This is a genomic window from Halodesulfovibrio aestuarii DSM 17919 = ATCC 29578 (assembly GCF_000384815.1).
Lineage (GTDB): Bacteria > Desulfobacterota > Desulfovibrionia > Desulfovibrionales > Desulfovibrionaceae > Halodesulfovibrio > Halodesulfovibrio aestuarii.
Window position 1 is genome coordinate 115344 of sequence record NZ_ARQF01000018.1, and the last position, 56505, is coordinate 171848.

General features: G+C 44.6%; 57 protein-coding genes and 4 tRNA genes (1 of these 61 cut by a window edge). 40 read left to right on the forward strand and 21 right to left on the reverse strand.

Annotation, left to right across the window (positions count from 1 at the left end; all coding sequences use genetic code 11):
• Nucleotides 1-23: 23 nt before the first annotated feature.
• The 5 genes from F461_RS0103510 (at nucleotide 24) to F461_RS0103530 (ending at nucleotide 2881) form a co-directional block, all read left to right on the forward strand.
• On the forward strand, nucleotides 24-611 hold the full coding sequence (locus F461_RS0103510; protein ID WP_019999773.1) for an RNA polymerase sigma factor: 588 nt from the start codon (nucleotides 24-26) through the stop codon (nucleotides 609-611).
• Between the two features lies 1 nt (nucleotide 612).
• Nucleotides 613-915 (forward strand): hypothetical protein, encoded by a 303-nt coding sequence (locus tag F461_RS0103515; protein ID WP_019999774.1) that lies wholly within the window; start codon nucleotides 613-615, stop codon nucleotides 913-915.
• 9 nt (nucleotides 916-924) lie between these two features.
• Complete coding sequence (locus F461_RS0103520) at nucleotides 925-1332, forward strand: hypothetical protein (RefSeq protein WP_019999775.1); 408 nt, start codon at nucleotides 925-927, stop codon at nucleotides 1330-1332.
• A gap of 87 nt (nucleotides 1333-1419) precedes the next feature.
• Nucleotides 1420-1980: a hypothetical protein gene (locus F461_RS0103525; protein WP_019999776.1), complete on the forward strand. Its 561-nt coding sequence runs from the start codon at nucleotides 1420-1422 to the stop codon at nucleotides 1978-1980.
• 421 nt (nucleotides 1981-2401) lie between these two features.
• The gene (locus tag F461_RS0103530; protein ID WP_019999777.1) at nucleotides 2402-2881 is read left to right on the forward strand and encodes a CBS domain-containing protein; all 480 of its coding nucleotides are present in this window, start codon (nucleotides 2402-2404) and stop codon (nucleotides 2879-2881) included.
• Between the two features lie 82 nt (nucleotides 2882-2963).
• Here the strand turns inward: F461_RS0103530 and F461_RS0103535 are convergent, their stop codons facing one another.
• Complete coding sequence (locus tag F461_RS0103535; protein ID WP_019999778.1) at nucleotides 2964-3866, reverse strand: hypothetical protein; 903 nt, start codon at nucleotides 3864-3866, stop codon at nucleotides 2964-2966.
• Nucleotides 3867-4281: 415 nt separating this feature from the next.
• On the opposite strand from F461_RS0103535, the gene F461_RS0103540 reads away from it, so the two are divergent.
• Nucleotides 4282-4794 (forward strand): hypothetical protein, encoded by a 513-nt coding sequence (locus F461_RS0103540; RefSeq protein ID WP_019999779.1) that lies wholly within the window; start codon nucleotides 4282-4284, stop codon nucleotides 4792-4794.
• Between the two features lie 126 nt (nucleotides 4795-4920).
• Here F461_RS0103540 and F461_RS16980 read toward each other — a convergent pair whose 3' ends face one another.
• The 3 genes from F461_RS16980 to F461_RS19155 are packed head-to-tail and all read right to left on the reverse strand — an operon-like array spanning nucleotide 4921 to nucleotide 5996.
• Nucleotides 4921-5220 (reverse strand): hypothetical protein, encoded by a 300-nt coding sequence (locus F461_RS16980; protein WP_019999780.1) that lies wholly within the window; start codon nucleotides 5218-5220, stop codon nucleotides 4921-4923.
• A gap of 33 nt (nucleotides 5221-5253) precedes the next feature.
• Nucleotides 5254-5700, reverse strand: a complete 447-nt coding sequence (locus F461_RS0103550) for a hypothetical protein (protein WP_019999781.1) — start codon at nucleotides 5698-5700, stop codon at nucleotides 5254-5256.
• On the reverse strand, nucleotides 5691-5996 hold the full coding sequence (locus F461_RS19155; protein WP_143154841.1) for a hypothetical protein: 306 nt from the start codon (nucleotides 5994-5996) through the stop codon (nucleotides 5691-5693). The genes F461_RS0103550 and F461_RS19155 overlap by 10 nt, the downstream gene beginning before the upstream one ends.
• A 182-nt stretch (nucleotides 5997-6178) precedes the next feature.
• On the opposite strand from F461_RS19155, the gene F461_RS0103555 reads away from it, so the two are divergent.
• The 3 genes from F461_RS0103555 to F461_RS18480 all read left to right on the forward strand — a co-directional run bounded on the left by F461_RS0103555 (nucleotide 6179) and on the right by F461_RS18480 (nucleotide 9334).
• Complete coding sequence (locus tag F461_RS0103555; RefSeq protein ID WP_026364595.1) at nucleotides 6179-6955, forward strand: LexA family transcriptional regulator; 777 nt, start codon at nucleotides 6179-6181, stop codon at nucleotides 6953-6955.
• 308 nt (nucleotides 6956-7263) lie between these two features.
• A complete protein-coding gene (locus F461_RS0103560) occupies nucleotides 7264-7755 on the forward strand; it encodes a hypothetical protein (protein ID WP_019999783.1) in 492 nt (163 codons plus the stop codon).
• A gap of 28 nt (nucleotides 7756-7783) precedes the next feature.
• Nucleotides 7784-9334, forward strand: coding sequence for a C40 family peptidase (locus F461_RS18480; protein ID WP_019999784.1), 1551 nt, complete (start codon nucleotides 7784-7786; stop codon nucleotides 9332-9334).
• Nucleotides 9335-9375: 41 nt separating this feature from the next.
• Here F461_RS18480 and F461_RS16990 read toward each other — a convergent pair whose 3' ends face one another.
• The gene (locus F461_RS16990; RefSeq protein ID WP_019999785.1) at nucleotides 9376-10020 is read right to left on the reverse strand and encodes a class I SAM-dependent methyltransferase; all 645 of its coding nucleotides are present in this window, start codon (nucleotides 10018-10020) and stop codon (nucleotides 9376-9378) included.
• 596 nt (nucleotides 10021-10616) lie between these two features.
• On the opposite strand from F461_RS16990, the gene mtaB reads away from it, so the two are divergent.
• From mtaB to recJ, 7 genes are all read left to right on the forward strand, one after another.
• The gene (gene mtaB, locus F461_RS0103575) at nucleotides 10617-11915 is read left to right on the forward strand and encodes a tRNA (N(6)-L-threonylcarbamoyladenosine(37)-C(2))-methylthiotransferase MtaB (protein ID WP_019999786.1); all 1299 of its coding nucleotides are present in this window, start codon (nucleotides 10617-10619) and stop codon (nucleotides 11913-11915) included.
• Nucleotides 11916-12179: 264 nt separating this feature from the next.
• Complete coding sequence (locus tag F461_RS0103580) at nucleotides 12180-13061, forward strand: YicC/YloC family endoribonuclease (RefSeq protein WP_019999787.1); 882 nt, start codon at nucleotides 12180-12182, stop codon at nucleotides 13059-13061.
• Between the two features lie 3 nt (nucleotides 13062-13064).
• Nucleotides 13065-13319, forward strand: coding sequence for a DUF370 domain-containing protein (locus F461_RS0103585; protein ID WP_019999788.1), 255 nt, complete (start codon nucleotides 13065-13067; stop codon nucleotides 13317-13319).
• Entirely contained in the window at nucleotides 13319-13978 is a 660-nt protein-coding gene (gmk, locus tag F461_RS0103590; protein WP_019999789.1) for a guanylate kinase, read from the forward strand. The genes F461_RS0103585 and gmk overlap by 1 nt, the downstream gene beginning before the upstream one ends.
• Nucleotide 13979: 1 nt before the next feature.
• A complete protein-coding gene (gene pyrF, locus F461_RS0103595) occupies nucleotides 13980-14675 on the forward strand; it encodes an orotidine-5'-phosphate decarboxylase (RefSeq protein WP_019999790.1) in 696 nt (231 codons plus the stop codon).
• 32 nt (nucleotides 14676-14707) lie between these two features.
• Nucleotides 14708-15646, forward strand: a complete 939-nt coding sequence (locus tag F461_RS0103600) for a tetratricopeptide repeat protein (protein WP_019999791.1) — start codon at nucleotides 14708-14710, stop codon at nucleotides 15644-15646.
• A 114-nt stretch (nucleotides 15647-15760) separates the two neighbouring features.
• Entirely contained in the window at nucleotides 15761-17470 is a 1710-nt protein-coding gene (gene recJ / locus F461_RS0103605) for a single-stranded-DNA-specific exonuclease RecJ (RefSeq protein ID WP_019999792.1), read from the forward strand.
• 110 nt (nucleotides 17471-17580) lie between these two features.
• Here the strand turns inward: recJ and F461_RS0103610 are convergent, their stop codons facing one another.
• On the reverse strand, nucleotides 17581-17880 hold the full coding sequence (locus tag F461_RS0103610) for a TIGR03905 family TSCPD domain-containing protein (RefSeq protein WP_019999793.1): 300 nt from the start codon (nucleotides 17878-17880) through the stop codon (nucleotides 17581-17583).
• A 110-nt stretch (nucleotides 17881-17990) separates the two neighbouring features.
• Between F461_RS0103610 and F461_RS0103615 the strand changes: the two genes are divergently transcribed.
• Entirely contained in the window at nucleotides 17991-18914 is a 924-nt protein-coding gene (locus tag F461_RS0103615; protein WP_019999794.1) for a Smr/MutS family protein, read from the forward strand.
• Between the two features lie 31 nt (nucleotides 18915-18945).
• Here the strand turns inward: F461_RS0103615 and F461_RS0103620 are convergent, their stop codons facing one another.
• Complete coding sequence (locus F461_RS0103620; RefSeq protein ID WP_019999795.1) at nucleotides 18946-20565, reverse strand: diguanylate cyclase domain-containing protein; 1620 nt, start codon at nucleotides 20563-20565, stop codon at nucleotides 18946-18948.
• Nucleotides 20566-20680: 115 nt separating this feature from the next.
• A complete protein-coding gene (locus tag F461_RS0103625; protein ID WP_019999796.1) occupies nucleotides 20681-21148 on the reverse strand; it encodes a hypothetical protein in 468 nt (155 codons plus the stop codon).
• A gap of 119 nt (nucleotides 21149-21267) precedes the next feature.
• On the opposite strand from F461_RS0103625, the gene F461_RS16995 reads away from it, so the two are divergent.
• From F461_RS16995 to F461_RS0103665, 8 genes are all read left to right on the forward strand, one after another.
• A complete protein-coding gene (locus F461_RS16995; protein ID WP_019999797.1) occupies nucleotides 21268-21852 on the forward strand; it encodes a tetratricopeptide repeat protein in 585 nt (194 codons plus the stop codon).
• Nucleotides 21853-22177: 325 nt separating this feature from the next.
• Entirely contained in the window at nucleotides 22178-22423 is a 246-nt protein-coding gene (locus F461_RS0103635; protein WP_019999798.1) for a hypothetical protein, read from the forward strand.
• Between the two features lie 68 nt (nucleotides 22424-22491).
• A complete protein-coding gene (locus F461_RS17000) occupies nucleotides 22492-23061 on the forward strand; it encodes a terminase small subunit (protein ID WP_071410328.1) in 570 nt (189 codons plus the stop codon).
• Between the two features lie 954 nt (nucleotides 23062-24015).
• The gene (locus F461_RS0103645; protein ID WP_019999800.1) at nucleotides 24016-25137 is read left to right on the forward strand and encodes a branched-chain amino acid ABC transporter substrate-binding protein; all 1122 of its coding nucleotides are present in this window, start codon (nucleotides 24016-24018) and stop codon (nucleotides 25135-25137) included.
• 84 nt (nucleotides 25138-25221) lie between these two features.
• Nucleotides 25222-26127, forward strand: a complete 906-nt coding sequence (locus F461_RS0103650; RefSeq protein WP_019999801.1) for a branched-chain amino acid ABC transporter permease — start codon at nucleotides 25222-25224, stop codon at nucleotides 26125-26127.
• Nucleotides 26124-27092 (forward strand): branched-chain amino acid ABC transporter permease, encoded by a 969-nt coding sequence (locus F461_RS0103655; RefSeq protein ID WP_019999802.1) that lies wholly within the window; start codon nucleotides 26124-26126, stop codon nucleotides 27090-27092. Before F461_RS0103650 ends, F461_RS0103655 begins: the two co-directional genes overlap by 4 nt.
• Complete coding sequence (locus F461_RS0103660; RefSeq protein ID WP_019999803.1) at nucleotides 27089-27859, forward strand: ABC transporter ATP-binding protein; 771 nt, start codon at nucleotides 27089-27091, stop codon at nucleotides 27857-27859. The genes F461_RS0103655 and F461_RS0103660 overlap by 4 nt, the downstream gene beginning before the upstream one ends.
• 14 nt (nucleotides 27860-27873) lie before the next feature.
• Nucleotides 27874-28590: an ABC transporter ATP-binding protein gene (locus F461_RS0103665; protein ID WP_019999804.1), complete on the forward strand. Its 717-nt coding sequence runs from the start codon at nucleotides 27874-27876 to the stop codon at nucleotides 28588-28590.
• 58 nt (nucleotides 28591-28648) lie between these two features.
• Here F461_RS0103665 and F461_RS0103670 read toward each other — a convergent pair whose 3' ends face one another.
• On the reverse strand, nucleotides 28649-28873 hold the full coding sequence (locus tag F461_RS0103670) for a SlyX family protein (RefSeq protein WP_019999805.1): 225 nt from the start codon (nucleotides 28871-28873) through the stop codon (nucleotides 28649-28651).
• Nucleotides 28870-29340, reverse strand: a complete 471-nt coding sequence (locus tag F461_RS0103675) for an EVE domain-containing protein (RefSeq protein WP_019999806.1) — start codon at nucleotides 29338-29340, stop codon at nucleotides 28870-28872. The genes F461_RS0103670 and F461_RS0103675 overlap by 4 nt, the downstream gene beginning before the upstream one ends.
• Nucleotides 29341-29752: 412 nt before the next feature.
• On the opposite strand from F461_RS0103675, the gene F461_RS0103680 reads away from it, so the two are divergent.
• Entirely contained in the window at nucleotides 29753-30223 is a 471-nt protein-coding gene (locus F461_RS0103680) for a DUF3124 domain-containing protein (protein ID WP_019999807.1), read from the forward strand.
• Here F461_RS0103680 and F461_RS0103685 read toward each other — a convergent pair whose 3' ends face one another.
• On the reverse strand, nucleotides 30224-31639 hold the full coding sequence (locus tag F461_RS0103685; RefSeq protein WP_019999808.1) for a DNA integrity scanning protein DisA nucleotide-binding domain protein: 1416 nt from the start codon (nucleotides 31637-31639) through the stop codon (nucleotides 30224-30226).
• Nucleotides 31640-32031: 392 nt separating this feature from the next.
• Between F461_RS0103685 and F461_RS0103690 the strand changes: the two genes are divergently transcribed.
• The gene (locus F461_RS0103690) at nucleotides 32032-34005 is read left to right on the forward strand and encodes a hypothetical protein (protein WP_019999809.1); all 1974 of its coding nucleotides are present in this window, start codon (nucleotides 32032-32034) and stop codon (nucleotides 34003-34005) included.
• Nucleotides 34006-34187: 182 nt separating this feature from the next.
• On the opposite strand, the gene F461_RS0103695 is transcribed toward F461_RS0103690, so the two are convergent.
• From F461_RS0103695 to F461_RS0103735, 8 genes are all read right to left on the reverse strand, one after another.
• Nucleotides 34188-36155 (reverse strand): YgiQ family radical SAM protein, encoded by a 1968-nt coding sequence (locus tag F461_RS0103695; protein ID WP_019999810.1) that lies wholly within the window; start codon nucleotides 36153-36155, stop codon nucleotides 34188-34190.
• A gap of 92 nt (nucleotides 36156-36247) precedes the next feature.
• Nucleotides 36248-36892: a LysE family translocator gene (locus F461_RS0103700; protein WP_019999811.1), complete on the reverse strand. Its 645-nt coding sequence runs from the start codon at nucleotides 36890-36892 to the stop codon at nucleotides 36248-36250.
• A gap of 173 nt (nucleotides 36893-37065) precedes the next feature.
• The gene (locus F461_RS0103705; RefSeq protein ID WP_019999812.1) at nucleotides 37066-37398 is read right to left on the reverse strand and encodes an EF-hand domain-containing protein; all 333 of its coding nucleotides are present in this window, start codon (nucleotides 37396-37398) and stop codon (nucleotides 37066-37068) included.
• Between the two features lie 308 nt (nucleotides 37399-37706).
• Nucleotides 37707-37782 (reverse strand) — tRNA-Asn (locus tag F461_RS0103710).
• Between the two features lie 125 nt (nucleotides 37783-37907).
• Nucleotides 37908-38594 (reverse strand): hypothetical protein, encoded by a 687-nt coding sequence (locus F461_RS0103715; RefSeq protein WP_019999813.1) that lies wholly within the window; start codon nucleotides 38592-38594, stop codon nucleotides 37908-37910.
• 314 nt (nucleotides 38595-38908) lie between these two features.
• A tRNA-Asn gene (locus tag F461_RS0103720) sits at nucleotides 38909-38984 on the reverse strand.
• Nucleotides 38985-39251: 267 nt separating this feature from the next.
• Nucleotides 39252-39327, reverse strand: a tRNA-Asn gene (locus F461_RS0103725).
• A 316-nt stretch (nucleotides 39328-39643) separates the two neighbouring features.
• Nucleotides 39644-39719, reverse strand: a tRNA-Asn gene (locus tag F461_RS0103735).
• A gap of 284 nt (nucleotides 39720-40003) precedes the next feature.
• Between F461_RS0103735 and lysS the strand changes: the two genes are divergently transcribed.
• From lysS to F461_RS0103800, 13 genes are all read left to right on the forward strand, one after another.
• Nucleotides 40004-41509 (forward strand): lysine--tRNA ligase, encoded by a 1506-nt coding sequence (gene lysS / locus F461_RS0103740; protein ID WP_034604094.1) that lies wholly within the window; start codon nucleotides 40004-40006, stop codon nucleotides 41507-41509.
• 9 nt (nucleotides 41510-41518) lie between these two features.
• Entirely contained in the window at nucleotides 41519-42745 is a 1227-nt protein-coding gene (locus tag F461_RS0103745; RefSeq protein ID WP_019999815.1) for a lipoprotein-releasing ABC transporter permease subunit, read from the forward strand.
• On the forward strand, nucleotides 42745-43434 hold the full coding sequence (locus F461_RS0103750) for an ABC transporter ATP-binding protein (RefSeq protein ID WP_019999816.1): 690 nt from the start codon (nucleotides 42745-42747) through the stop codon (nucleotides 43432-43434). The genes F461_RS0103745 and F461_RS0103750 overlap by 1 nt, the downstream gene beginning before the upstream one ends.
• The gene (gene bamA / locus F461_RS0103755; protein WP_019999817.1) at nucleotides 43418-46108 is read left to right on the forward strand and encodes an outer membrane protein assembly factor BamA; all 2691 of its coding nucleotides are present in this window, start codon (nucleotides 43418-43420) and stop codon (nucleotides 46106-46108) included. The genes F461_RS0103750 and bamA overlap by 17 nt, the downstream gene beginning before the upstream one ends.
• Before the next feature lie 161 nt (nucleotides 46109-46269).
• Nucleotides 46270-48039, forward strand: coding sequence for an N-acetylmuramoyl-L-alanine amidase (locus tag F461_RS0103760; RefSeq protein WP_019999818.1), 1770 nt, complete (start codon nucleotides 46270-46272; stop codon nucleotides 48037-48039).
• 303 nt (nucleotides 48040-48342) lie between these two features.
• Nucleotides 48343-48906 carry an OmpH/Skp family outer membrane protein gene (locus F461_RS0103765; RefSeq protein ID WP_019999819.1) on the forward strand — a complete coding sequence of 188 codons (564 nt, stop codon included), beginning with the start codon at nucleotides 48343-48345 and terminating at the stop codon, nucleotides 48904-48906.
• Between the two features lie 15 nt (nucleotides 48907-48921).
• Nucleotides 48922-49932: a UDP-3-O-(3-hydroxymyristoyl)glucosamine N-acyltransferase gene (gene lpxD, locus F461_RS0103770; RefSeq protein WP_019999820.1), complete on the forward strand. Its 1011-nt coding sequence runs from the start codon at nucleotides 48922-48924 to the stop codon at nucleotides 49930-49932.
• A 12-nt stretch (nucleotides 49933-49944) separates the two neighbouring features.
• A complete protein-coding gene (gene fabZ / locus F461_RS0103775) occupies nucleotides 49945-50409 on the forward strand; it encodes a 3-hydroxyacyl-ACP dehydratase FabZ (protein ID WP_019999821.1) in 465 nt (154 codons plus the stop codon).
• Nucleotide 50410: 1 nt separating this feature from the next.
• Nucleotides 50411-51202 carry an acyl-ACP--UDP-N-acetylglucosamine O-acyltransferase gene (gene lpxA / locus F461_RS0103780; RefSeq protein WP_019999822.1) on the forward strand — a complete coding sequence of 264 codons (792 nt, stop codon included), beginning with the start codon at nucleotides 50411-50413 and terminating at the stop codon, nucleotides 51200-51202.
• Between the two features lie 81 nt (nucleotides 51203-51283).
• Nucleotides 51284-52120 carry an LpxI family protein gene (locus tag F461_RS0103785; RefSeq protein WP_019999823.1) on the forward strand — a complete coding sequence of 279 codons (837 nt, stop codon included), beginning with the start codon at nucleotides 51284-51286 and terminating at the stop codon, nucleotides 52118-52120.
• Between the two features lie 166 nt (nucleotides 52121-52286).
• The gene (thiM, locus tag F461_RS0103790) at nucleotides 52287-53090 is read left to right on the forward strand and encodes a hydroxyethylthiazole kinase (RefSeq protein WP_019999824.1); all 804 of its coding nucleotides are present in this window, start codon (nucleotides 52287-52289) and stop codon (nucleotides 53088-53090) included.
• Nucleotides 53090-53719: a thiamine phosphate synthase gene (gene thiE, locus F461_RS0103795; RefSeq protein WP_019999825.1), complete on the forward strand. Its 630-nt coding sequence runs from the start codon at nucleotides 53090-53092 to the stop codon at nucleotides 53717-53719. Before thiM ends, thiE begins: the two co-directional genes overlap by 1 nt.
• A gap of 92 nt (nucleotides 53720-53811) precedes the next feature.
• The gene (locus F461_RS0103800; protein ID WP_051177180.1) at nucleotides 53812-54081 is read left to right on the forward strand and encodes a NifB/NifX family molybdenum-iron cluster-binding protein; all 270 of its coding nucleotides are present in this window, start codon (nucleotides 53812-53814) and stop codon (nucleotides 54079-54081) included.
• 119 nt (nucleotides 54082-54200) lie between these two features.
• Here F461_RS0103800 and F461_RS0103805 read toward each other — a convergent pair whose 3' ends face one another.
• Complete coding sequence (locus F461_RS0103805) at nucleotides 54201-56063, reverse strand: sigma-54 interaction domain-containing protein (RefSeq protein WP_019999827.1); 1863 nt, start codon at nucleotides 56061-56063, stop codon at nucleotides 54201-54203.
• Between the two features lie 286 nt (nucleotides 56064-56349).
• Nucleotides 56350-56505, reverse strand: partial view of an aminotransferase class I/II-fold pyridoxal phosphate-dependent enzyme gene (locus F461_RS0103810; protein ID WP_019999828.1) — the final stretch only. It continues 984 nt past the right edge of the window; only the last 156 of its 1140 coding nucleotides appear in the window; the start codon falls outside the window, past its right edge; its stop codon occupies nucleotides 56350-56352.

The window sequence follows — 56505 nt, forward strand, 5'->3', positions numbered from 1 at the left end:
GCGTCAATAAAACTGGAGAGCTGATGGAATCGGTCAATGAAGACTGGGATACAGTCCGCACCGTGCTGGAGGGTGAAACTGCAGCGTATGCGTTGATCATTGATCGACATCAGAAACATGTAGGTGCTGTTGTCGGAGCGCATGTGCCGCCACAGTACGCGCCCGAGGTTGCGCACGAAACGTTTGTTCGAGCATATCGATCGCTCGCTTCGTATGAACCCCGAAAACCGTTTAAGCACTGGCTGACAACGATTGCTCTTCGTAGTTGCACAGACTTTTGGCGTTCCCATTATCGCAAAAAGGAATCGCCTCTTAGTGATTTTTCAAAGGATACTACTCAATGGCTTGATGCCGTTTGCTTTACCGAATCTGAAAGTGAATTCGAACGGTTGAGTCAGGCGCGTGAGGCGAAAGAAATTTTGAGTCTTGTACTCGATATGCTGGCGCCGTTAGATAGAATGATCTTGGTAATGACGCAACTTGAGGAATACTCAAGTAAAGAAACGGCTGAGCTGCTGGGAATAAGCTCCGCCAATGTTAAGGTTCGTGCTTTCAGGGCAAAGCGCACATTAAAGAAGCTTTTGAAAAAGCACGGGATAGAAGGTGCATAGCATGGAAAATAATATGCTGAGTAAGTTGGTACATGTGTTGAAAAAAACGCACGCCATGCAGGTAGATGTTTATTTACCTTCCGCCTGGAAGCAGGGGATTATGCATGATGTCTATGCAATGACTAGTATCCAGAGGCAGTCGCCGTTTGAGCGTTTTGCACCGCAGGTTGCTATGGTGGCCGTAATTATGCTGGTTGTTGTGTCTATCCCTTGCGTTCTTACTGTAAACAACGCGCTTTCATTGTTGGACTCGCAACTTATTGATGCTGGACGTGATTCCGCGCAGCTGTATTTATCCCTGTAGGAGTGGGCAATGAAAAACTGGAAAGTTTGGACGGCCTTTGTGCTTGTGTTTTTTCTTGGCGCAGCGTGCGGTGTTTGGGGGAACAGCTTTGTTGTCAAACAGCGCATAGCTAAATTTAAGGAATTGAAGGGAACCAGATTTGGTGGTGGAAAGCGGTTTTTACGTAAAATAGAATCGCAAGTTCAACCGGATGCAAAGACCATGAAAGAGATTCGTCGTATTGTTGCTGTGAATCAGGAACATATCCGAGGGGTGAAGGATAAGGCGACAGATCAAGTGCTTGAGATCTTTAACACCACAGAGCAGGAAATTAATGCGCTTCTTACGCCAGAACAGCAGGGGCGTTTCGCGAAGATTATGGAACGTATTCGAAAGCGAATTCAACGTCTAAAGCTGTTGCGGTCGTTACAACGATAACACTCTTGGGGGAGTTTTACGCTGCAACGTGTAAAGGGATGGATCCCGTACCGCATGTCTGTACATGCACAGCAAAAAGGATGAGAAATGAACACACTGAAGAAAGTAGTTTTGGTGCTGGTAATGGCCTGCGCGTTCGTCACATTTGGGATGCATTACGATGCCAGTGCGTCCGGACATAGTCGCGACCTGTACGTGACAACACGAGCAAGCAACGTGTATCCCGATCTCAAAACGGTAGACCGTTTTTTGGATGTGGCAACGCATCGCCCTAAAAAAATGAAACGGTTTATGCACCGCAACGATGTCTATAAACTGGAAAGGGGTACACGTGTTATAAAGATGCGTTCAATATTGTTGGATGGGCTTGATGCAGTCGTGTATAAGGTTAAGATTCCAAGCCAGAGGCAATATGGTTATGTGTTTTCTCGTAATGTGAAAAAAGTTAACAACTGTTCAAGATATAAAGTAAAGCACCGAGAGAAGTTCAGTGGAAAGCACAGAGCGAAATTCAGAGGAAAGCACAACGCAGCATATGAGTATGAAAAAAAGTGCGATGATAGATACGAAGAAAAATATAGAACAAAGTTTAGACCAAGGTTCAAGGCAACAATTAAAACTCCGGTTTTAGTTATCAACTTGTTATAAGGCTGGATATGAAAAATACCTTATCGTCCTCACTGTCGCGGGTGTGCTTTTTACATCTGCTGCGTGTAGGCAGAACCGGAAGGTTGTGATTATGGTCGAGCCGTCGGTACAGTATGCTGTGCCGCAAGTTGCCTAATTATATAATTAATAAAAAGCCCGTTCCGCGGGCTTTTTTTATGCTAAAATGCAAAGTAAATCATTTTTTTGAAGGGCAAAGTCTTGTTTGTTACTTTTTTCACAAAAAGTTATCAAATAATCTTTACGTATTGCTCACAAATGTTTACCGTTGCTATAATACAAAGCAGTCATAATTGTTTTGATTGCAGTCCAGTGAAAGACATATACACCGTAACTTGCCAGTCCATAGGTTCTGGAAAGTGTGACAGACTAACCGTACTCTGAGAAATTGGGAGTTTCGATTATGCTATTGCGAAGACGTGCGTGGGATATTTTACGTGATGATTACCCTGTTGTAAAAATAGATGATCCCCTTGCTGAGGCTATTCGTAAACTTAACGCATGTGCTTCAGAAGGATGCCTGTGTGCTTTAGTGGAAGATCATAATGGTCGCGTTAAGGGCGCAGTCTCAATTTGGGACACAATGCGTTTTATGGAAGATACCCTGCTGCGCGGTGACGGCTTGAAATGCCTTGATGAAAATCGTTATGAGCAGATGTTTACCAACGCTTGTAAGGTGTCCGGTTCTATCAGCGTAAAAGACGTTATGGATAAGGATATGACAGTAGTGCGTCCTGACGAGCCGCTTTTGCTTGTACTGGAAGATTTTGTGAAAAAAGGTCGCAGTTACGCGGTGGTGATGGAAGGTGGACATGTCATCGGTGTTATTATGATCAACGATATTTATAAAGAAATTAGTGATCAAATTCTAGCCCGCGGCTAATTATGTACGTAAATAAAGCCCTCTATTCCTTTAGGAATAGAGGGCTTTTCTTTTGTCTTAGATGAATTGCGTGGCGAGTCGGCTACTTCAGCGGTACAATTTCACATTGTAGTGACTGAGCTCCGTCTACAAAACGGATACCGAAATTTGCCCAGAATGCTTCCATAATGTCGATGCCGTCAGAAAGGTCAGGGCTGCATTCGTCATATTTCAGGCGGAAGTATTCAAGAAGAACGCGGGTGTTGTTGTCCAGCATGGGTGCTTCGCTGATAAGCTGTTCTTTTTCGCGAAGGTACTCATAGTGGTCCATGGTTGCATACGCAAAAATGATGGAGAATGAGAGCTGGGAAATTTTCCCCTGAATCTGGGACAGGAATTGCGAAATGTTTTTGTGCGTTGGAAATTCCTGCTGCTGGAATTTAATCAAGTCATAGTATTCAGGTTTATTGTTAATAAGGGCAAGGTTGCCCATAAGAGAGTTTTCAAGATCCGCACGCGCTGTGTCAGAAAGTTCTGTCTTAAGGACGTTCTTAACTAGAGCGTCGCGAAACTCAAAAGATTTGCGTGCTGCATCGTACTGATCGAACAATTGATACAGGTTCATAAAGTAGTTTGCAAAGCGATCTAATTTATGGCGAGTAAGGACCGGGAAGCGCCCCTTGTTTACTATGAGGGCAAACTCATGCCAGTAAATAGAGAAGCGAACCTGATTGTCGTAATGTTTTGTGAACAGGTTGGGATGGAACAGCAGGTAGTAGCCTTTCTCATGAAAAATGCTTCGCGCAACAGGCTCTGCACCCGGAATAGATTTAAAATCTGTAGTGCCCTGAAGTTCGTTAACTTTGGCATCAAAGTTTTTAGGAACGATAATTTCATGAATGCGAAAAGCCATAGTGGCATGCCGTGCCGCTTCTCTGATGATTCCAAGTTCATCTGTAATTTCTTTACGTTGATTGCTGTTTCCAATCTCAACAGTAATTTCCATGGGTGCTCCATTATAACAAAAAGTTTGTGGGCTCTTGCCTACCCTGCCAAGCGGTTCCCTGCAAGTATGAATTGTGTACGTTAGAAAATTACTGATGAATTTGGCCGAAAGTTTTTTTACTATGGCTATTTTTGTTTGAATGAATATAAAAGTACTTCGGTGTAATTAAAGGATAAATTGACTGGAGGCGATGCCTTGTTATGTGTTTTTTTTACACAGGAGCAATCATCTGAAAACAACTGGTAGGGGGATAAAATCTGATTAAGTTCAGTTTGAGTCCTTGCCATCAAAGGGTCAAAACTGTATGGTGCGCACCTTCCGATTGGCAGAAAACACGCCGCAGGTACAACCCTGTGGCGTTTTTCTTCCTGACTTATAATATTAGATATAACGTTGCAATAAATAGAGATTGGATATGAGCAAAACAGGCAGCCTCTCTGCAGGTGATCGTATTGATACTAAATGCACGCGCTGTAGTGATATTACAGGGCATGTAATTGTGGCAATGGTAGGTAGCGAAATTATTAAAGTGGAATGTCAGGCTTGCGGTAGTGTGCACAAATACCGTGAGGCTCGTGCGCCGAAAAGCAAAGCACAGGTTTCCACTGTAAAAAAAGTTCGTAATGGCGACTCCCGCAAAGAAGCAATTTCCGCTGCACGTTCAGCTGCTGCTAAAAAAGCTGCTCAGACCCGCGCTACTCAGCGTGCGAAGCAGGAAGCAGAAGCTGTTATGATTGCATGGAAAACTGCAATGGTTGCAAAAGGCTCTGAAGGAGCTCGTACATACAACATGAATGAAACCTTCACAAAAGGTGATGTTGTACAGCATCCTACTTTTGGCATGGGCGAAGTACAGGTTGTTACTAAGCCTAATAAAATGGAAGTGTTATTTGAAGACGGTGTTAAAGTGTTGCGCTGTCGTGTATAGGTATGTTTTTTTAAAAACGGGGATGACTTGTTAGTCATCCCCGTTTTTTTTTATCAACTGTATGGGATAGGAGGCGTCGCTTTTCGTGGCATCCTGGCATCATACGGGTTGTAATCTGTCTTGTCTTTACATGTTCTTGGGCAAAGTATTCGAAAACCATTCTCTAATGGCTTCCGGAGAGGCTCTGTATATTCCGTCGGAGCATTTACGTACCGGAAAATTCTCTTCTTTGATCCACTTTTTGATAGTACTTGGCCCTGCACCTACTGCTCTGCATATCGCTGTAAGTCCTACCAGAACAATTTGTCCATTTGATATATACGTGCGCGCTCTACCTTGCAGAACTGCAGACGGCGGAAGCGAATATTCTGCACCCGGTTCAATTCCGCAGTTGTCGCAGGCATCGTTGTATCCATAAACGTTCATGCATGTCCTTTGGATGGTATGTGGGGTGGTGATTTAAAAGCCAAGTCCAATATCAGGCATGCGGAACAGGTCTCTGGCATATCTATCCGGTGGAATCTCGCCGGTAGCCCAAGGGTCTTCAAAGAGAGAGTACCCGCCTGCATTACTTCCATTTCTATGTTTTGCAAGACACGCGTTACTGCAAATTTTACTGCTTACACCGTGTGTAAATTTTTTTTCACACACGATGCAGTGTTTTTCATCAGTTCCATGTCTGTCATGTGCTGCATGGTTTGCAGAGGCTGCGCATGAGCGTGAGCAATAGACTTGCCCTGCACGCTTTACAAAGTGCCTTCCGCACCACGGGCAACTTACTGTTTGTTTAATGCGTTTGGCTTCGGCCGCGCATTTTCGGGAACAATATTTCCCTTTACCGGCATTGTGACGTGCCGGACGGACATAAAACTCAGTTCCGCATTGGTTGCAAGGTACTACAGGCATGACCGTCCTCCATTATAGAACGTGTTGCATCGTTCAATTGCCCGCAAAATTGCGTGGCCAGAGTGGTTAGTTGGTGATGTATGGTGATTAAATTCAGCGTAGTACAACTGTAGTAAACGCTGGTGTTCTCCTACTTCGATCTGCACCATAGGCTGGTATCCGCTTCCAGCACGAGGTTGATTGCATTCTGGGCAGATCGCAATTCCCACGCACGCCATTCTCCAAGGTCGGGAAAAGTTTCGACCACACACTGTGCAGCGAGTGCGTTCCGGGGCGTGAAAAGAATAAACGGACATATAAGTTTTCCTCCGAGTGTGCGTCAGAAAGTTTAAACAGTGCTTTCTGATTGCAAAAAAAATGACCATGAAGTGGCGAAGTGATCATATTGTTCACAAAATGCACATCCACGTCAAGCATGTTTGTACATTTTGTGCAAAAAACTATTTTATTTTTTCTAACATTGTGCTATTTCATCCCTATGAACAAAGACTACAGCGAAGAAGAATGGCAGCTTCAGGAATTCATTGCCGAGTCCATTAAGCTAGTAGGTGGGGTCCCTAAACTTGCAGAAATTGCAGGAGTAAGCCCGCGTACTGTGTATGCATGGAAGAAGGGAGAACGATATCCCAACAGGCAGAATTTAAAGAAACTTACCAGATATCTGGAAAAGGTCGCTGAACAGACTGAATCATCCACCGAACTTTACTTCCCTTTATCTGTAGGGGCAGAGCGTCGTGGTGCGTCTGAGCATGTCGGGCGCAGTGATGTTGCGCAGGTAGATGACGCTGCGACAACATTCCTTGCTCCACCGCGAGGCCCCGACGAAGTTCAAGACGAGTTTCTCTTTGTGGATAAAGCGGAGGCGCGTCCAAGTGCCGGTGGTGGATCACTTGCAACAAGCGACTATTCAGATGGGCGCTACGCATTTCGCTTAGATTGGATCTTGCACAAGACGCAGGATGTAAACAGTCTGAAGATAATGGAAGTTATGGGGCGCTCTATGGAGAGTACGTTACATAACGGTGATCTTTGTCTTGTGAATCAATCAGACAAGAATCTTGTTGAAGACAGGGTGTATGTAGTGCGTCTAGACGATGAAATTTACGTAAAGCGCTTCTCCCGTATTCCGGGAAAATATTTATTCCGTGGTGACAACCGCGAGCTTGCATATCAGGATATAGAAATCGATCCCCGTGATGAGTCCCGAAGTTGGGAAGTCATCGGGCGGGTTATTTGGGCTGGAAAAGATTTATGATGCTATGCACATAATGTGCATAAGACTGTATTGCTTTGTTTATCATTTTGGTCTGCAAAAGCGTTTTTGGGATTTTCCTGAAAGCGCTTTTTTTTTGTATTACTATTGAATGACTTTTGCTGGTAGAAGGAACTGCAAAGCAACTCAGCATGAGTGAGGGGGGGAGCCGTTTCATGGAGTATGTTAGACAAAATAATTCTAGAATCTTCCTTTTTTCTTTTCATGTGCTACTATTAAAGTATATTTTATCAGTGTAATAAGGTGATTATGTAAGTTGCTGATTGTATGGGTATAGTAAGGAGAGGTCTATGAATTATCATAAAGCAGAAAGTATGACAGAGTTGTTTTGGCGAAAGTCGCGTAACCCACTCACGGTTTGGCCCCGTCTTCTTCTTAGCTTGCTTATTTTTATAGCATTCTGGTCACATTCTCTATGGTGGATCATTTTCTTATTCTTTTTGCAGACTGCAATACTTTTCTTTGCACCGCCTGCATCGAAATATGAAAACTGCTTGACGCGGGCAGCTGACGGCTTCCGGATATGGACAGTGGTGCGTTCCGCGGAAGAACGTAATACGATGTTGCTTTTGTTTTTATTTTCAGCCGTTGCCTTTTTTGCTGCGCTTTGGGCACACTATCTTTTCTGGGTGTTCTTTTTTGGTGTACAGCTCGTAATTGCGAAGCTTTTGCTTATCCGAAGATTTGCTGCCATGGCCAGACAAGTTGAATATGACGTGCACGTAGGACTCACTGCTGACGATTTGCAAGCGATAGTGAGCCGTTGCAATCTGACAAATTAATATAGAGTAGGGGACAAGGGGGCGCTTTGTGGCTGAATTAGTGCGAAATCTGCGAAAATGTCATAAGGGGCTCAGACTTGCGTTTGCTCTTGTTGTGCTCATGGCAACGTGCGTAAGTCTCGCTGCGTGTAGCAAAACCGGTAGATATCCGGTGTGGGAGTATAATCGGCAGAATAATGTTGCCGATTTAGAAAACCTCTCGCAAAATCCTTCGGATTATTTGACACACAGTGCTCATACGCCTGTGATGACGTTAGCTGAACAGGCGGTGCAGTTTTCCGCGCTTAAGACGTACCATTATGCTCCGTGGCGTCAGACAAAACCTAGCCTTTCTAAAGAAGATGCCTTTTGGGGAAACTCTGCGTATCCCTATGGTCTTGGCTATGCAGAAAATCTGCTTCCATGGACAGAAGCTGCCATGTCCAGACTTGTGGACAGTCAGTCCATGGAAACGTATCCAAGTATGGCGAGACATGCGATTACGGTACGTACTTCATCGTTGCGCGTATTGCCAACAGTGAAACCGTACTTTTTTAATCCAGCTCTACCTGGAGAGGGATTTCCATTTGATTATTATCAGAATTCAAGTGTCCATGCCGGAACACCTCTTTTTATTTCGCACGCTTCTATCTCTGGAGAATGGCTCTATGCAGAAACCGCGTACGCAAGTGGTTGGATTCTCGCCAACGATGTTGCGTTCGTAACAAAAGAGCAAGAGCAGCTTGTTATGTCCGGAACATTGTATGCCATTATGTGCGATAATGTGACATTGCAAACAGCAGAAGGGCAGTATCTTTCCACAGGATTTGTGGGAGGTGTTTTTTCTAAAGCGCCAAAGTCAGGGGGAGAGTCTGTTTCGGCTGTAGCAGGCTCAGCTGAGGGGGAAAAAAAGGCAAGAACGAAGAAAGATGTAGTTGAATCGATGACGCAACATAAGCACGATGACATGCAATATAAAATGATATCTGCTATGGAGCCTCGTTCGTATGTTTCTTTATTGGTACCTGCCCGTAATTCTCTGGGGCAGGCAGAGTTTTTTAGTGCCCCCGTTTGGACTGAGCAGGCGGCAGAAATTCCCGCACCCTTGACGCCAAGGGCAATGGCGGAGCTGGCTAAACATATTATCGGGCAACGGTACGGCTGGGGCGGGTTATATTTAGACAGGGACTGCTCTTCTACTATTCGTGATCTTTTTATGGCGTTTGGAGTGTGGTTACCACGTAACTCAGGCCCTCAGGCGGAAAGAGGTAAGAAAGTTATCTCGTTGAAAGGTCTGACTGCCAGTGAAAAGCGTGATGTGATTATTGAAAACGGCATCCCCTTTTTCTCCCTTATCGGCCTGAGAGGCCATATTGGGCTCTACTTAGGATATGAACCTGTGACTAAAATGCCATTTATGTTGCACGACCTATGGGGAGTCCGCACATTTAATGCGGATCGTGAGAGCAGGGCGATTGTCGGTCGTATCTCCATCACAACGCTCAGGCCGGGTGAAGAACGGCGGGATGTAAAGAAGGACTATTTCTATAGCAGGATCCTTAAGTTACAAATAAAACCCGGAATGTGGGAAAATAAATAAAAAGAAGCCCCTGAGATAATTTAAACTCAGGGGCTACATTTTTAGCAGCTATACTTTGATCGGTGCGACGATTTTATCTCTGCTGTTTTGGTTAATACTGGAACAGGTTGCCTACACTGGTAGAGAAAGGCAGGAGGGAAATTGTTCCAGACAATCCTGGATCTATCCACGTTGCAAAATGATTGTGCCAGTTGTTTGCGAAAAGCTGAAAAAGACGGAAGAACAGCACCGCAAACATAGGCGTATGTAATAAATGTACCATTGGGCTTCAGGCTTGTTCGTATTGCCTGTGTAAGTTCGCGCTGTTGTTTTGAAGAGAATGATGCCCAAGGTAGTGACGAAATAATAACGTCTGCTTTGCCCACAGACCTTTGTCGTAATATGGTAGGAAGATTTTCCGCACAATCGAGTAAAAAGTAAGAATGGGGATGTTGAGCCACAAGCATCTTATAAAGATGTGGATTCTTTTCGATGGAAATAAATTCTGCTCCATCTTTCAATGATCGTAAAAGATGTTTTGAGAGACTCCCTGTGCCAGCCCCAAGTTCTACCACAACATCAGCATTAGTGATTCGTTCGTTGCCAGCTATTTCCTTGCAAAGACTCGGACTGCTGGAACAAACGGTACCAGTTGAAAATGGGTCGCGTATGAATTCTCGTAACATGCTCCAACGGGATGAACGCATTTAATATCCTTTGCTTTTGCGACTGGCTGCATTTGTTTTCTTTGTGTCTTCGCTGAGGGAGGCGCAATCCCTTGATTATCAAGAAGACGCCCCTCCGACCGCGACTTATATTGCAGCCGTTATATAGTTCGAGTGACAACCGTGCGGTAAGCATATTGTCTGCTATGGTAACAGCAAAAGAAGTACCGTTTGAATATAAATACAGGCTGGTTTGTCCTCATCTTTCGAATGTATTGAAATGACAACATGTTGTGTGTCAGGATTTTTTTTATCTGTTCTTTGAGGTGAAATACACATTCTCTGGACGTGATGTTACTTGCACAAAAAAAAGGGTAATTTTTGTACATGACGTATAGAAATTATACGTTGCAGTGGACAAATATTTTTCTGAAAGCGTAGCCGCAGCGAGTATTATTTAAGAAGTATAGCTTCGCAGGTGTGAAGAGATGTTTTTCGTAAGGGAGCTGCCGTAGTGGGTGCCCCCTTGGAAAGATGTCGAATATCCATCGAAAGTCTCCCTATGTGTCTTACCAGTTGACACCGCGCATTTTCCGGCTAGTCTGCAGAAGGCGACATTACGCCGGAGCAGAATTTGAATGAGTGAATCATATACGTTTTACGCAGCAACATTGGGCTGCAAAATTAACCAGTACGAAACACAGGCATTGCGCGAAGTGTGGGTTGCTCGCGGTTTTTCAGAATTGGACTCTGCGGCAGGTGCTGATTTTATTCTCGTAAATTCCTGTGCTGTTACAGCTAAAGCTGTGAGTGACGTGCGTTCTACCGTACGCCAGTTGAACAGGGCGAACGAGGCTGCACAGATTGTAGTTACAGGTTGTGCTGCGCAGGTTATGGGTGATGAGCTTAAGGAACTTCCGGGGGTTACGCGTATTGTTCCACAGGACGCAAAAACCTCATTGAAGACATGGCCGGAATTGAAAGAGGGCATGACAGAACCGGAAAATGCATTCCCTGATTTTGCTGTAACGAACTATAATCGTGCTCGCGCTGTGGTAAAAGTGCAGGACGGCTGTTCGCACCGTTGTACATATTGTATCGTGCCGCTCACCCGTGGGCGTTCGCGTTCCCGTAGTATTGCGGATATTATTACAGAAGCTCGTACGCTTCTGGAGTCAGGTTTCAGAGAGCTCATCCTTTCTGGTGTAAACTTGCGCCAATTTGGACGTGATCTTGATGGTACTCCGGATTTTTGGGATTTGATCGACGAATTAGAAAATGCACTAGGCAAAAAATGGGGCGGTAAGGCTCGCTTTAGAATCTCTTCTTTGGAACCTGGACAGCTTGGCTCAAAGGCTCTTGAAGTATTGTCGCGTAGTGCCATGATTGCACCTCAGCTTCATATTTCGTTGCAGTCCGGTAGCGATTCTGTTTTGAAGCGTATGGGACGCGGTCATTATAAAACGGCACCGCTTCTGGATTTTCTGGAGAAACTGCATGATGTATGGCCGACATACGGGCTTGGAGCAGATATTTTGATGGGGTTTCCCGGTGAAACTGAAGAAGAATTTCAGGAAACTATGGCATACGTTAAGGCTGCGCCGTTTACATATGCCCATGTATTCCCATACTCAATCCGTCCCGGGACTGCCGCTGCGACCATGTCTGGCCAACTTCAAAAAAAGGTAAAAAAAGAGCGCGCAAAAGCTGTGCGTGATTTGATCGTTGAGAAGAAACAGGCATTTTTACAGAAGTTAATTGATGAAAAGTTGCCTCTGCATATAGTGTTGCAATCAGCGGAAGAAAAGAAAGGCGTTTCTCAATTCTATACCGAATGTTATTTTGATACTCTTCCGTTTGGCGCCGGGCTGCGAAATCTTTGTACCGGCACAGCTGTAGAATCTGAAAAAAATGGATTGCGGGTTATCTCGGAATAAAAAAAAAGCAGCTGGGTTTGTACTCAGCTGCTTTTTTCTATCTTATTATTTTTCCACGCACTCATGCGGTTATATTCCGAAAAGTGACAACTCTATGTTATAACATGGCTTGAATAAAGAATGGATGTAGAGTAGGTAGCGTGGAGCGCCGTAGCAAGCTACTTGTTGCGGCCATTCCCATATGCAGGAGATATCTCTTGCATGCGATAAAACCTTTATGCCCTGCAGTGTTAACGCAGGGCTTTGACATATAGAGAGGAACGTATGCTTAAAAGCATGACAGGATATGGTCGTTGTACTCACGAAGGCGACGGCTTCACCATGACTTGGGAAGTCCGCAGCGTTAACAGCCGCCACCTTGATCTCAAATGGCGTCTTCCAATGCTGGCGCGCTCTCTTGAGACCCGTTTTGAAAAGACGGTACGTAAGTTCGGCCAGCGCGGGCGTGTAGAAATTACTCTTAATTTGCAGATTCAGCGTGCAGAATTACAGGCTGTGTCGTTTAACAACGCTCAGGCTTCTGCAATGCTTGATGAACTTGCAAAGTTTGCAAATGAACGTGGTGATGACTTTGCTCCGGACTACACTCGTATGCTTGGCATGTCTTTCCTGTGGGAAGACAGCAATAAAGAGCCGGAAAAAGAATTTGCCCAGACGCTTGTAGAAGGCCTTGAGCTTGCTCTTGCTGATTGGAACGAAGCACGCGCAACCGAAGCAACTGCACTTTCAGCAGACATGCTTGAACGTACAGGACGCATGCGCGACTGGGTCGAAACTATTACTGAACGTGCACCGCAGATTAAAGAAGAACGCTTTGCTACTCTGCGTGACCGCCTTACAGAAGTGCTTGCTCGTGTTGAATCCGAACTGGAAGAACAGCGTTTCTTACAGGAAATCACTGTACTGTCCGATAAGCTTGATGTGAGTGAAGAAATTACCCGCCTTAATGCTCATCTAGAGCGTCTTGAAGAGCTTATTAAAGGCGGTGGTGAAGCAGGCAAACGTCTTGATTTTACGCTGCAGGAATGTTTCCGCGAAGTGAACACCTGTGGTAACAAAATTCAGGATCAGCATATTGCCCGTATCATCGTTGATTTCAAGAACGAGCTCGAAAAATGCCGGGAACAGGTACAGAATCTGGAGTAGCGTATGAAAAGCAGTAAGCTGCTTAACATCGGCTTTGGTAATTATGTCGTGCATCACCGTGTTGTAAGCATTGTTACGCCCACGTCTTCTCCTATGCGTCGCGTGCGCGAAGATGCGCGTAACGAAGGGCGGCTTGTAGATGCCACTCAGGGAAGAAAAACTCGATCAATAATTATCACAGATTCAAATCACGTTATTTTATCTGCCATTCAGGCTGAAACTATTAGTCAGCGTTTCCTACAGGAGGATAACGACTAATGACTCTTGATATTTCCGGCAACGATTCTTCTAATTTTGACATTACTGACCGCCGGGGGATTGTTTTGGTGTTATGTGCACCTTCCGGAACAGGTAAAACTACTTTAACAAAGCGTTTGTTGAAAGAATTTCCACGATTTTCTTTTTCTATTTCATATACAACCCGTCAGCCACGTGAAGGTGAAATAAACGGGAAAGACTACTATTTCGTTTCTGAAGAAGAGTTTTCTAAAAAACGTGACGCTGGATTTTTTGCAGAGTGGGCTGAAGTGCACGGCAAATTTTATGGCACGCCTAAAGAGGCGACGTTGGAGATGCTCAGGCATGGTAACGACATTATTTTTGACATCGATGTGCAGGGGGCAAGCCAGCTTTACGGTAACTTAAAGCAGGGCTGCTATGTATTTATTCTGCCACCTTCCCGCGATGAATTGGAAAAGCGTTTGCGTGGTCGTGGAACAGACGACGAACAGACTATTATGCGCCGTGTTGCGAATGCTCAAAAAGAGCTTGAGCAGGCACATTGGTTCAACGCTTGGATTGTTAATGACGATTTAGATAAAGCATACGACCAGCTGCGCAGTGCATATATCGCTGCAACCTTGTCACCTCAAAGCTCACCGGATCTTGTAGATTCTATTATGGAAGATTGGAAATAGCATGGCAAATCTTGTTATTGCGCTTGATTACCCGGATAAGGCAGGGGCGCTGGCGATGGCTAAGATGCTCAAAGGGGCTGATGTCTGGGTAAAAGTGGGGTTGGAACTTTTTACAGCCGCTGGCCCCGAGATTATTGGTGAACTAAAAGAAATGGGATTCAAGGTCTTTCTAGATATGAAGTTCTTTGATATCCCAAATACAGTTCAAGGTGCGGTACGCTCCAGCGTGCGTCACGGTGTGGACATGGTAAATATTCATCTGATGGGCGGAGAGCGTATGGCTCGTGCTGCTGTAGCAGGACTTGCTGAAGGTTCTGCAGATTCAGGTGTGTCACCAATTTTACTTGGCGTCACAGTGCTTACCTCAATGTCGCAGGAAGATTTGCCTAAAGGAATGACTACATCACTTGAAGATACTGTTCTTTCATTTGCCACCTCCGGCAAAGAGTGGGGTATTCACGGTGTTGTCTGTTCCGGCTTTGAGGTTGATACAATCAAAAAGTCTTGCGGGAACGATTTCCTCTGCTTGACTCCGGGGATCCGTCCGGTTTCCCTTGGTGATGACCAGAGACGTACTATGACTCCGGCACAGGCTGTGGAGGCCGGATCAGATTATCTGGTTGTAGGACGTCCCGTAACCGGCGCCGATTCTCCGTTGCACGCTGCACAGGAGATTTTGGAGGCCATGAAGATTTAACTCTAGTTGCTGCTGGATTTGAGGAGGTTGATGTGGAATTACATGAAGGGGCTTCGAATGAAGACAGGAAGCCTATCAAAGGCATCTTTTCCACACAGGAAGTGAAGCAGGTTGATACCGGAACTGGTGTTCGTAAGTCTGTGCAGAAAACCTTCTGGTTTGTGGAAGAGGTGGATGGAAAAGTTGAAGTTCAACCTCTAAACTCGAACTATATCCCAGCTGGTAAAAAACGCTTTATAACCGTTGAAGATGTTATTCGTCGTTTTCAGCCGGAACCTGAATTTTATGTAAGTACAGTGTTTCCGAAAATGCAGGAGCTTGCCGATACTGTTGATCGTGCAGACGCACATAGAAGTAGCGGCGAGAATTTTACTGCAGAATTTGAATACGGCAACGCGCTTCAGGTCGATGAAGAAAACGTGCGTGCCAACTTTGGCCTTGGTCTTACCTATCTTGACCGTGGTGAAACCAGCAAAGCTAATAATATCTTCGAGCGCCTTGTTAAATTGGATGCTGCTTTTGAAACAAAGCATAAACATTTGTTCAATGAATTCGGCATTAGTCTTCGCAAGAATAAAATGACAAAACAGGCTCTTGAATATTATGACAGAGCTCTTGAGTTGTCCGGTGGTGATGATCATCTGTTCTACAATATTGCCCGTGCGCATTTTGAAAAGAAAGACTACGCAAAGTGTGTGGACTTTCTTTTGAAAGCTGTTAACAGCAATCCCGATTTCGAAGTAGTTCTAAAGTTTTTTGTATGGCTGCTTGATAAGGGACTAGTGCCCGAAGCGCGTCTTAGTGAGGTGCGCACCGTAGTGCGTTCTGCAGAGATTGTGGCTAATAGGAAAGAAGCAGTTGCTGAGGCCGTAGGCGATGGCATCCAGCTTGAGCAGCGCAGCGCAGATGAAAGCACCCCTGTTGTTGAAAAAGTTATCGATGATGACGATGACGACCTGCTTTTGCAGTAGCATTCACCTATTGTACAGTTAAGTGTTAGTATTATATGGCAGGGGATTACATGCGTAATTCCCTGCTTTTACTGTTTTTGAACAGATATTTTTTGGTACCGTACAGGAGTTGTTTTGGCTAAAAATTGGGTACAACGAGAAGGCAAAAGCGCACCTTCCGAGTTAGCTGGATGGGCTGAAGAGCTTGAAATTTCAAAGACACTTATTGACATCCTTTGGCAGCGCGGATTGCACTCTCCTGAAGAGATGCAGCAGTATCTTTCTCCTGGGCTTAAATATCTTGAGCCGCTCAGTAAATGGCCGGGATTAGAAGAGAGCGCTTCTGTACTTGCCGAAGCTCTTCTTGCCGGTAAAAAAATGGCCGTGTGGGGAGACTATGATGTTGATGGTGTCACTTCCTCGGCCGTGGTCACGCAGCTTATACAAGAACATGGATATGAGATTGTCCAGCACCTTCCAAACCGCATGGAGGAAGGGTACGGCCTTAATGAGGTCTGGATTGAACGTCTCGCAAATGAAGGTGTCCAATTACTACTCACCGTCGACTGCGGTATCACAGATTTTGCCCCGATTGCGAAAGCTCGAGAACTCGGCATGACTGTTGTAATCTCCGATCATCATCTACCGGCTGAAACTTTGCCGGATGCACACGCTGTCTGCAACCCGAAACTTGGTGAATGCCCTTGTCCGCACCTCGCCGGTGTCGGAGTTGCATTTTTTCTAATGTGCGCCCTTAATGTTCGTCTTGCTGCAGCTACCGGTAAAAAGGCAGATGTGAAAGAACTACTCGACTTGGTAGCACTTGGAACCATTGCAGACGTGGTCAGCCTTTCCGGTCAGAATAGAGTACTCGTAAAAAACGGGCTGCTTAAGATTAAAGAAGCTCGACGTCCCGGTATCGCGGCATTGAAAGAAGTTTCCGGCTATGCAGCCGGTGGTGCTGTGGAGGCTGGTCAGGTAGCTTTTGGACTGGCGCCGCGTATTAATGCTGCCGGACGTATGGGCAAGGCTGATATTGCTCTTGAAATGCTGCTTACTGATGACTATGAACGTTCCCGCCAGCTCGCACGTGAACTGGATGTGATGAATGAAGAGCGTAAAAATGAAGAAGAGCGTATTCTGGACGCTGCCATGAAACAGGCAGAGGCTCAGTCAGACCAAATGGGACTCGTTCTCTACGGTGATGACTGGCACTCCGGTGTTATCGGCATCGTGGCTTCACGTGTGGTTGAAAGGTTTTATAAACCGACGCTGATTCTTTGCAGCGACGGGGAGAAAGTGAAAGGGTCTGGGCGGTCTATCAGCGAATTTCATCTGCATGAAGGATTGTGCCGTTGTAAGGATCTATTACTTGGTTTCGGTGGGCATAGGTTGGCTGCAGGCATGTCTCTTGAAAAAGAGAATCTTGAAGAGTTACGAACCCGCTTCAACGAGGTTGTTATTGAGGCGGTCGGTGATAAGCCGTTAACTGCTACATTAAAATTCGATGCGCCAATGGGCTTTAATCTTGCGGCGGACTTTACGTTTTTGAAAGAACTGGAGTTATTGCAGCCATTCGGCATGGGGAACAGCGAGCCTGTGTTTAAGTCGCCTGTCCTTTTGCTAAAATCCCGTCGTATCTTCGCGCGTAAACACCTGAAGCTGGAGTTGCTTGATATGGATTCCGGTATTACTTTGCATGCTAAGGCATGGAGAATGGTAGATGATATTCTGCCATCTATGGAGGGAAGAAAGCTGAGGCTTGCTTACTCTCCGCGGATTGACCGGTATAATGGCAGCGCCAGTGTTGATTTGAAAATAAAAGATTGGGAATTTTTGCCGTAGATGTAAAAATACCCTGACGCCATTGGTGTCAGGGTATTTTTTCGCATAGAGAAGTGAATCTCGAATGTGGGTTGTCTTATGCGTTAGTATCGTTGTGCAGATGCATAAGGCTATGCAAACGGATTGAAACCGTTGGATGCAGGTTTTACTTCATATGGTGTCGTATTACCTTTCTGAATTTCTTCAAGAGCTTCAGCAAGTCTGTCAGGGCAGGATGTATTTTTAGTGCCGCAAAGGGTACCTTTAAGAAGGGGAATAATGTCTTGGACGGCTTTGCCTTCAAGTAGTTTACTTATTGCGGAAAGGGAGCCTGGACAGCCTTTTATAAATTTTACATCGTGGATGACGCCATCAGTAACGTCGAACAGAATCTGCTTGGCGCAGACGCCGGTTGGAACAAAAGAATACATTAGCAGCTCCTTATTTTTGCTCGACGGTTATAAGAGTACTGCGGCACCCTTGTAAAGGGTGTTTTGCAATAGTAATTATTTTTGATAACGCGCAGTGAAGGTATATAAATATGGATAATAATCCTTTTAAGAATTTGAATAAAAAGAGTTTTCCTGACGCAGATGCCCCAAAAAGAAAACAGGCTAAGCATAAGAAGACTATGGCTCAGGATGAAGAATTATTTTCTGTACCTTCTGATGATGACGACTTGTTTTCACAAGCCATGTCCAGCGTTTCTTCTCTAAGTGGCGGACAGGGAAAGGTAAAAAAACGTACACATTCAAGTGACGTTACTATGCGTATGGGTGAAGTGAAAGGTTTTGCGAACGTGTCCAAAAAGAAAGATAAAAAGCTAGCTGCCAAAGAGCGGTCCAAAAAAGCCGTCGGTTCTGCAAAAACAAAAGTTGAGATTCCGGAAGAAGAAGCATTTGCAGCTGCCATGATGGGGGTGCATGAATTGAACAGCAGGGGAAGAGACGTTGTTCCGGATGTAAAGGTGGATGCGAAGAAAAGCTCTGCAGCGGAAGACCCGGTAAAAGCTTTGCAGGAGTTACTGGAAGGTGAAGTAGAATTTATGCTTGAATATACCGACGAGTATATTCAGGGACATGTTCAAGGGTTGGATCCCATGGTTCTGGGAAAGTTGCGTGCAGGACAATATAGTCCGGAAGGGCATCTCGACATGCATGGAATGGTTGCACAGGAAGCACATGAAGCGTTGGTGCATTTTTTACGTGCAGCATATAATAAGGGAAAGCGTACTGTATTGTTGATTCCCGGGCGGGGAAAAAATTCACCTGAAGGGTATGCTGTACTACGTGAACGAATTCAGGAATGGCTTACCCGTGAGCCCTTTAAGCGTGTAGTTCTTGCTTTCTGTACCGCGCAAAATAAGGACGGTGGTGCTGGTGCGCTATACGTCTTATTGAGGAAATATAAAAAGAGCCGTGGTAAAATCCAATGGAAGCGGAACGATGTGACCATTGATTATTAGAAATTCGGCAATGCGGTGGGATTCCCCGCACCTATGAGGCCTTTTCTCCCATATCAATTGATGGGTTCCAGATAACGAAGGGCGTGTTGGCAGTACGTTTACATGCGTACATTGCATGGTCTGCTTTAGATAGGAGGTCGTCCGCGTTTGTGCCATGCTCGGGACAAATTGAAACCCCCATTGAAGCCGTCATTCTCGTCGTTGTTGAATCATGAAAGTCTATTTGACGGGCAATATGGTAGGCAATACGCATTAGTGTTGCCTGCAGGTCTTCTAAAGAATGAACTCCACTGAGCAACAGCAGGAATTCATCACCACCGGGACGTGCTACAAGGTCTACTTCACGCAAAATGTGTTTAAGACGTTTTGCAACTTTTTTGAGAATTTCATCACCGAAATCGTGTCCACGAGAGTCGTTAATCTCCTTAAATTTGTTTAAGTCGATAAAGACGAGTGAAAATGGAACCTGACTGCGGTTTTGCAACTCGATAGAATGGGCAAGCTGCATTTTGAACTGACGTCGGTTTGCGACTCCTGTCAGCCCATCGTGCATAGCCATATGTTGAATCCGTCGTTCTTGTTCTTTTTTATCTGTTATGTCTTCAAGAATGAGTACGTAGCGCGAGAGAACCTCGTGTTCCAATACCTGTGAGACAGAGAGAGAAAGCCAGCGTTTTGTGTTGTCTTTTCGCGTTGCAAAAATATCGTCACGCCATTCTGGGGTTGCCAACAGTGTTTTCCATGAAAAAGCGGCATGTTCTGATAACTCTTCCAGAAAAGGAACTTTGTTTCCGTGAAGTTCCTCTGCTGTATAGCCGGTAATTTGCGTAAATCGAGTATTTACGTATTCAACGTTCCCATCAATAGAAAGGATAGCTGTTCCCGCCGGACTCTGTTCAAGGGCTTGGGAATACAGATGGATTTCGTGCTGAGCCGCATGTAGGTCAGAATAATCACGTACCGCAATAATGACAGTGCGTTTTCCGGAAATAGAAACGGAGCGCATGGAAACAAGTGCGAAGAAGTTTTTACCATATTTACATTCAGAAATCGCCTGAAGATTGTTTACAGCCTTTCCAGTACGCAGGGCATTAGCGAACTCGTTGGCATCGTTACTATTTGCCCATGAGAAAACAGCACTGACGGCATGATTGTAGACATCCTGCCATTTGTAATCCAACAGTTGTAAAAAGCTTTCGTTGACATCTGTCACAAGGCCGGATTCTAAATCTGCAAGAAGCATGGGATCCGGGGTTGCATGAAATGTTGTTTCAAATTTGCTGGTTGAGTTTGGGAGAGACTGAACGTGTTTCAACCGCATGGTTTGCAACTCCAGACGTGACGAGAGTGAGTTACGTTCAACATCCACCAACCGCAGATGCAACTGTGCGTTTGCTGATTGAGCTGCACTGAGTTCTTCACTCTGTTTGCGTATGATTTCTTGGAGTTTGCCTTTTTGACGAGTAGCGTGGGTACTGAAAAAGAAGATGGCACTTCCTAGAAACAGTGGAAGAAAAAAGTGGACAACAGAAGTTGCCGTGAACCATTGGTTAACGGCAAAGTGATACCCTATCGCGCAGCATGTGGCGATGATGAAGAAGAGAGCCGGTCTACTTTTCCCTACAAAAGTAGACGGCGATAATTTGCCCATAATCGAGTATCCCCCCGCCGATTATTTGGGTTATTTCCTATCTTTATGAAATACTAGCATATTATCCCAGAGCGGGGAATAGGTGTTAGTCTAATTCTACATAATTTTATTATACTCATTGGGTTGGATAGCGTGAGTTTTTCACCTTTTCGTGCAATTCGTTAGAAATTGCATGAATAAGTGAAAGTGGAATTTTGTAAAAAAAAGTTTCGGAAAAAAGAGTCCCGTCGTCTTTACTCCAGCTTTTACCCGTAAAAACATGTTCAAGAGCAGCGACCTCGGCATCGTTGGCTTGTGATATGCCCGTCCGTAACGTTTTTTCCCTCACAAGAATAAGTAAATCCTCAAGTAGGCAGAATATATCATCTTCTTCAATTTTTTGTTTGCTTAAAAGTAGTTCAAAGTGCTGCGTGAAATATTTTTGGGAATGGCATAACTGCGAATATACAGCATGCTGTTCTTCGATTGTTTTAAGGAGGATGGCGCATTTTTCTGCATTTTCTTTTTGTTCTAAAAAGGGATAGGAACGAAGGTGCTGCATGAGAGAATGGATTTTACTGCGTATTGTTGCAGACGAAAACATGATGGCTCCTGTATAGAATTGTTACTATAGAAAATCCGATAAATCGTACTTGAAAATGAGTCAATCTTTTTCCTAACTTTCCTACTAGTTGCGGTGGTGGCCGCAAAGAATTTTACTCTATGATGAAGCATATTTTATTTTTGTTATTAGTAGCTGCTTGTTTACTCTCTGGCTGTTCTGGCGGCGTTGTTAAGGCCAATGTGTCATCCAACCCGACAGGTGTTTCCGGAAAACTGAATCGTGAGGCCGAACTTGCATATGCAAAAGCTCATGTCTTGTGGAAAAATGGTGTGTGCGAAAACCCTGCAAAAGCAGCTGGTTTACTTCGTGAAGCTCTTCGACTTGAGCCGGAGTATGGTGAGGCTTGGTTACGACGTGGGCGTTTATTGATCCAATTTGCCGAATATGAAGCCGCAGTTCGGGACCTTGATAAGGCTGTGCGGTATTACCCGAAAAGCATCTCTTATGCTTATAGAGGGTACGCAGAGTTTGGTCTGGGGAACTACTTGGGAGCCCAAAAAAATTATGACATGGCACTGGATTTAGATTCTGCCAATGGCACTGCCTGGAATTTCCTAGGTGAGCTTCTAATAGCCGAACTAAAAGTTGATGAAGGGTGCGAAGCTTTGGCTGAAGGGGCAGAACTTGGGTTTAACGCTCCATATGATGATGCCCTCGCTAGTGGTGTCTGCGTACAAAATTAAACAGTAGTTTGCTCCATGCGATGTGAATTGTTTTTATGTTGTCGTTGGATTTTTACTATGATCTGTCCGAACGGGCTCGATAGCCGCTTTTGCGGTTTTTGTTTTTAATAGCAGGGTGGTTTAGTTTTATAACTAACAATACATAAAAGTGTAGAGCGTCTTCGGCAACGATGGCGCTCTTTTTTTTTGTGTGAACACGCACGGGTAAGAGTGTGTCAATTAATGGTGCGTATCTGTAAGAGCGTTGCATCATCCTTGTTTCATAGCGCTAACACTCTTCTTTGTATTTTAGTGGGGTATTGTTGAAGAAAAACAAGGAGATTATATGGGGCGAAATAGTGCTCTATGTGTTGTTCTTGTGTTGATTGCCGCAGTGGTAATTGATGCAGGAGTATTTAGCGGCGTTAGTGCCTGTCTTGAACCTTTTAAGCAATTTACCGGTTCGTTGTCGAAAGGCCGTCCAGTACAGCAGCAGGTTGTTGTGAAGGTAGGGCGTTTCGATAAGCGTGTTGTACCCCTGCAGGAAGTTTTGTCAGATAGTAAAGAAGATTTGTGGGGAGCACGTAACTAATGGCCTCTGAAAGAAATTCAGTTGAACGCGAGAGGGTAACTGTTGCAAGAGGAGAAAAAAGAACAGGCATGAAAAAGGCGACAAATGAATCCAGAAAACTTTCTGCCAAGCAACAGCATTTTATTGATGAATATGTTATCGATTTTAATGGACGTCTTGCTGCTTGCAGGGCGGGCTACGCGGAAAGGGCTGCATTGACAACGGCAGGTCGACTGCTTGCTATGCCTGAAGTTGCTGATGGCATTCAAAAACGTCTACAGGAGCTTTCAGAACGTGGGCAGGTGACGCGGGATGCCGTGGTTCGAGAATTGGCTGCGGTAGGTTTTGCCAGCTTGAGAGATGTCTGTGCTTGGGATGACGGCCATCTTACACTTGTTAGTTCACAAGACTTGAGTAACGCACAGGCCGCATCCATTGCAGAGATTTCAGAGACTGTTACAACCCGGGGAGGAACAGTTCGAGTAAAACAGCATTCAAAATTAAAGGCTCTTGAGATGCTTGCAAAGCATGTCGGGCTTTATGATTCGCCTGAAGTAGAGCAAGATGGGAAGAGTTTAGAAGAATTGTCACCAGTATTGAAAAAGCGACTTGAAGCTATTTATGGAATAATTACGGATGAAGCAAAGACTGGGGGATGATGTAAGGTCTGAGAGGTGGTGAGAACTGGATTTGTGAAATGTGGTTATTATTTAAACCAATTTTTATCAGATAGAGTAAAACTAGATTAAAGGATTTTACAAATGGTTTGGTAAACAAAAAATATCGACTAGCCTGTGTCTGCTTCTTGACTAGGTTAGTCGTTTTTTTTGCGTAGCTATTGCTCTTTTGTCGGTAAAAGTTCTTTTATGCTAAATGATTAAGAAAATAATCTTTGTTGAAGAAAATATTTTTGTATATTGTTTACCACATGCGATAAAAAAGTTTTATGCAATATGGGTGCCTGAAATAGAATTTTCTATTTACCCCTTTATATTTATTTTAAAATGTGTATAAGAAAGGGTTCCTGCATTGAAGATATTTTCTGCCGTCTTTGTGATAACTATTGTTACATGTTGTGTGTGGCATTACAGTAAATTGCAGCGGTACTGGTTTTAAAGAAAAAATGTAACGAAGGCGTGGGGGTATGATTACTGGTACGCACTTCTTTTTTTTGACTCTAAGAGCGTATTTGACGCGGAATTATTTTATTTTTTCTTTTAAAACAGCGTAGATAGCGTTTTTTTCTGTTTAATGCAGCTACTATTTTTTAATGTATACACTCCCTTCTCTTTTTATCGAAATCTTGTTTATTACACACTATATTGATTGATGACTCATTCAATATAGTGTGTAATGCTATTAGTTATATATTTCACAACCCTGCGTAACTCAGAACCAGCACAGGGTTCCAAGGCTTGGAGAAAAATTCACAGCGGAAAAATATCATTTTATCACCTAAAAATGCATATTTTTTGACAAAATTGTTGTGGGTTGTTATGTGAGAAGAATATACCCAAAGCCCTGTAAAATTAGGTTTTGAGGTCGGTTTTCGAGAAAGGAGAGGGAATTATTTGTAGGATTTTTATAGAAAGTCATCCATAGGAGGATTTCGAATGAAAAGATTTATGCGCGTTTTAGTCTTCGGGTTGGTTGCTTCTTTGTTGATGGCATCTGCCGCACTGGCAGATACTATTAAAATCGGCTTGCAGGCACCGCTCACGGGCAAATATGCATCTGAAGGTCTTGATATGAAGAATCTTGTTGAGATTCTTGCTGCTAAAATTAATGCCGATGGTGGTGTTAACGGTAAGCAGATTGAAATTATTGCTGAAGACGATGCATTTGACCCTAAAACAGCAGCTCTTGCCGCACAGCGTCTTATTACTTCCGATGTGGTGGGCGTTATTGGTACCTATGGCTCTTCTATTACTGAAGCAGCGCAGGATATTTATGATGAAGAAGATGTTATTCAGATTGCAACTGGTTCTACCATGGTGCGTTTGACTGAGAAAGGTCTTGCCAACTTCTTCCGTACTTGTCCTCGTGACGATTCCCAAGGCGCAGCCGCAGCGCAGGTTTTGAAAGATCGCGGATACAAACGTATTGCTATCCTGCATGATAACTCTTCCTATGCGAAGGGCTTGGCAGACGAAACTCGTAAACTTCTTGACGAAAAAAGTGTTGTTTTTTTTGATGCACTCAACCCGGGTGAACAGGACTACAATACTATTCTTACCAAAATTAAAGGCTTCAACCCGGATGTAATTTTCTATACTGGTTACTTTAATGAAGCAGGCTTGTTGCTTCGCCAGAAAAAAGAAATGAAATGGGATGTTGCAATGATGGGCGGCGATGCTACCAACAACCTTGACCTTGTTAAGATTGCAGGTAACGATGCGGCTAAAGGCTTCTTTTTCGTGAGCCCTCCGGGTGTTAACGATCTTACTTCTCCTTTTGCTAAAGATATTCTGGATAAGTACAAGGCTGAGTTCAATGCCTTGCCTGCTTCTATCTGGTCTGTATTTGCCGGCGATGCGTTCCTCGCACTCGTGGAAGCAATTCGTCAGACAGATTCTACTGATCCAGAAGTCCTTTCCGATTATTTACGTAACAAAATGGAAAACTACCCGGGGCTTACCGGCACTATCGCTTTTGATAAAAAAGGTGACCGTTCCGGCAAGTTCTATCGCCTTAGCGAGGTTAATGCTAATGGCGAATTCGTGATGTTACCGTAGGCTCGGCTTCTTTTTTCCAGAGCACAGCACGGCAAGGGGGCTGTGCTCTGGATTTTACCGTTTTTTTCTCAACGGGATTTCCATATGGAAGAATTTTTTCAGCAGCTAACAAATGGTTTGGCGGTTGGCGGTATTTATGCCCTCATCGCACTTGGTTACACCATGGTATATGGTGTATTAAAATTGATTAACTTTGCACATGGTGACCTGTTCACTATTGGTGCCTTTTTAGGACTTACGCTGCTTACATCGCTAGGCCTTACTGACTCTGTCGGACCAGTTGCAGGGTTGTTGGTACTGGCAGTGATGGTTGTAATTCTTGTTGGTGTAGTTGGCTTTCTGCTTGAGCGAGTTGCCTACCGCCCGCTTAGAACGTCACCGCGTCTTTCAGCAGTTGTAAGTGCCCTCGGTGCATCCATCTTTTTCCAGAATGCAATCATGCTTATCTGGGGCGCCCGCCCGCTCGTGTACCCGCATGGCCTGTTGCCTAATATCACTGTGGATGTTTTCGGTGTGGAACTTCCTTTAATCCGCATCATTATGTTCGCGATTTCTGTCGTGCTCATGTGTGGTCTATATTATCTGACACACAAAACACGCATTGGTACTGCAATTCGTGCTGCTGCCATTGATCAGGGTGCAGCAAAACTTATGGGGATTGATGTAAACCGCGTAATCAGTCTTGTATTTATGATCGGCCCTGCTCTTGGCGGTGCAGCTGGTGTTATGGTTGGTCTGTACTATGGTCAGATTAACTTTACGATGGGTTGGCTGTACGGTCTTAAAGCGTTTACTGCTGCGATTCTTGGCGGCATTGGTAACATTCCGGGTGCGATGCTCGGCGGCTTGATTCTTGGTGTTGTTGAGTCCCTTGGAGCAGCATACATCTCCATTGCATGGAAAGATGCCATCTCCTTCCTTGTTCTCATTCTCATTTTGATCGTCCGTCCTACCGGACTATTGGGCGAAAGGGTGGCTGACAAGGTATGATCATTAAAAAGCAAGACATACTGTACCTCGCCGGAGCTGCGTTATTTGCCTGTTCCCCTCTGGTGTTGGACGCATACTGGACTGATGTCCTCAACAATATCGGCCTGTATGCAATTCTCGCGCTTAGTTTGAATATTATTCTGGGGCAGTGTGGTTTGTTCCAGATGGGACATGCAGCGTTTTTTGCTGTCGGGGCATACTCTTCTGCAATTTTGAATACTATGTTCGATATCCCGTTGCTGTGGACCATGCCCGTAGCTGGTATTCTCGCAGGTCTTTTCGGCTTAATTGTAGCTCGGCCGATTATTCATCTTCGCGGTGATTATCTGCTGATCGTTACAATCGGTATTGTAGAAATTATTCGTATTGCTCTTATTAACGATGTCGGTGGATTAACTGGTGGTGCAAACGGCATCTTCGGTATTGACCGTCCAATATTGTTCGGTCTTAAGATTAAGCGCCCGCACCAGTTCTTTTATCTGATATGGGGCTTCTGTGCTGCAACCATTTTCCTTTTCCACAGACTGGAAAACTCACGTTTCGGCAGGGCTCTTAACTATATCAAAGATGATGATGTTGCGGCTGAAGGGTCCGGTATTGATATCTCCCGATATAAGCTCACAGCATTTGTTATCGGGGCGTTCTGGGCTGGAATGGTAGGAACTATCTTTGCCGGTAAAATGAAAATTATTTCTCCGGAATCATTCTCCTTCTGGGAATCTGTACTGCTGTTCACCATTGTTATTCTCGGTGGTATGGGATCAATTCGCGGGGTGTTGCTCGGAGCATTCCTTATTATAGGTCTGCCGGAACTTTTCCGTGATTTTGCGTCTGCCCGAATGTTAATTTTTGGTGCCGCAATGGTTGCAATGATGATTTTCCGCACACAGGGCCTGTTACCTCCGTTACCTCGAAGGTACGACGTTTCCCGCTTTTTCAGCAAAGCTGAAGGAGAACAGTCATGAGTCTTGTAGAGCTTAAAAATCTTACCAAAACTTTTGGTGGACTGCTTGCCGTTAATGACGTTTCTTTCAGTGTAGAAAAAGGTTCTATTGTAGGTCTTATCGGCCCTAACGGCGCTGGCAAGACCACTGTATTTAACCTGATTACCGGTAACTATATTCCAGATACCGGAGAAGCGATTTTCAACGGTAAAAATGTGGTTGGTATGCAGACCCACCGCATTGTTAACCTTGGTATCGCACGCACCTTTCAGACTATTCGTCTTTTTAAAAGCTTGAACGCGTTAGAGAACGTACTTTCCGGCTGCCATTGCCGTATGAAATCCGGTGTGTTTGCTTCCATGTTCCGCACTTCTGCCCAGCGTGCCGAAGAAAAGCATGTGCTTGAAAAAGCGATGGCAGAACTTGAGTTTGTTGGACTTAAAGATCAGTGGAATATTCAGGCTGATAGTCTTTCTTACGGAAACCAGCGTTTGCTGGAAATTGCCCGTGCATTGGCAACAGAGCCCAAGTTCATTATTCTTGATGAACCTGCTGGCGGCATGAACGATCAAGAAACGCAGGAGCTTATTGATATTATCAAGGCCATTCGTGATCGTGGTATTACTGTGCTTCTTATTGAACATGACATGAGTCTTGTAATGAAGATCTGTGAGCATCTCATTGTACTTGAATACGGTGCTGTTATCGCGGAAGGCGATCCGGAAACTATTAAAAATGATCCCCGGGTTATCGAAGCGTATCTCGGTGCTGACGATGATCTGCTGTAAGGGAGACCTGCCATATGCTACTTGAACTTCGTGATCTGCATGTAAAATACGGTAACGTTGAGGCCCTGCACGGCATCAATCTTACTGTTGACGAAGGTGAGATCGTCACCATCCTTGGTGCAAACGGGGCAGGAAAATCCACCACGTTGAATTCAATTTGTGGACTTGTAAAAGCGACCCAAGGTGAAATTCTTCTCGATGGGCAACCGATCCATTCTGTTCCGGCACATAATATCGTTAAACTGGGAATTTCTCAGTCTCCGGAAGGGCGTCGTGTATTTTCTACACTTACGGTAGAAGAAAATATGGATCTGGGCGCGTTTACCTTGAAAGATAAAGGGGTGATCGAGCGTAACCGGGAATGGATATATGACCTTTTCCCTCGCTTGCTTGAGCGACGAACCCAGTTGGCAGGTACGCTTTCCGGTGGAGAGCAGCAGATGCTTGCAATTGGTCGTGCTCTTATGTCCAATCCACGCTTATTGCTTCTGGACGAACCTTCTCTTGGTCTTGCACCTATTCTTGTAAAATCTATTTTTGAAACAATTCGCAAAATCAACAAACACGGTCTCACCGTGATTCTCGTTGAACAAAATGCACGTGCCGCACTAAAACTTGCTGATCGTGGCTACGTTATGGAAGTAGGGAATATTGTTCTTGCAGATGATGCTAAGACTCTACTGGCCAACCCTGAGATCCAGTCTGCTTACCTTGGTGGTAAGGGTCTGTAATTGTAGGTTCCACTGCAATAAAAAAAGCCGCGGTACAACGTACCGCGGCTTTTTTTATTTATACATTTCCACCATAATGTGGTGGTGGTCCATCATCTACTCCGCCATCGTCAAGTGCAGGGCTGAGCTGACGGAGACGCAAAATCATTGCTTCCATCTTCTTTTCTATTTCATCAATCTGGAACTGCTGACTGGTTAGTGCCTCATTAAGTTCAGTAATTGTTTTATCCTGAAAATAGAGCTGTTCTTCTAACTGGGTGATGCGTTCTTTAGTCTCTTTCATGCCTGCTCCTTTGCAAGGTTGCAGATGATATCAAATTCTTTTTTATCCACGGGCATTACAGAAAGACGGGAGCCTTTGCGTAATAATTCCATGTTTTCCAGTCCCGGAACCTGACGTAATTCTTTTAACGAAATGGCTCTCGGAAACTTCTCTACAAACTTAACATCTACCATAAACCAGCGGGGGTTTTCTTCTGTTGATTTAGGATCAAAATGACCGTCTTCCGGATCCCACGCTGTATGATCGGGATAACTTTCTCGTACAACTTCACATAGCCCGACAACTGAAGGGTTGGTGACACTGTGATAAAACAGCACCTTGTCGCCAAGTTTCATTTCGTCGCGCATGAAGTTACGTGCCTGATAATTACGAACACCGTCCCATGATGTTATTTGTTCCGGCTCATTTTCCAGAGTGTCGATGGAGTAGCAGCCAGGTTCAGATTTAACCAGCCAGTAGTTAGCCATAGTGAACTCCGTTTCTATTATGAAGACTGGTAGCAGTCCGAGTGTTAACTTTATTTCTATAACAGAAGATTATCTCAGTCTGTTTTTGAATACAAGTTGTAGCGAACGTTGCAAGGAGGACTGGCAATGGAGTATTTCGCAGTGTGGTAGAGCGTAGCATAGTTTGGGGGATGTCGTAACGGATTTCTTTTGTGAGTTCGTAGGCTCAAGTAATAAAATAGTTCTGTCGAAGGAATAGCATTCTTGTATAGTACGTTATTTTTATGAGTATTGCAGGTTGTGGGTATGAACATAATTCGTGACTATCTCTTGGTAATATCTCTTGAAATAAGGAAATAGTCTTTCATGGATGAATTTAGTTTGGTAATGTACCATACAAAGCTATTGAAAAGTACTGTTATGGGAGATGGACATGAAAACTCACCGCGCGTCATTGATGATGGGAATATTTTTGTTTGTAGTAGTGGCTTTATTACCAACATGGGCCTCTGCTCGAGCAATGCAAAAAGAACAAACGTTGTATGTTCCTGCCTATTCTTACATTTATCATGGGAATAAAGAGGCAAAAATCAAGCTGACAACAACTCTGAGTGTGCGAAATACAAGCCGGACAGAGAGTATCCGTATTGTCAGTGTAGACTATTATGATACTGATGGAAAATTGTTGCGTAGCTATGTAAAAGAACCAGTTGTTATGAAGCCACTTCAGTCTCTGCGTTACATTGTAAGCCTTGACGACGAGGAAGGCGGCTCAGGTGCAAATTTTGTTCTTAAATGGGAAGCTGATAAAGCGGTAGATGTGCCTATTATTGAGAGTATAATGCTTGGCACCGGCTCTTCATATGGCTTTTCATTTCTTACTCAAGGTGTACCTATCGAATAGCTATTCCTCCAGCCAATCTGTGAGCAGTGGCGGAGTGGACACATAGCGCATTGGTTTCCATTGGCATTGTGCTGTAAGTTCAATGCCGTGCTGAATAACGGATACAGGTCTGTCAGAAGAAACTACTATTGTAATAATGTTTTTGTGCATGGCAGTGAAACGTACTGCGGAGTTAAATCGTGCTCCACGTGCCCTATTTTCTCCGGGTACTGTTCGTCCATCCAGTAGGCAAGCAAAACCAAGCAGTGTTGAAGACTTGCTGATGTGTAATGCTCCATCAACTTTTGCAAGTGAACAAGCGATATCAATGTTCTCAGGCAGGCTCAAATCAAGTGGGGATTGCAGTATCTGTCCTGCAATATTTCGTGGAATAGTATTGAGATCCAGTACTAGGGTGCAACCGTGTTTACGTTCGCGAGCCTGTACTACAACACGTGTTGTATACTGAAAAATATTGTGCTGTTGTTCAGGTGTTAAGTTGGATTCGAGTAATGCTTCTTCCAGTTGAACAAGGTTTGGCTTGCGGTTTGTTGCAAGAAAGTTACCTGATGCGAAACTGCAAATGAGTTCGTCATCCAGTTTTACCATTCCGTGATTTCCTTCAAACATTACGAGGAGCGACCCTGGGGGAAGCTCGCCGGAAGCAATACCGGCAAGGGTACAACCGTCTGAAATAAGATAGCGCTCTGTATTTTCGACTGCCTGAAGTGTCTTCCTGCAATGACGGAGGTTTACGAGGAGAGGTTGCTCCATTCGCGGAAATGATGCTTGAAAATGGACGTGCTGCAGGAAGCGTGGTTCAACAAAAGCAATTTTTCCACGCGGCCATGCGCCTTCTTCTCGTGTGTTTGAGATACCTAGAATTGCATTAAGTGTAGGATAGATACGTAAATATGTATCCATTCCTAACGATTCACTTCTTTTGTCTATGATGTAATCACGGATGGCGTGTTGAGCGTACGCTTGTAGAACATAACTGGAAGTATCGTTGCGCAGACCGGCATCCTGACTGAAGTCGGCACACAGTTGTGTGGCTGCGTATTCCAGCCAGCGAAGGATAGGGCCTTTGGAGCAGATGTCTGGATGTTCTTCTGTGAACCACATCTGGAATGGAAGTGTTATGCAGGAGCCCCCATAGGATATCAGGCCAGAAAGTTGCGGATCCTCTACCGTATCGAATTCCTGCAGCAGATCACAGGAAACTGTTTCCTGAAAATTTGCAAAAAGATCTTTGAGACGCGGTTGGTGACCGTCGAGCAAATTTTGTGGATCAAGAATATAAAATGGTCCATCACATTCCAGACAGATGATCAGCGCCACGCGGCTGGGGCCGGCGAAGTGTGACAGACCATCACTCAACCCATCAAGAATATTGTAAATACTTCTTCTCCAATGTGAAGTGCCCATTGTCGTCATCTTGTTCTCCTCGCGGCAGAGGTTGGGGGAAGCCCAACACTATAAAAAACGAAATATTGCGCGTTAGCTTCTGATTAATTTGTAGCAACTTGCTATAATAGAAACATTACTGTTGATTGTCGAGGTATGTTCATAACTCAGTATAATACAAGAGAATCAGCCACAGGGTTGCTCTGTGTATAATATGTGGTAGCCTATCTGCATGTGTAAAAAGGAGCAAGAACAAGTGTCTATTTCAAGTGAGAACGTTCTTGTTTTACAAGTAAATATAATTGTAAGAGTAGTACAAAATTTCTCAACTATAGTATAAATATACTTGGGCGTAGCAATTGTATTTGTATATGTTCTTATATCTTAGGCTAAGAATGAACAGTATCTTCAGGAAAACAAGTATGGCTAAAAAACGGGTGAGGGGAAAAGTTCTCCCCTTTCATACGCAACAGAATGCTTTCAGCACCGTAGATGACTCGACAAGCGTAACATGTGACGAGTCTTCTGTTGATGCGCCAGACTTTTCTGTTGGGCAAAATATCCAGTCGGAATGTACAGGCAATGCAGACCAAGTGCAGCTTGAAGTTACGGTTGATCTTGATCCGTGGTCTGATGAGGCATGGCAGGCGTCGCTAAGCGGTGTTGAAAGTGACCTCGTAACGGAGCTATTTGGAACTGAAAAGTCTGTACCATCTTCTAATGAAGTAACTATTGAGGAAATGCAGTGGCTGCTGAAAAGTTCTTCTGTAGATGCTGATTGCAGTGATGGTTTTGGTGCGTCTTCCGACTCCGGTTATATTTTGGGGTTACCGACTAAACAGCTTGCAGATGCACAAAAAAACGGGACACTGACTCACTTGATTGAGTATCGCTACCGCAAGTCGATGCAATTTCCTGTACTTGATAAGGTTTTGAATAAATTTGCTGCTGAGGCTTCTAAACGCTTACGGAAGATTGCAGGGCAGTCTTGTCAGGTAAGAGCCATACGTTCTGCCCGTGCTCCATTTGATGTATGGCTGCGAATGGATCATCCTGTTGCAACCACCTTTTCTATGTTCCCGCTGGATGGCGTGAGTGTGTTTGGAATGGAACGTGATGTTGCGGCAGGGCTAGCCCACGCGATTTTTTCAGGAGGGGAGCAGGAGCTCGTCCCGCAGTTGCTTCGTAGGCTGGCTGCGCTGAAAAAGAAGAATAAAAATATCTCACGCTGTCCTATAGCAAGTAGTGTGGTGCGGCATGTACTTCATCTCTTATTGCTTGATATGGAGTGGGCGTTGGCTCCGTATTATGAAGTCGAGTCTATGCATAGCAAAGCGGATGAGCCAGCTTTATACAGTAAACATTTCTGGCTGGATGAACCCTGTATTGTATGTGAACTGTCCGTAAGTATAGACAGCACTGAAGGCAGTGAAGGCTCTGGTATTAGCGGAACAATGATGATGGTTTTTCCTGAGAAAATGTTGGAAGAGCTTCTTCCGATTCTTACAGGAAAACAGTCGGTTCTTGTGCCGGAGTTTACAGAAATTGATGCTTCAGCCCAAGAGCACCTTTTGCATTTAGACAATGACGCGTTACGATCTGAGTTGGAGACTCAGCATCCGTTGTCTGCGGCAGTTATTTTGTCTCAATTGTCTGAAGACAGAAGGCTTACGATTGTTGAGAAGATGAGCAAAAACAAGCAGAAAGCAATAGAAAGGCGAGCAGGACATAGAGCGGGAATTGAAAATGTTTTGTCTGAACAACAGCAGTTTGTTGCTTCGGTACTAGCGCTTGGTGAAAACCATGCCGCACAGGTGCTCAGCAGCTTTTCTCCAGAAGCCGCAGCCGGCTTTTTACGGGAGGCAGGCAAATTGCCGTCGTTGTATTCGGAGCAAGTAAACGCGCTGTTGAAAAGTCGGAACAGTTCGATTGTCAGTGCCGGTGCACTGGTTGTGGATAGTGCGCTTGTCCGAAGGTTGATGATACGGGCAATTGCAGCAAAAGATATGGCGCAGGTTGTAGCTTTATGCCGCAACGACAGAGTGCATATGCCGTTTGCATTAATTTTGTCAGTGCCTGTGGAAGACCTTGTTGCAGTGCTCCGTAACGAACCTGTATCAATCCAGTCTGCAGTTATTTGTCAACTTCTGGGAACAGACAGAGACTATACCGCAAAAGTATTTGAAGTCTTTTCTCCGGAAGAACGACAGGAGATTGCGAAGCAGTTGGCGTATGAAAAACGTATTGAACCCGAGTTTGTGACACTTTTAGAGAATTATTTTATTGCACAGCTTTCAAAACGTAGTGACAACGAGGCATTAAGTATTCCGGAGCAGGAGCAGTGGGCAGTTTCCGGTACTGTTGAATGGCTGTTAGAAAATTTTTCTCTTGAGTAGATCCATAATTATTGCTTGTTACTATGGACAGACATTACGGGTTGCGTAGTGCTATTGATTTTTAAAAAGCTAAGGTCGACTCGCAGAATTTTTGCGAATCGACCTTAGCTTTTTCATTTCTATACAGAGTTTTTATCGGGAGATAAAAGTTCTGAGTGGGGAGAGCTCTCCAATACTGTAAATCAGCTTTTGTTTACTGAGAACGGGGATGCCTTGCCTTGGCCTGATTGAGGATCGCGCTGAGATTGACGACTACGTTTCTTGCTGTCGCGTTCGGAAAATCTACTGGAGCCGCGCTTGCCGGAATCATGCTTGTTGTTCGTTTGCTTAGCATTAGTTTGTTTTGCAGTATATGCGCTGCGCTTTCCTCGCGATGCTTTGGAATTCTTGTGTCCAACGCTCGGTATCAGGATGTGGTGCTGTCGGAGACGTTCAGCATCGGAGCGAGCGACAAAAATTTCGTCTCCTTTTTCATCTATGCGAGCATAGTAGGATGCTGTTGCCACCGTGCCTGGTGTCGGGATGAAACACTGGACTTGCTGTGGCTGCCAGCCACGGGCGCGAAGCCAGTTGCCTAGTTCGTGCATGTGGTTGTCGGTACAGCCCGGGAACGCACTCATGAGATACGGGATCACATATTGTTCTTTTCCGGCTTGTTCAGAGTATTGTTTGAATGCGTTCAGAAATTTTTCAAAGGAAGCAAGACCCGGCTTCCGCATGCGGTTCAGCACGCCATCGCAAATGTGTTCGGGTGCTACTTTGAGCTGACCACCGGTAAATTCCATGGTGTATGCACGAAGGGCAGTTTCTTCTTTTTGTGCGAGATCGTAGCGGACCCCGCTGGCAACACGAACGTTTTTGATTCCCTTAATTTTTTGGATATCGCGCAGCAGCATAATGCCTTCTGCCTGATTTACTGTAAATTGCGGGCACACTTTGGGATACATGCAGCTTTGGCGCTTACATTTTTCAGGGCTAACCTTACAGTATGCTTGCCACATGTTAGCGGAAGGGCCTCCCACGTCGCTTATAGATCCGTTGAATCGTTTGTTGCGGGTGAGGGCTTCAACTTCTCTCATGATGGATTCTTTACTTCGTGAGGCAATTCTTCTGCCCTGATGCAGTGCAAGCGAACAAAATGAACAGCCTCCACCACAGCCCCGGTGCGTTGTGATGCTGGTTGTCATCATATCAACACACGGAATTTTTTCTTTGTAGGATGGATGCTGTGTTTTTGCGTATGGCAGGCCGTAGAGCTCGTCCATCTCTTCTTCAGACAGAGGCAGGGCTGGCGGAGCTAGAATAACCGCCCGCTTACCGACGGGCTGTATTGCCCATTCATCAGCTTTTTGAACATGGCGTTCAAGTGTAAGGGTGGCCGTCATGAGCTGTTTACCGTCAGCTTCTATATCTTCGTGTGATGGGAGCTCCACGATTTTTGCCTGTGGCGGAATATCCTCGCGGGTTCCCATGTAGGCGACTCCGCGCACCTCCTGCGCAATGTACGAAAACGGTGTGCCGGATGTCTCACCGTACTGGTCAAGAATATGGGCAAGGTGCAGCATAGCGTATTCACCCATGCCGTAAACGACACAGTCTGCTTTACTATCAAGAAGAATAGAGCGGCGCAGTTTGTCTGTCCAGAAATCGTAGTGCGTGATGCGTCGAAGTGAAGCTTCAATGCCGCCGATGACTACTGGAATATTGGGAAACGCACTGCGGACGAGGTTGGAATAAACAATCGTGGCACGGTTAGGCCTCGCACCGGCTTTTCCACCGGGGGTGTACGCATCGTCATGGCGTTTTTTCCTAAATGCAGTGTAGTGCGCCAACATGGAATCAATGGCTCCTGCGCTTACAGAAGCGAATAGACGCGGACGCCCCATTGCAAGAATGTCATCCGTTTTGTCCCAGCGAGGTTGGGCAATAATGCCTACGCGATAGCCGTGTGCTACAAGCCAGCGCCCTAGAAGGGAGGCTGCAAAGCTCGGGTGATCAACGTAAGAGTCGCCAGTGATGAAGAGTATATCAAGTTCATCCCAACCGAGTTCATCCATTTCCTTTTTGGACATAGGAAGAAATGCTGGTTGTTCAAGCGGTGCACGGCCGAGAACTTGACGCTCTGATTTTTGATTCCATGTTTTTGTCATGCGCGGAATATAAGGATTGCGCAGTGGTCTGGCAATAGACAATACCTGTCGGGAGAATTAATTCTTGAGCCAACGTTTCATGGAATTAAGTACTACAGTTCAAAAAGTAGACTAACTAGTGACGCCGTACCGAATACGATAATGATTGTACCGGAAACTTTGTTGATAATTCGACTATGCTGCTTAACGTATGCGCGCATTGCACTTGCAAAGAAGGAAAGACCGCACCACCAGATGGCTGAGCCAAGGAAAACGCCGAGAACCAGTGCCGCTGCGCCGGGGGCTCCTGCATCGCCATTGATGCCGAAAGTAGCAAAAATAACAGTAAATGCGATGATTGTACCCGGATTCATGGCAGTTAGAACGAATGTGCTGATCCATGCTGTGAGTAGACTTGGTTTGTTTTGCTCGATTTGCACACTGTCTGTATCTGAAACAAAAGTGGGCTGCTGACGCAACATATGGATGCCGATAGCGATAAAAAGTATGCCACCAACGAGCTTAATAATGTTGCTGGAGTCTGTAATAAGGTTTGTTATAGCAACAAGTCCGAATGCCGCAACCGCTCCATAGAAAAGGTCTGCTGAGGCAGCTCCAAGGCCAGATATTACGCCGACAAGTTTTCCATATTTTAGTGTCCTATGGATACACAGAACCCCGACAGGGCCAACAGGTGCAGCGATAGTGAGTCCGATCAAAAGACCCTTGAGGAAAAAGTAAAAAAGGGCAAGGCTCATTGTTTGTGATAATCCTATGGGGGTATGATTCCGGAAAAGGATAAAAGTACTATCCGACATCATACCGTAAAAAAGGTTTTATGGAAGCTACCTTTTATTGTGTAGCGAATGGAAGACATAAAAAAAGTCGCCCTAAAGGTCGACTTTTTTTTACTGCAATATGTTGCGGTTGGTTATTTTTCAGGTGGAGCAATGAGTTCAGGAGCACCGGATCCCATTTTGCCCTGTTTACCACCCATCATACCGCCCATCATGCCGCCGCCTTTTTTGCCGCCAGAGTTGTGGCCGGCCATAAAGCCGTACCATTCATCATGGGAAATTTCGCCGGAGTTGTCTTTATCAATAGTCTGGAATGCCTGCTCTTTCATGGAAGGGTAGGTTTTGGAAAATTCTTCCCAGCTGATGCTGGCGTCGCCATTTGCATCCATTTTGTCAAATTTAGTATCTGCGGAAACTGAGGTTGCAAAAATACAGACCAGAGCAATAGTAAATAGGATTTTTTTCATGATATCTCCTTAAGCAGCAGGCTGCGGACAGCAATACTGTGCGGTTGTACGAGGACAGGCGCAATACGGGATATGTGCATTACTCCTGTATTATGTTTATGATATACAGCAAGGACTGTGAAAAATAGTCCATTCCGTAAAATAAGCTTAGGTAGAATACCCAGTAATGAGAACTGCGTCTACCGTGTATAAAAACTATACACAGGATATGGGGACTATTGGAGACGGACAGGGGCAGAACGTTATATCTATGGAATTGCATCGGACATAAAAAAAGCCTCTTTCGAAAGAAAGAGGCTTTTAAATTCTGGCTCCTCGAGTAGGACTTGAACCTACAACCTAGTGATTAACAGTCACCCGCTCTGCCTATTGAGCCATCGAGGAATATGTGTGCTTCGGTTTCCCTCAGCGCGAAAATGTGTTTACGGATTTGCTTCGTACTCGTCAATAGAAAAAAAGAAAAAAAAGAAAAAAGTCTTATACTATTGGGGATAGAGTCCGCAGTTGGGTTACTTTAATTGTAGTACAGAGGTAGGGGCATTCCCGTTGACTTCTCCTGGGGTAGTTTTGTTGTATGGTTCCCAAGTTAAATAAGTATTTTCATCGTCTATTTCTAAAAAACTGACAGATATTTTTTCACCGTTATCTAGGGTGCAAGTTATTCTGTTTTCGATAAAATCTTTCAGACCAGAAAGTGTAACACATGTTGCATCGCGATAAGGTTGCGGTGTGCTTGGGGCGTGTAGCATTTGTGTTATTGATGCGGGGGCATTTTTTTTGAAGTCATTGTAAAGTTGATTTTGCATGGTAAGAGTAAATACCGATAGAGCTATACTAATGCCGATGATCGTTACTGCAATCCAGAATGCTTTTTTACTCTTTTTAAGAATATTGCATCGTATCAATATGTAAGGAAGGCTGAGCAGTGTCCACCCCCAATGAGGTGGTGTAATTCCGCGAAGTTTAAGCATGCGTCGGTCTATAAGAAGAAGAGAAATGCCTGCGCCTGAAAATACTGAGTCCGGAATGTTGTCTAGTGCCGAGGTACAAAAGGATATTGCCGTTATAAATATTGGGGCAAAAATATGAATCCAAATATACCAATCGCCGCTGGCTATCGCTTGTGCTTTTAATCGTTCCTGTTTTTGTTGTTTTTTATTAAGCGGGTTAGGCAGAGAGGGATCTGAAGGTGGCATATAGGGCTCCTAACTATTATGGGACGGGGATCGCATTTTTTAAGAAGTAGTTACGCGTATAAATAATAGTGGACTCGATAACGTCAGTTATAGTTCGCGTCAAACGTAAATCATAGAGGTAGTTAAATTCATATCATTATATTGATATAGCATGATCAGATATTTGCGGTCTGAGTCAAATGTCTATGCGCAGTGTGTGGCAGCGCAGTTAATATATTCGCAAGATACTTTTTCAACATATATCAAGTAGTTAGTTGTAGAATGTTTTTTTGAACGAAAAAAAGCCTCTTTCTTGCGAAAGAGGCTTTAAGATCTGGCTCCTCGAGTAGGACTTGAACCTACAACCTAGTGATTAACAGTCACCCGCTCTGCCTATTGAGCCATCGAGGAATATGTTTGCTTGAGGTATTTCCCTCAATGCGAGAGTGCTTTTAAGGAAAAGTTTTCTTGCCGTCAAGAGAAAAAATATTTTTTTCAAAAAAGAGAAGAATGACGATTCGTTTAAGTCGATAGAGTGGCAGGATAGTCGTCGGTTAGTTGTAGGGATACTGGGGAGGACGGGCGTTGAGATGCGAAGCAGGTTAGTGGAACGCAGTTCTATTTTTTGTTGTTGGGCATAAAAAAAGCCTCTTTCAAATGAAAGAGGCTTTTGAAGTCTGGCTCCTCGAGTAGGACTTGAACCTACAACCTAGTGATTAACAGTCACCCGCTCTGCCTATTGAGCCATCGAGGAATATGTGCTGAATCAATCAGCGCGAAATCTTGTATACGGAGTCTGTGTCATCTCGTCAAGGGGAAAAATAGAGAATTTATATTTCATGAAAAGATATACACTATATGTTTATAGTTAGGGTTGGAACTTGGAATGAGTGCTAAATGTCTAGTTTTTAGAGAGCTGACATGGTATAAAATTGTTGGAAAAGGTATTAAATAGAGCCGCAAGTGCTGTTTGCTTTTGTTGAGCTTTTGCTTTTTCTGACAGATCTGACAGAAAGGTTGACGGTGCACAAAAAAAAAGCCTCTTTCAAATGAAAGAGGCTTATGAAATCTGGCTCCTCGAGTAGGACTTGAACCTACAACCTAGTGATTAACAGTCACCCGCTCTGCCTATTGAGCCATCGAGGAATATGTGCTTGGGGTGTTTTCCCTAGCGCGAAAAAGTGTTTAGGGAAAACTTGCGGTACGGTCAAGCCTTTTTCGTATTTCTTCAAAAAAAAAATGTAAAAAACAATTTTCTGCTCAGAGATGAGAGGGTTCCTTGACGATTGCTGGTAATTGGCATAACCCTTCCCAATTCAGCAGTGATCGAATTTATTATACGGAGTGATCCCGTGAGCGAACAGGAACAGTCAAAACGTAAAAAAATAAAACTTCCCACTAAATCCAGCCAGGCAGAATACTTTATGCCTATGTTGGAGAGCTTTGTTGACCGTGATGAGTTAAACGAAGTGGTGAAGAATAGAGTGGCAAAGTCCTGCGACTTAATGGATGCAGGTATTTCCTTGTACCCGAACGGGTTTAAGAAGGAAGATGATTTTTCTCAAATTCGTGCAGAATATGAGGGTCTTGATACTGAAGAATTAGAATCCCTTGATAAGGAATTCTTTTGCGCAGGTCGTATTGTCGGTCTTCGTTCTTTCGGTAAAGTTACCTTTTTCCACGTTCTTGACAAAAGTGGTAAGATGCAGTGTTACGCTGCTCGTGATACCCTTGGTACTGAATCGTACCAGAAGTTTAAGAAATTTGACATCGGCGATATCGTTGGTGTTGTGGGTACATTATTTCGCACTAAAACAGGCGAACTGACCTTAGACTGTAAAAGTGTTCAGCTTCTTACAAAGTCTATTCGTCCGCTCCCGGAAAAATATCATGGTCTTAAAGACGTTGAGATTCGATACCGTCAGCGTTACGTTGACCTTATTGTAACGCCAAAGACTCGGGAAATTTTCCGCAAACGTACTGCTATTGTGCGTGAGTTCCGTAGATTTATGGAAGATAATGGCTTCATGGAAGTTGAAACTCCAATGATGCATCCAATTCCTGGTGGCGCAACTGCTCGTCCGTTTGTCACCTACCATAATGCGCAAGAGCATGATATGTTTATGCGTATTGCACCGGAACTCTACTTGAAACGTTTACTCGTTGGTGGTTTCGAAAAAGTTTTTGAAATTAACCGTAACTTCCGTAACGAAGGCGTTTCTACTCAGCATAACCCAGAATTTACTATGTGTGAGTTCTACTGGGCATATGCAACGTTTGAAGACCTGATGGATCTTACAGAAGAGCTTTTTGGACACATTGCCAAGAAGGTGTGCGGTACCACCGTTATTACCTATCAAGGTCAGGAAATTGATCTGACCCCTGGTACTTGGCGTCGCGTCGGCTTCCTCGAATCTTTAGAAGTTATTGGTGGTCACACCAAAGAACTGTACGAAGATTACGACAAGCTTGTTGCACATTTGAAAAGCCGTGGGGAAAAAGTAATGGAAGGTGAGAAGCTTGCTAAGCTTCAAGCTAAGCTGTTTGATCTTGATGTTGAACCGGATCTGATTCAGCCAACTTTCATTTACAATTACCCGACAGATATCTCGCCTCTTTCTCGTAAAAACGAAGATGATCCTCGTTTTACTGATCGTTATGAACTTTTCATGACCGGTCGCGAGCTTGGTAACGCATTCTCTGAACTTAACGATCCTGTTGATCAGCGCTTGCGTTTCCTTGATCAGGTTGCAGAAAAAGAAGCGGGTGATGATGAAGCACACTACATGGACGAAGATTATCTTCGTGCTCTTGAATACGGTATGCCTCCGGCTGCTGGTCAGGGGATCGGTATTGACCGTCTTGTTATGCTTCTTACTGATTCTCCATCAATCCGTGAGGTAATTCTCTTCCCACTCCTTAAACCGGAGAGTTAGCCATAGCTTATGAACTTTGAGTCCTTCATTGCGCTGCGATACCTGTTTGCGCGTCGACAACAGTCATTTATATCGGTCATATCGATTATTTCTGTTCTCGGAGTCGCTCTTGGTGTTGCTTCGCTCATAGTAGTTATGGGTGTGATGAACGGTTTCACAAAGGACTTGAGGGATAAAATTCTGGGCGTGAATGCTCACGTAATTACCATGAGTGCAACCGGAAATATGTCCGGTTATACTGAGTTAATGAAAAAAATTGAGGGTGTCTCCGGTGTTGCCGGAGTCACCCCTTTTGTTTACTCAGAACTTATGGCTTCCTCATCTCAGGGTGTGAAAGGTATCATTTTACGCGGTGTGCAGCCTGAGTCTGCGGACAGGGTTCTCACAATCCGCAAATACATGCAGGATGGTGGTTTTCCGGATCTTAATCGTAAAGGGCTTCCGGGGATTATTGTCGGCAAAGAGCTTGCCAAACGCCTTGGTGTAGGTGTGGGGCGGCGTATAAATCTTCTTTCTCCTTCCGGTAAAAAAACATCACAAGGCTTCGTTCCAAGGGTCCGTAACTTTAAAGTTGTCGGCATCTATAAAACGGGCATGTGGGAATATGATTCATCCCTTGCGTTTGTAACTCTAGATTCCGCTCGGGAATTGCTTGGATGGAATAAAAATGCCGTTACGGGGCTTGAGCTCTCTGTCAGTGATGTAAACAAAGCAGACGCAGTCGCCAAAGAAATAACTAAAAAACTTGGCGGGTATCCTTTCTATGCAAGAAGCTGGATGGATATGAATGCTAACTTGTTTGCTGCACTGAAACTGGAAAAAACAGCGATGGGTGTTATCCTTACGCTCATTGTTCTGGTTGGCTCATTCTCCATTATTACCACTCTGGTCATGCTTGTTATGGAAAAAACCCGTGACATAGCAGTGCTCATGTCTATGGGAGCAACCAAACAGCAGATTCGCAGAATTTTTATGCTGCAGGGAACTATTATCGGAGTGGTGGGAACTGCTCTGGGCTTTGCCCTTGGACTTGGGGTAGGTGAACTGCTTAAGCGTTATCAATTCGTAAAGCTTCCGAAGGGTGTGTATTCATTGGACAGGCTTCCGGTTCTTTATAATTGGACAGATCTCGTGATAATTGGAGTCGCTGCAATGGTATTGTGTTTTATCGCAACTCTATATCCAGCAAAGCAGGCTGCAAAACTAGAACCGGCAGATGCATTGAGGTATGAATAATGAGTGCCGCACCATTGTATGAGCTTAAGGGCGTCGGAAAGGACTATGAAGGTCCTGCTGAGTTGCTTACGGTTATAAATAATTTGGACCTGGTTATAGAGCAGGGTGAGGCTCTTGCAATCACGGGTGCATCCGGCTCAGGTAAAAGTACTCTCTTGCATCTATTGGGAACCCTTGATATTCCTTCGAGGGGTGAGTTACTTTTCAATGGTAGAAATCTTGCGGAATTGTCTGATGACGCTAAGGCTGTAGTGCGAAATCGGGAGATTGGATTTGTGTTTCAGTTTCATCATCTGCTGCCGGAATTTTCGACGATTGAAAATGTAGCTATGCAAGCGATTATTGGCGGTGTGACCAAAAAAGACGCCTTTGAACGGGCCAGCGAAATGTTGCAACTCGTTGGACTGGGAAAGCGGCTTGAACATAAGGTTACAACGTTGTCAGGCGGGGAGCGACAGCGGGCTGCTATTGCCCGTGCCATTCTTATGCGGCCTTCAGTTTTGCTTGCAGATGAACCCACTGGAAATCTTGATGAACGTACTGGCGAGTCAGTTGGAGAATTACTTCTTCGACTAAATGATGAGCTCGGTATGACCTTGGTTGTAGTTACGCATAATCCTGAACTGTCGGATATTATGCGTCGCCGTCTTGAACTGCGAGCTGGAGAACTTTATGTCCAAACAGTTTAGACCGTGCGTTGTCATGGTCTTCATGCTGCTTGCGCTGTTAATTGCTGCAAGCGCATTTGCTGCGCCACGGAATGGAATTCGGGTACTTGTACTGCCTTTTGCCGTTAACTCAGGCGATGATTTGAGTTACTTGGAAGATGGTTTGCCTGATTTAATCGGAGAACGTTTAGCTGCAAAAAACTTTTCAATTGTTCCTGATGATGAAGTTGAAAGAATTTTAGCAGAAAATGCTGTCACCGAGCTTAATATTTCAATTGTTCGTGATCTGTGTTTGTTGTCTAACTCAGACTATGCCGTCTATGGTAGCTTTACACAGGTTGGTGAACAACTTTCTATTGATGCACGCTTGGTAGAAGCTTACGGACTTCAACCTGCAAAGCCAATTTACATTAATAAGTCTGGTCTTATTAATGTGCTTCCTGCTGTCGATGAGCTTGTGGCTCAAGCTACAAACGAGATGCTGCGTAAGCAGTCAATTTCTAATATTGTAGTTAAGGGTACTAAAATTCTGGATCCGGACGTAGTTCTTCTACGTATGCGAATTCAGAAGGGTGATGCTCTTGATAGCAAAAAAATCAACGAAGAAATTAAACGTATTTACGGTCTTGGATTCTTCAGTGATGTGCAGGTGTCTGTTGAGAAAAAACGTGATGGTAATGAACTTGTTATCACCGTTGTAGAAAAACCAAAAATTAATAACATCATAATCTCCGGCTCTGATGCTGTTGATAGTGATGATATTCTTGCCGCAATCAGTTCAAAACAGGGTGCTATTCTTAACGAAAAGCTCCTGTCTGATGATATTGCACGCGTTCGCGATTTGTACAGGAAAGAAGGTTATTACCTTGCTGAGGTTGATTACAAGATTGAACGTGGTACAACCGGTGCGACTCTTACATTTAATGTAAAAGAAGGCGAGAAGCTCTACATTAAAGATATACAGCTCGAAGGTGTTGAAAAACTTGATGCAGATGACGTGAAGAGCGAACTAGCTTTGTCTGAACGCGGAATGTTCTCATGGCTTACCGGCTCTGGTGTTCTGCGTGAAGATTACCTTGAACGTGACGTCGCAGCGATTGCTGCGTACTACTTGAACCGAGGCTTCCTCGATGTTCGTGTTGGTAATGCGCGTGTAGATTATGAAGAAGACGGTATTGTTATTACCTTCCCGGTTTCTGAAGGTGAGCGTTATAAGCTTGGCACAATTACCTTTACGGGTGATCTCATTGAGCCGGACGAAACCTACCTGTCTATTATTGGGTTGGACGAGTGGAAGGAAGATGAGGAGTACCTCAACTATACTGTCCTTCGTGAGGATAGTACTAAAATTGGTGACTGGTATGCAAACTACGGTTATGCCTACGCTGATGTTGATTTTGGTATTCAGCGAGCAGAAGACCACATTGCAAACGTCTCCTATAAGATTAACAAAAAGAACAAAGTGTATGTCCGCCGTGTCGTAGTGGAAGGCAATACTCGCACTCGTGATAATGTTGTGCGTCGTGCTGTTGAACTGACAGACGGTGAGCTTTTCAATGGCGATAAGCTGCGTGACAGTAACCGCACGTTGAATAACCTTGGGTATTTTTCTGAAGCAAGCGTGAACATTGTTCCAACGCAGTCTCCAGAAGAAGTTGATCTTAAAGTTAAGGTTAAAGAAAAAAATACTGGCTCTATTATGGCCGGTGTCGGTTGGTCTTCATATGATGGTGTTGGTTTCTCCGGTTCTATCAAGGAAGATAACTTGTGGGGTAAAGGCTACAGGCTTGCATTGACTGCCAGCTTCTCGTCTAAAAAAACCTCCTACGATCTGAGTTTCTTGAACCCAAGTGTATATGATAGCGATCTTTCATTTAGTGCTCGTACATACATCACAGAAACTGAATATGACGACTACGATTATAATAAGACAGGCGCTAAAATTAGCTTTGGTTATCCGGTAGGTAAGTGGTCTCGTGTCTACGCCGGTTACCGTTTTGACCAGTATCAGATTACAGATGTAGATGATGATGCGGACAACCTCATTAAAGAGCAGGCTGATGAAGGCACCCGCTATGCGAGCGTGCTCCATGCAGCTTTCTCCCGCAACACCATTGATAATTTCCAGCGCCCGACGGCCGGTAATGTTGTAAACCTTACCGTAAACTACGGTGGTAGCTTCCTTCAGGGTACTGATGATTTCATTAAAGTAGTTGGTGAAGCCCGTCAGTACTATGCCTTGAACAATGACCACGTGCTGATGGCCCGTGCAAAGGCTGCAGCATTGCTTCCTAATGGCGGCTCTCAAAGTGATATCCCAATTGTAGAACGTTTTTGGGTTGGTGGTATTAATAGCGTGCGTGGTTACGACATCAACGACTTTGCAGTGCGCGAGAATGATGGTGACAAAATTGGTGGTACCCGCATGGCGTTCGCTAACTTTGAGTACCAGTGGTATTTTGAGAATGAGCTGGGTATGACTATTGTACCGTTCTTTGACGTGGGTACTAACTTCGATGACAAAGATGATGATGGTCTTACCTCTAATAAAGACTGGCTCTACAGTACCGGTCTGGAACTGCGCTGGCGTTCTCCAATGGGTGATTTACGCTTCGCATACGGTGTTCCTCTTGCAGATGTGAACGGAGAAAGACAGTCTCCGCGCTTTGAATTTGCAATGGGTCAGGCGTTTTAAATCCAATCAAGTAAAAGCGCGACCTTATGGTCGCGCTTTTTTTATGCAAAAGTCTTGGCCAGGGTTGCACCTCTGGACCGGTTTAAGTATCCTTCTAATGATTTTTACTGGCGGCCTTTTTACAAATTCCAATTTCAATGCGCGGACTAACTAGGAAAACTATGCTAATTATCAGAAAAAAAGGCATTCTCTATTTGCCTTTGCTTCTTCTCGTCATTCTTCTCTCAGTTACAAATTCTTATGCTTCTATTAGCGGGGATTACAGAAACGCGTTGAATCAGTTCAGATCGCTTGTTAAAAATTCAAATCAAGCACGCTATCGTTCTAACTGGAAACGGCTGGAAGATAAGTTTATTGCTATTTATCAGGCGAATCCAGATGGTTCCTATGCTCCTAAAGTCTTGTACTATATGGGACGCGTTAATGAAGAATTGGCAAAGCGTTCGTATCTTCGTTCTGATTTTCAGGCCGCAGTTGATTACTATAACAGATGTTCAAGGCGGTTTACGAAACATTCATGGACGGATGATTCCTTATACAGATCAGCGCGAATTCAATATTACAATCTGAATCAGCCTGCTGAAGCAAGACGGACGTTGAATACTGTTCTTCGTAAATACCAGTCTGGAGATAAGTATAAGAATGCTCTTGAATTACATAGAAAAATTCTTGCAGAGATTCGTGGTTCAAGCTCTTCTGCTGCGCCCAGACCCAAAGTAGTTAAGAAAGTCAGCCCGTCACGTGCAACGTCGCGAACCGCACCCTCCTCGCATAAAGCTTCGGGCAAAGTGGTATTAAACGGTATTCGTTTTACTAGTAGTAATGACTACACACGTGTCGTGATTGATTTGAGTGGAGAGGTGAAGCATCAGTATAAGTTTTTAAATGCTGACCCGTCACGTAATCTGCCATTCAGACTTTATATTGATTTGGCGGGAACCGTTCCGTCTCAGGCGGTAAAAGACGAATTAAAAATTTATGATGGCATCTTGAGGATGATTCGTGTTGGTAAGCCCGTTCCGGCTACCAGTAGAGTGGTGCTTGATTTTGAATCGGTGCAAAAGTACACCGTTTTTGCTCTGGAAAATCCGTATAGAGTTGTCGTGGATGTCTCTGCTCCGCAGGCTGGGGAAAAGAGACAACCTCCTGTAGATTTGTCACGAAAAGCTCCAGTAAGTAAGCCGAAGAAAGCTTCCCGAACAGTACCTCCTTCCCGTAAGATTCCTGATCTTGTTGAACAGCTTGGTCTGACAGTAAAAACTGTTATGATTGATGCAGGGCATGGTGGCAAAGATCCAGGTGCATCTAAAAATAGAATTCGAGAGAAGGATTACGTTCTAAAGACTGCAAAAATGCTTGGTAAAAAACTTAAAGCAAAAGGCTTTAATGTAGTCTATACCCGTTCTACTGATGTCTTCATTCCTTTGGAAGAGCGTACCGCAAAGGCGAATGTGCAAAAGGTAGATCTATTTGTTTCACTGCATATTAACGCAAACAACAAACGAAGCGTTAACGGTATTGAGACGTACTACTTGAACCTTGCACGATCGAAAAGTGCTCGCCGTATTGCGGCGCGCGAGAACGCCATTTCAGAAAAGCGTATTAGCGACTTGCAATTTATTCTGACAGACCTGATGCTTAACTCTAAAATGCAGGAGTCAAAAGCTCTCGCAGAGTTGGTGCAAGCGAGCATGCTCAAAACTGTACGAGCCAGAGGCTGGAAGACGAGAAGTAACGGAGTTCGAAGTGCACCGTTCTATGTTCTTATGGGGGCAAAAATGCCGTCAATCCTCGTGGAACTGGGCTATTGTTCAAACTCGACAGAAGCAAAACGTTTGCGAAACAGTTCGTATTTGAACTTGCTGGCAGACGGTATTGCTAAGGCGTTAACTACGTACAGACGTAATTTAAAAAACTATGCAGCTATGTAGCTGACAAAATAATACGAAATATGACCGATTTCTCACTGACAGCGCATGAGTTTTTTGTGTAGTACTGAATTGCGAAGCATTTGTGTTGTCATATGAAGTTGTTATGTTTCATATGAGGTGATGTTACTTCGGTAATGCGCTGTAAAATCCACTGTATCTGTAGCTACAGATTGAGTGGTAGAAACGACAAGTTCTTGACTGTGGAATATGATGAGGCTATCCACTCAATCAACTTGATAAATTCTATTGATGGTTAAATAACTAACATATTGTTAAGTAACGAAATTTTTTTAGGAGCATTTGATGCGTAATATTCTTTTAGCAGTAGTGGCTTGTACCTTTCTTTTTGCTTCATCTGCGGTAGCTGCAAAATATGGTGAAGTTGATTTTGGAGTCATCGCTAAAGATTCTGAACCAGCATTGGCGATTGCCAAGGCTATGAAGCAGACTTTTGGCGTTGAAGATAAAAAACTTAGAGACGATAAAGTTGCTTTTGATGCAAAAGTAAAAGAATTTCGCGTTCAGAGCCAGGCTCTTTCCGAGGATGCTCGAAAAACTAAAACGGAGGAGCTTCGTAAAGAAGAAAGTGCTCTCCTTCAGCGCCAGCGGAAGTTTGTAGAGCGTGCGCGTGCTGCAGAACAGTCTGCTCTTCGCGATATGTCTGCTCTTATGCTTGAAGCTACCCGCGAGTACGGTCGTAAAAATGGTTACGAAATGATTATCGCAAAAGCGCAGGGTGCAGTTTTGTACCTTAAGAATCCAGTAGATGTAACCAAACAGGTGATGGTTGTTGTTAACCGTATCTACCGAACAAAACTCGATAAATTTAAAGCTGAACAGAAAAAAGCTAAAAAAGCTAAAAAATAAGGGATACGGTTAAGCATGCTGCTTTCTACAATCGCACAAAATCTTGGTCTTGAGTTTGCTGGTGATGATCTTGAAATAACTGGCGTAAACACCCTTGATGATGCACTGGAAACAGAACTTAGTTTTTTAGCTAATCCTAAGTATTCCTCTAAGCTTGCAGAAACTAACGCAGGTGCAGTTGTTTGTACTGCTGATCAGGTAGCGAATGTCCAGCGCGCGCTTATTAGTGAAAACCCGTATTTCGACTTTGCTCGTTGCGTTGCCATGTTTGCTAAGCCTCAGGGCGAGATGAAGGGAATATCAGAACTCGCCTTCATCGATCCAACTGCAATAATTGCTGATAACGTAACTGTGTATCCGCATGTCTTTGTCGGCCCGCGTGCTACTATCGGATCCGGAACGGTTCTTTTCCCCGGATGTTATGTCGGGGAAGATTCAACTGTTGGATCTGACTGTATTCTGTACCCTAATGTTGTGCTTATGGCTGAAACAACTCTCGGTGATGACTGCATTATCCATGCAGGCGTCGTACTTGGTGGTGATGGTTTTGGTTTTGCTCCAACAGAGTTTGGCGTACAGAAAATTCCACAGATCGGTAACGTAACTATCGGTAACGATGTGGAAATTGGTGCAAACACCACCATTGACCGCGCCGTGCTTGGCTCTACAAGCGTAGGCGACGCAACAAAAATTGATAATCTTGTTATGCTCGGGCATAATGTTGAGATGGGCAGCAACTGCCTTATTGTGTCACAGGTAGGTATTTCCGGTTCCACCAAAGTTGGTAACGGTGTTGTTATGGCAGGACAGGCTGGTATTGCCGGTCATCTGACCATTGGCGACGGCGCAACTGTTGGTCCAAAAACTGGAGTAGGAAAAGACATTCCGGCCGGAGTAACGATGGCTGGTATGCCGGCGATGGAAAAGGGGATTTTCATGCGTCATACAACTCTTTCTCCTAAAATTCCTGATCTGTTTAAACGAGTAAAACAGCTTGAAAAAGAAATCGAAGCGTTGAAAAAATAGAGGTACACAAACATGACAGCCACCGAACAGAATATTTTGGACATCCGTCAGATCCTTGATCTGCTTCCACATAGATATCCTTTTTTGCTTGTAGACCGTGTTCTAGACTACACTCCGCTCGAGTCCATTGATGCGTATAAAAACGTTACAATGAACGAGCCGTTCTTTCAGGGACACTTTCCCGGAATTCCTGTAATGCCGGGTGTGCTTATTATGGAAGCGCTTGCTCAGGCAGGTGGACTTCTCGTGCTCAAAAGTACGGATATGCCACTTGAAGATAAGTTGTTCCTGTTTACAGGTATGGAGAAAGTTCGTTTCCGTAGACCTGTGTACCCAGGCGATAAGCTTGAGCTTAAGTGCCGTCTTATTCGTCACAAGCTGAAACTGTGGAAGATGGAAGGCAAAGCATATGTTGATGGTGTGCTTGCTGCAGAAGCAGAAATGACAGCCGCTATCATGAATAAGGAGGATATGTAGCGTGGCTACTGAGATTCATCCTTCCGCCTTTGTTTCGCCTAATGCGGAAATTGGAGAAGGGGTTGTTGTTGGTCCTTGTGCCGTAATTGAGGATGATGTCATCATCGGAGATGGTACAAAGATTGACGCTTTTGCATCTGTCAAACAGTACACCCGCATGGGGAAAAATAACCATATCCACTCCTATGCGGCAGTGGGCGGTATTCCGCAGGATCTTAAATTTCACGGTGAAGTTAGCTGGTTGAAAATCGGCGACAATAACAGTATCCGTGAATTTGCAACCTTACATCGTGGTACAGAAGATGGCGGCTTAGAAACTGTTATCGGTAGTAATAACCTCATGATGGCGTACACGCATGTTGCGCACGATTGTATTCTTGGCAATAATATTATTATGTCTAATAATGCAACGCTTGCGGGACATGTTCAGGTTGCTGATCATACCATTATCGCAGGACTTTCTGCAGTACATCAGTTTGTCCGCATCGGTACCCATGCATTTGTTGGTGGCATGACCGGCATCGGTCAGGATCTACCTCCGTACATGCTTGCAACCGGTAATCGTGCAGGTGTGAATGGTCCTAACCTGGTTGGGCTGCGTCGCTTAAAAGCTTCCCGCGAAGTTATTCGTGCTCTTAAAAATGCGTACAAACTCATCTGGCATTCTACTACTCCTCGAAAAGAGGCACTTGAACAGCTGGAATATGAATTTGGTAACTTTTCTGAAGTCCTTGAATTTGTAGATTTTGTGCGTAAAAGTGAGCGTGGTATTTTGCCATCGCATAACGACTAAGCTACACTGTTGGATTGAAATATAAAGAAGGAAGGTGTAGTGCCTTCCTTCTTTTTTTAAGCCTTTGGAGCAAAAATAGATATGGCAGCATTACAAGAGCGAATTGGGATAATTGCAGGCGCAGGCCAGTTTCCTGAGCTTGTAGCCCAAGGTGCCCGTGAGGAAGGGCTCTCTGTTGTTATGTGTGGTTTTGTTGGCCACACAGACCCCGCAATTGAGAGTAAGGCAGATGTTTTTGAAATGCTTCATCTTGGTGCTCTTTCCAAGCTTATACAGTTTTTCAAAAATAATGGTGTGAACCGCGTGTGTTTTGCCGGTGCTATTAATAAGCCAAAGGCGTTGGATATTCGGCCGGATTTTCGAGCTGCAAAGGTATTGTTCAAGATTCGCTCAAAAGGTGATGACGTACTTTTGCGTGGCGTATTAGATGAGTTGGAGTCTGATGGGCTGCATATTGTACAGGCTGCAGAATTAGTTCCTAACTTGCGCGGACCTGTTGGTGTACTTACAAAGAAAAAACTTACAGAAAAGCAACGTGAGACCCTCGCATACGGTATTCCGATCGGTGAACAGATTGGGAGTATGGATATTGGTCAGTGCATTGTTGTTCGAGAGCACATGGTTGTTGCTGTTGAGTGTTTAGAAGGGACAGATGCGACTATTAAGCGTGGTGCGGCGCTTGGAGGCCAGGGCTGCGTTGCCATTAAGTTGCTGAAACCAAATCAGGATGAGCGCATTGACCTTCCGGCGCTTGGTTTGAATACTATTCAAAATTTAGTGGATGGCGGGTATAGTTGCCTCGCTTACTATGCAGGGAAAACTCTTTTTTTTGATAGAGAAGCGGCTATTGCACTTGCGAATGAGCACAATATTGCCATTGTGGGTTTAGATGAGGAATTTAAAAACACCCTTCTATAAAAAAAGACTACTTATTTGGTTCCTTGACGGAACGGATAATATACGGTGTCATTTCGATAAAGTATACTATTCGTTCCGTTTTTTATTTGCAATATAGTAGCTTACGGGTAAACTCTAGACTATTCTAGATGGTGGGACACATAACGTTATTATAGGAAGGTGCATAATGTTTTCAGTCAATACTGTTTGGGACAATATAGATAAAGTGCGTGGCAGTGGCCCTGTTGTACTCAGCATTACCAACTATGTTGTCATGAATTCTACCGCGAATGCTCTTCTCAGTGCCGGCGCTTCGCCAATAATGGCTCACGCTAAAGAAGAACTGGAAGAATTGATAACTATAGCGGGTTCGCTTGTATTAAATATTGGCACCTTAAGCACTGGATGGATAGATAGTATGCGGTTTGCAGCTTCAATTGCGGCCGCAAAATATAAGCCTGTTGTGCTGGATCCTGTGGGAGCAGGGGCATCCCGCTTGCGTACGGAAACTTCCATATCTCTTCTTGAAGAAGGCTGTGTGTCGTTAGTGCGCGGTAATGCCTCGGAAATTATGGCGTTAGCTGGCGTTGGGGCGATGACTCGTGGAGTGGATTCCTGTAACGACTCCAATGAGGCAGAAACAAGTGCTAAAACTTTAGCGCGCAAGTATCAGTGCGCTGTTGCTGTTTCCGGTTGCGTGGATTTGATCACGGATGGTGAGACAGTATACAATATTACGGGTGGAAGTGATTACATGCCACTTGTTACTGGAATGGGGTGTATTGCAACTGCAATTTGCGGGGCACATTTGGCAATCTGCGAAGACAGCTTTGCGGCTGCTGTATCCGGAATGGGATGTATGGCAGCTGCAGGTGGTCTTGCAAAAGTTGCATCGAACGGGCCGGGAACTTTCGCCGTGCATTTTATCGATGCCCTTCATAACGTAACTGAAAATGACATAACAAGACTTGTCGAAGTGAGGAGTGTGTAATGAGACAAAGTGCTGATTTCTCACTTTATCTGGTAACAGATAGTAGTCGCTGCACAATGATGCCGCTTGAGGATACCGTAGGTGCGGCCGTCCGTGGTGGTGTAACCATGGTTCAGTTGCGTGAAAAAAAAATGGAAACACGGAAGTTTGTTGAACTTGCACGCCAACTACGCGCGTTGTTAGCTCCACTCGAAATTCCGCTCATAATTAATGATCGTGTGGACATAGCGTTAGCTGTACGTGCTGATGGTGTTCATGTTGGGCAAACTGATATGCGTGTGCAGGACGTGCGCGCGTTGGTCGGTGGTGATGCCATTGTGGGGATTACTGTTGAAACTCTTGAACAGATTGAAGAGGCCAATGCTCTCGACATTGACTATATAGGTATTTCTCCTGTTTTTTCTACCCCTTCAATTCCACGGGATGTAACGCCTTGGCAAATTTCAGGAGTCCAGAAAGCTCGGAATATGACGAGTCTTCCAATTGTTGGATTCGAGGGAATAACAACTGCCAATGCCGCAGAAGTTATTGCAGCAGGTGCAGACGGGGTTGCTGTTGTTTCTGCTATCTGTGGTGCTTTGTCGCCTAAAGATGCAGCAGAGGAACTACGAAAGGCTGCTTTTGTATAATTATATTGGTGTGTTTTGATTATGATTGTTATTTTTGTGAGGGTTATATGAAGATTGCTGTGGCGGCGAGAATAAGGAACGGAGTTTACGAAGTGGAGCCTGTGTTTGGCCGTGCAGATATGTTTTTGCTGGTTGACCAGAACAATGGTACGCGTGCTGTCCACGCGAACCCTTATAGGGATGATACAGAAGCGGCAGGGCGCAAGGTTGCTCAGTGGTTGATACAAGAAGGTGTTACAACCGTTTTGTGTGGTGATGTGGGAGCAAAAACCAAACTTTATCTAAGTGAACGTGGCGTGTTTTCCGGTATCGGGTACGACGGGACTGTGGATGAAGCAATAGCGAGGTTCTTTGCATCGTAGGTTTGTGGATGTTTTTCTATTTATGGTTTTGTATGTAAAAGCGGCTGTCAAATAATGATGAGCCGCTTTCTTGTGCTTTCCGTAATGCGTCATACGTACATTGAGTTTTGGTGCATTCTTTATCGTTTTTCTATGCCCAGTTTTTGCATTCTAGAACGAAGAGTTGTCGGTTTGATGCCGAGGAGTTCTGCTGCGCCGCCATTGCCTTGAACACGCCAGTTTGTGGCCTCAAGCGCTTGCATAATGTTCTCACGCTGCATGGCTGTCCATTCTGCTTCTGTTATAATATCCTGTGGAGGCGGCGCAGATGCTGGTGGTGTTGCCTGAGCTAGTGTTGAAGGGTATGCGTGCACATTCATTTCTTGCGGAGGGGTAGCATTACTGTTGTCTTGAATGTAGAGTTCCATATTACCACTGTGTGACATGATTACCGCGCGTTCAATAACGTTCTGTAACTCCCTGACGTTACCCGGCCAATTGTATTCCTGAAGTCGTTCAACGTGGTGTGGATTCAGACGTGGTGCTGAAATGTTCATGCGTTTAGCAGCAAGGTTGATAAAGTGTCGGGCAAGCAAAGGAATATCGTTACGGCGCTCCCGAAGCGGTGGCACATTGATAGGGAAAACAGAAAGACGAAAATATAAATCCTGCCGGAAGCGGCCTGCGGCAACTTCTTTTGTCAGATCTTTGTTTGTCGCTGCAACAATGCGGACATTTACTTTTCTGGAACGTTCATCACCGACAGGTTCAAATGTCCCTTCCTGCAAGACACGGAGAAGCTTGCCTTGAAGTTCCAGCGGTATTTCTCCAACTTCATCAAGGAAAAGCGTACCGTTATCAGCCATCTGGAAGCGTCCGACCCTGTCGCGAATCGCGCCGGTAAATGAGCCTTTTACGTGCCCAAAAAATTCACTTTCGAAAAGTTCGTGTGGGATTGCGGAGCAGTTAACGCGGACAAAAGCGTTTTGGTTGCGAGTAGATCGGCTATGTATAGCTTCAGCTAGCAGTTCTTTACCTGTACCGGATTCACCAAGTAAAAGCACACTTGCGTCGGTTGGAGATACCACGTCAATTTGTTCCATGACGCGGGCAAGAGAGTCGGAGTCACCGATCAAATTGTTATCAAGACGTTTCTCCTGCACTGCACGGCGCAGGAGTTGGTTCTCCAGTTCCAGTTCGCCGCGTAGTTTTTGGATTTCTTCAAACGCAACAGCATTAACAAGAGCACGTGCCACTGTGTCCGCAAAGATTTTGTGCATTTTCTGATGCATTGAATGCAACTGAGCAAAAGGGCCTTTCATCGGGCGGTCATAGAATGTAGAGAGAATTCCAAGAAATTCATCGTTATACATTACGGGAAATGAGGAGTAAGCTTGATACCCTTCCTTTATGGCCCACGCAGGACGATCCCACTCCTCAGGAGAAGGGCCGATAGAGGGGATCCCTCTCTGGCAGGCGTCAAAGATAGGCTCGGTGACAGGTGCCAGCTCATATGTACCCAAAGCATGATCCCAGTTTAACGGGGAACGGTCATTGAGGCCGGAGTAAGCGACAAGTCTAAGCATTGTATCCGCTGAAGGATGCGGCGTGACAATATCCGCCATTTTTTTAGTTGGCCGGAGCCAGAAAGCCCCCATTGTAACGTGGGTGCCTTTGTAGCCGGTGCTTGCTCGTTCAATAATTTTTGATGGGTCACGTTCGTGCGCGACAGAGAGCATCAAATCCAGAAACGGTGTGATATCCAGTGAGTTTAGTTTTGTCTGAAGTCTGTTGTAGCTTTTAGGCTTTTTCTTTTGCAGCTTCGGCTGAATATCAGGCGTAGAAGGCAGAGGGAAAGTCTCCTTCTTGGCATCTTCTGGCAATGGGAAATCACTGATGGTAACATCTCGTCCGGAAAAGGTTGTGCTGAAAACTCGTCCTGTGGTTTTTTCAGTACCCAGTCCGTCTGAATCGTCATGCAACTTGCTGTTTGATTGTGGCATTATTTTTCCTCGCTCCATTATTTCGTTACGAAAATTCGTAAACAACGAAATTTCGTAACGTAGTGATCTCTGTGCGTCAATATAAAAGTGTTGGTATCCGCTTTGTTGCAGTGAATGGCGTTCTTGGCACAGGATGTGCTAATAGAAAATAAAAGAACGGTTATACCGCTCTTTTCGGTGTCAAGTCCGTGTGGTCCCTCGCTTCACGGAAATGATTCAGTCGCTTCATTTTTGACAAAAGCCCAGTGTTCCCCTCACTGGGCTTTTGTCGTTCTTACGGCTTTTTTTAACAACAAGATGTGTTGAGATAGGTCTTCCAGTCTTGCAGTGCGCTGATGAGCGTCTTCCATTCTTCAGGGGATTTAACCTGCATACGAATAAATCCCTTTTCAGTTCCCGGAATATTGTCGCAGAGGCGAATAAGAATGCTTCGTGCGAGCAG

Excerpts from the sequence above, each read along its gene's own strand:
- lpxD (WP_019999820.1), top strand. The coding sequence starts at position 48,922 with ATGCTGCTTTCTACAATCGCACAAAATCTTGGTCTTGAGTTTGCTGGT.
- F461_RS0103515 (WP_019999774.1), top strand. The coding sequence starts at position 613 with ATGGAAAATAATATGCTGAGTAAGTTGGTACATGTGTTGAAAAAAACG.
- F461_RS0103670 (WP_019999805.1), bottom strand. The coding sequence starts at position 28,873 with ATGAAAGAGACTAAAGAACGCATCACCCAGTTAGAAGAACAGCTCTAT.
- F461_RS0103530 (WP_019999777.1), top strand. The coding sequence starts at position 2,402 with ATGCTATTGCGAAGACGTGCGTGGGATATTTTACGTGATGATTACCCT.
- F461_RS0103555 (WP_026364595.1), top strand. The coding sequence starts at position 6,179 with ATGAACAAAGACTACAGCGAAGAAGAATGGCAGCTTCAGGAATTCATT.
- F461_RS0103635 (WP_019999798.1), top strand. The coding sequence starts at position 22,178 with ATGGGGCGAAATAGTGCTCTATGTGTTGTTCTTGTGTTGATTGCCGCA.
- F461_RS0103650 (WP_019999801.1), top strand. The coding sequence starts at position 25,222 with ATGGAAGAATTTTTTCAGCAGCTAACAAATGGTTTGGCGGTTGGCGGT.
- F461_RS0103610 (WP_019999793.1), bottom strand. The coding sequence starts at position 17,880 with ATGTATTCTTTTGTTCCAACCGGCGTCTGCGCCAAGCAGATTCTGTTC.
- F461_RS0103540 (WP_019999779.1), top strand. The coding sequence starts at position 4,282 with ATGAGCAAAACAGGCAGCCTCTCTGCAGGTGATCGTATTGATACTAAA.
- F461_RS0103665 (WP_019999804.1), top strand. The coding sequence starts at position 27,874 with ATGCTACTTGAACTTCGTGATCTGCATGTAAAATACGGTAACGTTGAG.
- F461_RS0103685 (WP_019999808.1), bottom strand. The coding sequence starts at position 31,639 with ATGACGACAATGGGCACTTCACATTGGAGAAGAAGTATTTACAATATT.
- F461_RS0103695 (WP_019999810.1), bottom strand. The coding sequence starts at position 36,155 with ATGACAAAAACATGGAATCAAAAATCAGAGCGTCAAGTTCTCGGCCGT.
- mtaB (WP_019999786.1), top strand. The coding sequence starts at position 10,617 with ATGAGTGAATCATATACGTTTTACGCAGCAACATTGGGCTGCAAAATT.
- F461_RS16990 (WP_019999785.1), bottom strand. The coding sequence starts at position 10,020 with ATGCGTTCATCCCGTTGGAGCATGTTACGAGAATTCATACGCGACCCA.
- F461_RS0103700 (WP_019999811.1), bottom strand. The coding sequence starts at position 36,892 with ATGAGCCTTGCCCTTTTTTACTTTTTCCTCAAGGGTCTTTTGATCGGA.
- F461_RS16980 (WP_019999780.1), bottom strand. The coding sequence starts at position 5,220 with ATGAACGTTTATGGATACAACGATGCCTGCGACAACTGCGGAATTGAA.
- F461_RS0103745 (WP_019999815.1), top strand. The coding sequence starts at position 41,519 with ATGAACTTTGAGTCCTTCATTGCGCTGCGATACCTGTTTGCGCGTCGA.
- F461_RS0103645 (WP_019999800.1), top strand. The coding sequence starts at position 24,016 with ATGAAAAGATTTATGCGCGTTTTAGTCTTCGGGTTGGTTGCTTCTTTG.
- F461_RS0103560 (WP_019999783.1), top strand. The coding sequence starts at position 7,264 with ATGAATTATCATAAAGCAGAAAGTATGACAGAGTTGTTTTGGCGAAAG.
- F461_RS0103805 (WP_019999827.1), bottom strand. The coding sequence starts at position 56,063 with ATGCCACAATCAAACAGCAAGTTGCATGACGATTCAGACGGACTGGGT.
- F461_RS0103510 (WP_019999773.1), top strand. The coding sequence starts at position 24 with ATGGAATCGGTCAATGAAGACTGGGATACAGTCCGCACCGTGCTGGAG.
- gmk (WP_019999789.1), top strand. The coding sequence starts at position 13,319 with ATGACTCTTGATATTTCCGGCAACGATTCTTCTAATTTTGACATTACT.
- F461_RS0103785 (WP_019999823.1), top strand. The coding sequence starts at position 51,284 with ATGGCAGCATTACAAGAGCGAATTGGGATAATTGCAGGCGCAGGCCAG.
- pyrF (WP_019999790.1), top strand. The coding sequence starts at position 13,980 with ATGGCAAATCTTGTTATTGCGCTTGATTACCCGGATAAGGCAGGGGCG.
- F461_RS0103715 (WP_019999813.1), bottom strand. The coding sequence starts at position 38,594 with ATGCCACCTTCAGATCCCTCTCTGCCTAACCCGCTTAATAAAAAACAA.
- F461_RS0103520 (WP_019999775.1), top strand. The coding sequence starts at position 925 with ATGAAAAACTGGAAAGTTTGGACGGCCTTTGTGCTTGTGTTTTTTCTT.
- bamA (WP_019999817.1), top strand. The coding sequence starts at position 43,418 with ATGTCCAAACAGTTTAGACCGTGCGTTGTCATGGTCTTCATGCTGCTT.
- F461_RS0103535 (WP_019999778.1), bottom strand. The coding sequence starts at position 3,866 with ATGGAAATTACTGTTGAGATTGGAAACAGCAATCAACGTAAAGAAATT.
- fabZ (WP_019999821.1), top strand. The coding sequence starts at position 49,945 with ATGACAGCCACCGAACAGAATATTTTGGACATCCGTCAGATCCTTGAT.
- F461_RS0103675 (WP_019999806.1), bottom strand. The coding sequence starts at position 29,340 with ATGGCTAACTACTGGCTGGTTAAATCTGAACCTGGCTGCTACTCCATC.
- lysS (WP_034604094.1), top strand. The coding sequence starts at position 40,004 with ATGTTGGAGAGCTTTGTTGACCGTGATGAGTTAAACGAAGTGGTGAAG.
- F461_RS16995 (WP_019999797.1), top strand. The coding sequence starts at position 21,268 with ATGATGAAGCATATTTTATTTTTGTTATTAGTAGCTGCTTGTTTACTC.
- thiM (WP_019999824.1), top strand. The coding sequence starts at position 52,287 with ATGTTTTCAGTCAATACTGTTTGGGACAATATAGATAAAGTGCGTGGC.
- F461_RS19155 (WP_143154841.1), bottom strand. The coding sequence starts at position 5,996 with ATGTCCGTTTATTCTTTTCACGCCCCGGAACGCACTCGCTGCACAGTG.
- F461_RS0103580 (WP_019999787.1), top strand. The coding sequence starts at position 12,180 with ATGCTTAAAAGCATGACAGGATATGGTCGTTGTACTCACGAAGGCGAC.
- F461_RS0103660 (WP_019999803.1), top strand. The coding sequence starts at position 27,089 with ATGAGTCTTGTAGAGCTTAAAAATCTTACCAAAACTTTTGGTGGACTG.
- F461_RS0103750 (WP_019999816.1), top strand. The coding sequence starts at position 42,745 with ATGAGTGCCGCACCATTGTATGAGCTTAAGGGCGTCGGAAAGGACTAT.
- F461_RS0103705 (WP_019999812.1), bottom strand. The coding sequence starts at position 37,398 with ATGAAAAAAATCCTATTTACTATTGCTCTGGTCTGTATTTTTGCAACC.
- F461_RS0103615 (WP_019999794.1), top strand. The coding sequence starts at position 17,991 with ATGGATAATAATCCTTTTAAGAATTTGAATAAAAAGAGTTTTCCTGAC.
- F461_RS0103620 (WP_019999795.1), bottom strand. The coding sequence starts at position 20,565 with ATGGGCAAATTATCGCCGTCTACTTTTGTAGGGAAAAGTAGACCGGCT.
- F461_RS0103625 (WP_019999796.1), bottom strand. The coding sequence starts at position 21,148 with ATGTTTTCGTCTGCAACAATACGCAGTAAAATCCATTCTCTCATGCAG.
- F461_RS0103655 (WP_019999802.1), top strand. The coding sequence starts at position 26,124 with ATGATCATTAAAAAGCAAGACATACTGTACCTCGCCGGAGCTGCGTTA.
- F461_RS0103525 (WP_019999776.1), top strand. The coding sequence starts at position 1,420 with ATGAACACACTGAAGAAAGTAGTTTTGGTGCTGGTAATGGCCTGCGCG.
- thiE (WP_019999825.1), top strand. The coding sequence starts at position 53,090 with ATGAGACAAAGTGCTGATTTCTCACTTTATCTGGTAACAGATAGTAGT.
- F461_RS0103760 (WP_019999818.1), top strand. The coding sequence starts at position 46,270 with ATGCTAATTATCAGAAAAAAAGGCATTCTCTATTTGCCTTTGCTTCTT.
- F461_RS0103550 (WP_019999781.1), bottom strand. The coding sequence starts at position 5,700 with ATGCCTGTAGTACCTTGCAACCAATGCGGAACTGAGTTTTATGTCCGT.
- F461_RS0103585 (WP_019999788.1), top strand. The coding sequence starts at position 13,065 with ATGAAAAGCAGTAAGCTGCTTAACATCGGCTTTGGTAATTATGTCGTG.
- F461_RS0103690 (WP_019999809.1), top strand. The coding sequence starts at position 32,032 with ATGGCTAAAAAACGGGTGAGGGGAAAAGTTCTCCCCTTTCATACGCAA.
- F461_RS0103765 (WP_019999819.1), top strand. The coding sequence starts at position 48,343 with ATGCGTAATATTCTTTTAGCAGTAGTGGCTTGTACCTTTCTTTTTGCT.
- F461_RS0103680 (WP_019999807.1), top strand. The coding sequence starts at position 29,753 with ATGAAAACTCACCGCGCGTCATTGATGATGGGAATATTTTTGTTTGTA.
- F461_RS17000 (WP_071410328.1), top strand. The coding sequence starts at position 22,492 with ATGAAAAAGGCGACAAATGAATCCAGAAAACTTTCTGCCAAGCAACAG.